Below are 57,671 nucleotides of genomic sequence, written 5' to 3'. Positions count from 1 at the left end.
GTTAATCCGTCAGCGTCAATATGTGAGGCAACGAGAACACGCTCTGCTGCGCGGAGACGCTTCGCACAGGCAGTTGCTTTTTGTTCAAGTTCTGGAACCGGAATAGTGTCTGATTCCGATACCGTATCCGCGCTTACAGTCACAATTACATCAGCACATACTCTCGGCTCAGATTTAACTCTTACAGGCTACCATCAGCTTCTATTCATACAAACTCAGTGCCAGTTATCAGATGTAGTAAATATAATAGAATATGATGTATGGGTGAAATTGAATGTTCATATCCATCTTAGCACCTCTATCGGCGGTCAATATAAATATTCTCCTTAGAGCGAGAATATTATTCTAAGAAAAGAACGTATCACTCCTACCGGCTGATATGTACAATAACTGCCAGAAGAACTGCTGCAATTCCACTCAGCCCTGCAAGTAGGACCCACGCAAGACGATATCCTGATATTTCGACAATGATCCCAAATAATGGTGGTGTCAAGATACCACCGATATTGATTGCTGTCTGCCCCCCTGCAGTCGCAGCACCAAGTTCAGCATCATCAACGAGATCTGTCAGACAAGAATAAAACACACCCGTGGAGCCGTGAATTGATAATCCAAGACCGACAAATACGATGCTTACAAGTAATATCGATTGTGGACCGACTGCAAGCGCAGCAAACAGTACCGCCCCCAGAGTCAGTTGAGCAGTTGCGACGACTGCGGCTCCCTGTGAATCATTTATATAACGATTGCGTAAGCGATCAGCAAGATCTCCAGCTACGACACGAGCAGCGCTACCGGTAAGTTGTGTCAGTGCAAGCACGCCACCTCCAACAACAGTAGCAGTGATACCAAAACTGCTCATACGCGAACCGAGATGTACGGTATCAACAATATATAATACAACATATCCAAGCATCGTAAAGATCGACGCACCAATAAATAATCCAGCAGCAACGAGTAACAGATATTTTTGACGTCTCATCAATCCCCATACATCCGGCATTGCAACCTCTCCTGAGCCAGACTTACCAGTGTATGCCCCAGTGAACCCGAGTGCGTACCCACCCGCAATAAGAGCGATTATCCAAAACCCGACCGGCCACACCACGACTGCAGCGACGCCAGTGATGACAATTGATGCCGCTGCACTTCCCGTTGTGACACCAACTTGTTTTAGCCCCATTGCAAGGTTTGCTTGTCCAGCAGGAGCATTAGCAACAATACCACGATTTGAAGCTGGCATTGCTGTTGAGTATGCAGCACCAAGCACCCCAGCCGCAATTAGAATTGTGAGATATGTTGGAGCAAATGAAACGCCGATTGCTGCAATCGCGAGCCCAAGAAGTCCAACAATCATCACGGGGCGCTCCCCATAGCCATCCACAGCAGCCCCGCTTGGAAACAGGGTAAGTGTGTATCCAATCAACGCTGCAGCAAGAAATAATCCAACAAGCGATTCTGAAAGCTCGAATGTATCGCGAATGAAATCAGTCGCTGCAAAGATGCTATAATAACATAGACTCGCAGCAGTCTGCCATCCGGCGACGAGACCGACTGGTCGCCACCGCTTGGAGAGGACACCGTTCACATTAAAGTGCTCTGCCGCCCGGCAGCTTTATGATATCGACCTCGCGATACCAATCCATTCACTATCGAATATGGATTACTGACTGAATAATGATGCATGGACTGGCGCAAATCCGCTGTCATTATCGGCATTTGAGTCAGCCGTGTCATGTACTGCTCGTCCGTTGATACCATCAGCGAGGAAATCTCGCAGTGGGGGTCCAACTTTGTCAGGTTCGACTAAAAACGCATCATGCCCATGGTCAGATTCAATCACATGATGTGCAACCGGTGTCGATACAGACCGAAACGCCTCAGCAAGCGCTTCAGATTGCTCAGTTGTAAAATGCCAATCTCCAGTGAATGATATCAGCAATGTCTCACCCTCAAAGGCAGCAATGGCGCGAGCATCATCTTCATACCCCTCTGCAAGGTCATAATCGTCCATTGCGCGTGTGAGATATAGATATGAATTTGGATCGAATCGATCAACAAACTTCTCAGCTTGATAATCGAGATACGACTCAACATCACGGTATGGAAAGAATGCTGCTGCTGGATCGACGGGGAATGAGTCGCGACGGGCATCACGACCGGCTGCCCGACGGGCGAATTTTTGTTGCATTGATGATTTTGAGAGGTACATCACATGCCCGATCTGACGGGCAATTGCAAGACCATCTGTCGGTGTTGTCTCAGCGTCATAGTAATCTCCATTATTCCAATTGGGGTCAGTCGTAATGGCTCGACGGGCGATTGCATCGAGTGCGAGTGACTGTGCGTCAAGTCGCGGTGCAGCGGCAACAGCAATAATACATTCAGCGTCATCTGGATATTGCCTTGCCCAATCGAGTGCGTTCATTCCACCAACGCTCCCACCAGCAACAGCATGAAGTCGGCCGACACCGAGAGTATCGAGAACCTGACGTTGTGCTCGAGTCCAATCTTGGACCGTGACCGGTGGAAAGTCTGTTCCATAAACTTCACCTTCTGGATCTGTTGATGCTGGACCGGTCGTTCCGTAGCATGATCCAGGAACATTTGCACAAACAACATAATATTCTGTTGTGTCGATTGCCTTTCCTGGTCCAACAATATCGTTCCACCAGGCGCGGGCTTGACCATCTGTTTCCTCATCAGTATAACCAGCAACATTTTGACTGCCGGTGAGTGCGTGACAAAGTAAAACTGCATTATCACCATTAAACTCACCGTATGCTTCGTATGCAACCTCAAGCGACTCGATTTCATCACCACAGGCGAAGTCGAACCGCCCAAGACTCGCCGTTCCACTCTGGGCTTTCATTCCGAAGAAGCCACCTCTGTGTCTGTTTGACGCGTATTTGAGTCGCTATCGGTTCTTTTGTCTGTGGTATGAGCTAGATTCGTGTGTGTGCCCTCACGACGAGTATAGTCCTCTGATTGCATTGTTGCTGAGTGGATTGCTTGATTAAGATCATCGATAATATCATCAGGATCCTCAAGCCCAACTGATAATCGGAGCATGTCAGGCGTGAGTCCGGCTGCTTGCTGTTCCTCAGCGCTCAACTGTGCGTGTGTTGTTGATGCTGGATGAATAATCAGTGTCTTTGCATCGCCAACATTTGCAAGGAATGATATTACTGATGTTTCCTCACAAGTCCGCTTTGCAACCTCGAATCCGCCCTCAAGTCCAAAGGTAAGCATCCCACCATAGCCTGATTCGACAATATCTGTCCCAAGATATTGTGTTGCTTTGTCATGCGTTGGATGATCTTCGAACCCTGGATATGAAACCCATGCCACATCATTGTGATTGCGAAGGAATATAGCGACCGTCTTCGCATTTGCACAGTGACGCTCCATCCGAAGTGGGAGAGTCTCAAGACCCTGAAGTGTCTGCCATGCATCAAATGGTGATTGTTGGTTACCAAGCGTCCGAAGTGCACGCTGGCGAGCGACATGTGCGAAGGCGGCTGCTCCGTATCGATCAACAAAATCGATCCCGAATGTAGGGTTCTCGCCTGACAGCTCATCATAATCAGCATGCTCCCACGGGAATGTTCCGCCGTCAACGAGAATCCCACCGACCGTCGTCCCAGATCCATGAAGCCATTTTGTCGTTGATTCCCAGATAATATCTGCACCATACTCAATCGGTCGCGACAATGCCGGTGTTGCGAATGTATTGTCGACGACAAGTGGTGTCTCAGCGTTATGTGCAATATCGGCAATTCGCTCGATATCTGGCGTTTTCAACGATGGATTTGCGATTGTCTCAACGTGAACGAAAGCAGTCTCACTGTCGATTTCCTCAGTGTACTCATCATATGCAAGCGTATCGACGGTTCGGATTGTAATCCCCCGGCGAGTCGCCATTTGTCGGAAATATGTTGCTGTACCACCGTACATATCTGCAGCAACCACGATATTATTCCCAGCGCGTGCAAGGACACTTGTCGCTGCATCAAGTGCAGCCATTCCGGACGCGGTTGCGACGGCAGCAACACCTCCTTCAAGTGCCGCTAGTCGATCCTCAAGAGTACGGACAGTTGGATTTGAAATTCGTGAATATACATCACCGTCAGCATCCGGTGCAAGCGCATATAGATCTGCGGCTGTTTCAGCATCCTCAAACACATACGAAGTCGTCTGATGAAGCGGTGGCGCACGTGCTCCTGTTGTCTCATCCGGGTCCTGCCCGGCATGCAGGCTCCGGGTTTTGAACCCATCAGTCATGTATGATATGCATAATCGCGAACTATCTTATAACCGTTGGTTACGGACTGCGACGTGCTGCATGACTTTTTATCCTATGCGTATGATATATAATAATATATTATTCACAATTGAATAGATACCTGAGAGGCGATTATGATAATCGGCCGGAACAATATGGTACAATATGATCGGTCGACTGGTAGTAACACTCAAGCAAATACACATGGGCGAAGCGATATTCACAGATATGCATATGTCTACAACAATCTCCGATTCAATTGCCTCGATGATATCTCGCATCAATGATATTGTTATCACTGTTGTGCCATCAGGTGATTCCAATGACTCTCATCGGCACTCACAGATTATCTGTGATGGCGGTCGGACTATCCAACCGCTAGATGATAGTAGCGAAACGACCCTTGCGTACGCGGACCCAAATAACTCATATCTAAACAATATAGACGGTGACTTCCGCCCAATTGAACAACTCTCAGAGGAAGCTGCTGTCGAACAGGCAACACAACTCCGCGAGGCAATCAGAGAGCATGATTATCAATATTATATAAGAGCGTCACCCATCATCGCCGATCGAGCGTATGATATACTATTTGACCGCCTTCAGGCGCTTGAAGATATATTTAATCTCGATACCGGAGCAAGTCCGACACGTCGTGTCGGTGGTGAACCACTTGATGAACTTGAGACAGTGGAACATGTTACATCGATGCTTTCGATTGACCAATCAACGGCTGTTGATTCGGTTCGAGACTTCGATGAGCGCGTTCGCGATGTCGTTGGTGATTTGGAGTATATCTGTGAGCCGAAATTTGATGGTCTCTCTGTTGAGGTTATCTATGAAGATGGCGAGTATATCCGTGCAGCAACGCGTGGTGATGGCAATCGTGGTGATGATGTGACTGCGCAAGTGGAGACAATTGGTGCAGTTCCACTCAAACTTCACGGCGATTATCCCTCATATCTTGCTGTTCGCGGGGAAGTATATATGCCAAAAGCGGGATTTCGTGAGTATAATCGCGAACGAATTGAATGTGATGAGAAACCATTTGCGAATCCTCGAAACGCTGCTGCTGGGACGCTTCGACAACTTGACCCAGGTGTTGTTGCTGAGCGACCATTGTCTTGTTTTTTTTATGATATTCTTGATGCAACAGAGCTCCCACCTGATCAATGGACAACACTGAGTGACTTACAGTCATGGGGGCTTCGGACAAATGATCGAATCAGTCGTGTCGACTCAATTGATGATGCAATTGCATATCGAGACCAACTCAAAGCAGCACGGGCAGAGCTAAATTATGAGATTGATGGTACTGTAATCAAGGTCAATGACCGTGGTAATAGAGAGATACTTGGAGCGACAAGCCGATCAGTCCGGTGGGCATTCGCATATAAATTCCCTCCTCGCGCGGAGATTACACACATTACAGACATTGTCGTCCAAGTCGGACGAACAGGACGATTAACACCTGTGGCGTTACTTGACCCAGTGGATGTCGGCGGTGTTACTGTATCACGTGCATCACTACACAATCCTGAAGAAATTAAGCGGCTCAGCGTGAATAGTGGTGACGAGGTGCGGGTTCGTCGGGCTGGCGACGTCATTCCGGAGGTTGCTGAGGTGACACAGAAACGTGCAACGGGTACATTTAATTTTCCGAATCAGTGTCCAATCTGTCACAGTTCTGTTGAACAAGATGGACCCTTAGCCTTCTGCACAGGTGGGCTCACATGTGATGCACAACTCGTCCGGACAATCGTTCATTATGGAAGCCGTTCAGCACTAGATATTGACGGACTTGGCGAACAGCGAGTTGAGCAACTTGTCGAGGCAGGTATCATTGGAGAACTCGCTGATCTATATACACTCTCAGTTGCAGATCTGTCTAAACTTGATGGCTGGGGCACGACAAGCGCAGAAAATCTTATCCAAGCTATTTCGGAAACGCAGACACCATCACTCACAGACTTTCTTGTTGGTCTTGGTATCCCAGAAGTGGGCCCGACTATTGCACGGAATCTCGCAGGAACATTTAATAATTTTGATGCTATTATTGATGCTGATGAAGCTGCTCTCCGCGAGATTGAGGATATTGGTCCGACTGTTTCAACGCATATTTCGGAATTTTTTACAAATGAACAGAATCGCGCCGCTATTGATAATCTCCTGTCAGCAGGCGTTACCCCGCAGACACAGCAGTCAACTGCAACGACAAATGCACCACTCTCTGATCTGACATTTGTATTCACCGGCTCACTTTCAGTCCCACGCACAACAGCAACAACATATATTGAACGGCATGGGGGAAATGCGACGGGAAGTGTCTCAACTAACACTGATTATCTGGTTATTGGCGATAATCCTGGCAGCACAAAACGGATTGACGCTGAGCGAAATGATGTACCTGAGATTAACGAGACGGAATTTACAGAACTACTTGCAGAGCACGATGACACCCTCACCTGGCCTCCATAGTCTAATATATAATGTAAATCATAAATCTCGTCGCTCAAAAATGCTATATCCCACAATAATTGGAAGAATTACCCATAATATAAATACAACTAGCAATGCCCACCCGGAGAAATACGGTGGGACAGACGACTCAAATTGCGGTGCGAGCAGCGCGCGTTGTTGCAATGATGCAGTCACAAGACGAGCAGTAGCTGGTGAACTATACAACTGTGCTGCAAGTGTCTCATATAACCGAAGTGGATTTAAATATGATAAGGCAATTGCAATCGTTGCTTGTGTTGTTTCTGACAATGAAAGTCCATTTACTTGATTAGTTGCTGCTAGAAGAATTCGCGGGATTCCACTGGCGACCGCTCCCCACAATAGCGCAAATATCAAATAAAGCGCCATCGCGGAGAGCGTTGCCTCCCGATTTGAGTCCGCGCCTGCAGAGATTCCAAGACCGATAGCAGCAAAAACAATCCCTAATAGCACTGTGAGTGCGATATGTGGAAGAAACATCCCAAGTTGTAGACTGGTTCCAGTCGCGATGAGTATCATAAATGTGATAATAAATGCAATGAGAACTGACGCGACAACTACGGCAGTGCGACCAAGGAACTTTCCAATAACAACATCTTGACGATCATTTGGGAGCGAGAGAAGAAGTTTGATCGACCCTGATGCACGTTCATCGGTAATTGACCCGTATGTCGTTGAGAGTGCAATAAACCCAAGAATAAGTCCGATCAGTCCTGTAAATGAAAAATTGAATACGCCGAGATTGATGAAAATCCCAAATAGATTCGATATCTCTCGTGCTTCTGAACCAAGTATCACGCCGAAGAACACCCCTGTCGTGCCAGCTAGGAGAATTGTGAGGACAAGTGTTGCCCCCTGAAGCCACCGCGATCGAATGGCATCACGAAACTCCTTTGTTGCTACTGCTTCCCAGGTCATTGCTCAACAGTTCCCTCATCAGTCTCGCTCGAACCGGTCGATATGTCTGTGCTCCGATTAGTTGCTCTCTTCGTCGTTGCCGAATCAACAGTATGATTATCGTCAGTGTATGAGAGAAATAGATCCTCAAGCGACGCTGATTCGGTCTCAAAGTCAGTCACATCGATTCCTGCTGTGTCCAATTTCGTCACAACAGTTGTCTTTGCAGCGCTTTCGCAGGAAACTTGAATCGATTGTGATCCACTTTGCATTACTGTGTCAACTCCTTCAATGTCTGAAATCATATCCACTGCGGTATCTACATCACCCGTATCAAGCGTTAGTGACACAATTGTCTCAACATCTGCAGTTTCCCGAAGCCCATCGATTGAATCCACTGCAATCAATTCACCTGCTTGCATAATCCCTACACGGTCACAAACCGCTTCAACTTGTTCGAGTACATGACTTGAAAAGAACACGGTTGTGCCGCTAGCTGCTTCTTCACGTACAATATCACGCATTGCTTTCGTTCCTGCGGGGTCAAGTCCAGATGCAGGTTCATCAAGAATGAGAAGATCTGGATTACCGCTTAAGGCCATCCCAAGTGCAAGTCGCTGTTGCATTCCCTTCGAGTATCCACCCGCCGGTCGGTCAGCAGCGTCTGTGAGTCCAACACGATCAAGTATCACTGCTGGGGTAACATCAGCTTCTTTTGAATCAATTGCGAATTCAATATGAGCGCGTCCAGATAGTCGATCATAGACGTCAAACCCCTCTGGAAGAACCCCGGTTCGACGGCGAACAGCAACGCTGTCAGTGTGTGCGTCAACACCAAGTGCCGTGACGGTTCCAGTTGTTGGACGAACAAAATCAAGCAACATATTGATCGTTGTTGACTTTCCAGCACCGTTTGGACCAAGAAACCCAAACACCTCGCCGGTTTCGATTCTTAACGAAAGGTCTGAAACAGCAGTAATATCGTCAAATACCTTTGTTACCCCATCGAATTCAATTGCACTCATATTAGAGTGTCTTCCAGTTAGCGGGTAAATTGTTTGGTAATAGGATTTTACTCTATTTGATATAGTTACTATGTTTGAAATTGAGGGTATTAGGAACAAACGAGTTGAAAACTGTCATGACTGCAGTTATGCTCAAGATAACAATCTATACTTATCATCCGTTTCGTTTGTTGCTCTCAGGTGCTCCGATCATTGTTTTTTGATGAGTTCTATATACAGATGGGACGGAGACTATCTCGGAACGTGCTCACAACCATATCAAACAAATATGCATATCTGTCACGTTACCCTCAAGCCGATGGACCAGATAGTAATTAGTGATGAAACAGCGGGAACTGCGTGAGCGTGCAGCCGAGTTACCGGCTGAACCAGGGGTTTATCAGTTTCTTGAGGATGATACAGTTCGGTACGTTGGGAAAGCATTGGAACTCCGTGATCGTGTCCGATCATACGCTGACCCACGAAGTGAGCGAATTAGGCAGATGGTTGCCCGTGCAGACGATATTGATATTGCACTGACCGAGACAGAAACGCAGGCATTGTTACTTGAGGCAAATCTTATTAAACGCCATCAGCCGCGATACAATGTTCGATTAAAAGATGATAAATCATATCCGCTGGTGCAGTTCACGAATCACTCAGTCCCACGAATCGAGGTAACACGTGATCCTGATTCAGATGCAACTGTGTTCGGACCATATACTGAGGTAAAACGGCTTGAAACGGCGGTCAAAGCACTTCGAGAGGTATATGGTCTCCGTGGATGCTCTGATCATAAATACAATAATCGAAGTCGACCCTGTCTTGAGTATGAAGTCGGTCTTTGTTCAGCTCCTTGTACTGGCGAAATTGATGCGACTGCGTATCGGTCTGCTGTTGAATCTGCGGTTCAGTTCTTTGAAGGCAAAACGGGCATCCTCGCTGATCCACTTCGTCAAGAAATGCAAGCGGCTGCGACAGCAGAAGAATTTGAGCGAGCGGCAAATATTCGGGATCGACTTGCGGTAATCGAATCATTCCATGGTGGTGGTGAAGCTGCTGTGTCAAGTGAAGATAACAGTCATACTGCTGAAACAACGAGTGAGCGTGCCGTTGATGTCCTTGGTGTTGCTATCGAGGGGACAACCGCCACAGTTGCACGATTACATAGTGATAATGGTCAACTCGTGGATCGATCTCAGCATCGACTCAATGCACCCACTGGTGAGGATCGAGCATCAGCAGTATTAACCGCATTCCTAACCCAATATTACGCTGAACGATCTCTTCCAGATGCTATTTTATGTTCAGAACATCCTCATGACAATGATGTCCGTGAGTGGCTGTCTGTTGAGGGAGTTAATATCCGTGTTCCAGGAACAGGACGAGAATCGAAGCTTATCGATCTCGCATTGAAGAATGCACGAAATGGTTCAGTACATGATAATGAATCTGCTGCTCTCGCAGATGCACTTGGCTTTTCAATAATCAATCGAATTGAGGGATTTGATGTCAGTCATAGCCAGGGACGTGCAGTTGTTGGAAGTAATGTCTGTTTCATTGATGGATCCGCGGCGACTGATGCATACCGGCGAAAGCGTTTGACAGATACCAATGATGACTACGCACGAATGCAGGAACTCCTCACATGGCGAGCAAAGCGAGCCTGTGATGGACGTGATGAACGCCCTGATCCAGATCTTATTGTAATCGATGGTGGCAAAGGACAACTCCGCGCCGCCAGGGAAGCAGTTGAGACGACAGGATGGGATGTCTCAACAATTGCACTTGCGAAAGCTGATGAACTCGTTGTGACACCGAATGGAGTGCATGACTGGGACGCTGATGCACCACAACTACACTTACTCCAGCGCGTCCGAGATGAAGCACATCGATTTGCTGTCCAATATCATCAAAGCATCCGCGATGATATTCACACCGTTCTGAGCGATGTTCCTGGCGTTGGTGAACAGACACAACAAGCATTATTACGGCGATTTGGAAGTGTTGAAAACGTCCGTTCCGCTTCTCGAGATGCACTTTGTGATGTACCTGGTGTTGGTAAACAGACTGCCGACACAATCGCAAATCGACTATAAGCTGAGTATATCTCGTCTGGCTGATTCATCTAAGACTGCGAATATACTCAAAATACTTTGTTTCTATAATGTAATTTTCAAAACCATTAAAAATTATCAGTATCAGTCATCAGTGCATATAGACGTATTCTCGATCTCGTCGTGAGATGCGATTTAATTAAAAACCTCCCACGCACTCATGTAATGATGAGCAATTATGCCCATTCCTCGAGCAGTGGCGCCTCTGTTGTCCGCATCGACAGCCACGCGTCATCGCATGTGACGTCTGCAATAACGAACTCAGACTGTGTTGGAGTAGCATCCACCGAGGACATCACCTCAGCGCGTGACGCGTCGGACTGTGTCGTCACATCGGGCGTCATGTATGTTAGTTTGTCTCACTCATATAAAAACCCGTCGGATTCAACCAATACTCTGTTCAACAAATGTATACATATATAGCAAAATATATTACGAATAAGGTATATTTACCATACTTAGTGCACGTATAAATAAATATATTCGTTATTTTGTTACGCTGATTCTAGGAATAGGTTATCATACATGTGACAGAGAACGTTAATTTGAATATATTGATTCTGTTGTTGATTGGCAATCGGTGATTTGTAGCTCGAAATAGAGTGTTTTTCCGGCGAGTTCATGATTAAAGTCAACCTCAACTGTATTATTATGAACAGCAACAACATCACCGTGAAGTCCATTCTCAGCCTCTACGTGCAGTCCAACACTCGGAGGCTCACCAACCATTCCCTCAAATGTTTCACAATCATACTCTCTAATACGGTCATTTCGAACCGGTCCATATGCGGCTTCTGGGGGGATTTCAACCGTTGTTTCCTCACCGGTGCTCAACCCGCGGACTGCTTGATCAAGTCCCTCGATCACCTCTTCAGAACCAACAGTAAATACCAGTGGGTCACAACCCTCAGTTGTCAACCCGTGCTTGATTGCAACTTCTTGTCGTGATGTGCTAAATACAGTCCCATCAGCAAAGCGACCAATATACTCAACGACTATTCGGTCACTATCTTCAACGCTCATAGAGTGCAATACAGTATATAATGATATGAACCCACTGTCAATTTAAGAACGGATACCGAGCCAATTGATATTAGTACTTATTCGGAAATGGATCCCATTGGATGACATGCAATCTCAAGGCACTGTTGATCCGGGATCACGAGACGGGAATGACACTGCTGGTAATAACCCATCAACCGTCGGTCGTGTGTTATTTGGACTCGGTCTTACGTTACAAGCATCTGAAGACTTCCGCGATATGGATGAAACAATTGAGTACGCTGAGTCTGCAGGCGTACCTATACCAGTGCTTCTTGCACCACTTGCCTCTGGAATGATGCTCGTAAGTGGTCTTGGCGTTGTGCTCTGGTGATTCCCACGGATCTCAACTGGTGCGACTGCCACCTTCTTAGCTGCCGTCACGATGACGATGCATGACTTTTGAAACGCTGATGAGGACTCTCGTGATGGAGAGCGACTTTCATTTTTTGGTAACCTCGCGATGTTCGGTGCTGCATTGGTCTTCCTTCGAGAGGTATATGAATATGAGTGAATGGTTCCATTCCCTGATTCACTGGATTACCTATACCGCATTATCATCTCGAGCAGGTCGTCCGGTTTATATCAACGTCGTACCCAAAATATGGCATGGCTGCAAACCGGAAAGGGGACCGTCGTGAGCGCGAACTAGTAAATCAGCTTGATGAAGCCGGATTTGCAGTAATGCGCGCACCGGCATCGGGGTCTGCGACCGAACGTGATCTCCCTGATGTGCTTGCAGGAAATGGCGAGACGTTCTATGCAATTGAAGCAAAATCAAGTGCTGGCAGACCAATTTATCTCACAGGTGAGGAGATTGAATCACTCATCTACTTTGCACAAAACTTTGGAGCAAAAGCACGAATCGGAATCCGCTTTGATCGTGAATCTTGGTTTTTCTTTCATCCAAATGAACTTCACGTGACTGATGGGGGAAACTACCGAGTAAAAAAGGAAACTGCACTGAGCGCTGGTGAGGATTTTGAGTCTTTTGTCGGTGGGCTTTCACAGTCTCGATTGAGTGATATTGACTCCGATACTACCGATGATACCACTGAAAACATAGGCGAATGAGTGAAATCATACGATGACGATGTGGTCGTGAGAGGATAGTGATCTCACGGTCTACTATGAACTTAACAAAATCAAAAACCAATAGCGCAGACAAATGAATATGATGAGTACGTCCTCGAAAGTATTTTAGAACGGCCACTAGAAGACCGGGTATGGATATCGATGCGGAGATGCGTCGGAAGATCGTCGTCTCCACGAGTTCAGTATTGCTATTTTTAGCAGTCTTTGTCGGAATCGGACTTAGCTTTGGTCCGGACTTTGGCTCACAGGGTGCACTCGCTCTTGTCGCTGCGATTGCATTGTTCATCCTTGCAATGGGTGGTGTTGGTATTTTTCTTGGTGAGTGACTGTATGATATACAATCGCTCAGTTAGATGACTCCGCTATTTTTGCATTTAGGTATCCGTGCTTATGTATCGGTGTGACCCCCGGCGTACTCTGACGGATTATCCACTGCATCTATTGCCTCAATATAGTATGAAACTGGATCTGTAATCTCTGCACACCGTTCATCTGGGTCGGTGCAATCACCATATGCCTGCATTGTTGCACATGATGGTGGTGGATACTGTGTTCCTGCTCCCTGTCGATCATTCAGGTATCGCACTCGCGTTTCGATTCGCTCACGAGTGGTCGTTGTCGTCTCTTCTGTGTCGGTGTGGACACCTTCGGCGACGGCTGTCTTTTCATCTTGATTGTCTTGATCGTACTCTAAGATTGTTAATATGGTTTCTACGTCAGCATCCATCGCAACAAGAAATGACACGAGCGCAAACTCAGCGTGATTAGCTAATTCTTCACCACTGCGTGCTTTATTAACAAGTGTCTGCATACATGGTGGAAATTGACTTGGAGCAACAAAATCAACACCTGCACCGACCCGGTCGGCCGCAGAATTATCACTCACAAGCTCTCGAAGATCACTAACGGCGTCAGTCAGCGCATCAACGATTACGTCACCACCATCACTTCCCTGAACATCGAATGGAAGCCCTGCGGCAACCCGATCTTCGATTGCTGACTCAATCAAAGTAAAAATATCTGATACATCAACATACACCATCCCATCAGTCACTTCTCGTGCTGTCAACCGCCAACTTTGTCCCCATTCTCGGTCTGCAAGTGAGAGGTACGCTCCAAGTTCAATCCAATAGCCATCTGTATCTGTGTGCTGTATCAGCGTTGAATCTAATTCTTTTCGTTGTTCTATCACGCTGGGTGCTTCATCAGACTGTGCGGAATAAACCGATGAATCAAGTCCAAATTCTGTAAGGACAGCCTCAAATGAAATTGATTGGCTTTGTGTGCTCTGGAGTTGATCTATATCATGATCTTCGACAATATCCGTCTGCAATCGCTCTTGCGCTGTCGCTGCTTCAGCGCGTGCATATTTATCAATTGCCGCCGGAACATCGATAACTGAAACAAGAATTCGGGCAATCGGATATGATAATACCTCTGTCCGGGTGCTCCATCGTCGGGGTGTTTCTGAATTGACCGTCCCAGAAAGAAGCGCACGTTTAACCCGCTCATGACCGCGGTCAACAGCGGGTGCATCGGCTGTGATTAGTGATGCTGGTGAGACGTCTGCGTCTCGGACGGCTACCTGCGCTGCTTCAAAGAATGGATACCGAGCGTGACGCGAGTCCACGTAGTTATCACTCTTTACTCGACACGCTGGAATAAGCGCGACGGTCCGACGCATCTAAATCAGTGCACCGTCACAGCACTGTCGTGCCGCAGTTTGAGTATCCCTGCCCCGATTGCCGGTCAACAAGCAGCCTTCACGCGTCTGAGTGCCAGTTTGAGGGAACACCGTGGTCAGTCGTTGAAAAAGCATATACGGATATTATCGTCGAACTAACCGCAGGACCGATTGACCGTGAACTGTTACCGACAGTTGTCGATGGGGAATGGAGTGCGCTTCATAATGCCGCACTTGAGCGATTGATGCGGGACGAGCGTGTTACTGAACGAAACGGCATTGTGAGGCTTCGAACAGCAGAGGAGTTTCGCGAGGAGGTTTCAGAGCCAACTCGTGAGCCAATGCGAACAATATTCCAACAAGGAAGTGTCCCGGGTTGTCATGATAATGCTGTTTTCGCAATGATTGCATGGTATGAGATGGTTGGGTTCTCTTGGCGTGAAACTCGTGAAAACGTGATTGCATGGCTGGAGCGAAGCGGCGCATGGGCGCGAGGTGGGTTCGACGAAACAACGCCTGCTGAACTCGTTGATGACAAACAACATGTCTATGACGCTGGCTATGGGTGGAAAGAAAAAGCACAGGCAGCAAAACGTATTATCGATAGCCATCATCACTGAACGAGCGAGCTGATACACTCAAGTCCTACAGTATCAATCACCTGATGATACCGATATACTTCCCGAACGCATCCATCGGTGAAATCCTATATATGAGTATATGAGTATATGAGTGTATGATATAGCCCTGTGTTGGTCTAATTTTGTGACGGTTAATCTGGTCAATTAATCACTCTGGATTCGAGGCGCGAGCATATATGTGATTTCACCATACCCCTCAGCAATTCCATAATGAACCTTCACGGGGAATTCTTGTCCTAATTCAATCGTAACCTCTGCATCTTTTGGAATCGCTTTATTCATGTCTTTGAGATAATCAAGTGAGAACAATGAATCAGCCTCACCAGCGGTAAGTGCAATGAGGTCATCCGTATCAAGCCTGAAATCAACATCGTCGGTATCACCTTCAGCTTCAATATGATATGCTTCGGTATCAGGGGCAACACGTAATCGAACGTGATCAGAAACCATATCAGCTGCTTTGATGCCACGATCAAGTTGTGCCCCCTCAAGCATAATCTCAGCAGCAAGGTCCAAATCGGGGATATCAGGTTCCTGTCGAATTGAATCGGGATCAATTAATGCAAGTGTTGATGAGAGCCCATCCATCTGAATGTTGAGCTTTCGTGTCTCCTCATCAAGTTCGAGTTCAACCAGTTGGTCGCCGCTAGCCATACCAATGAAATCCTCAAGTTTTGAAAGGTTGACACCAATGACACCGTCGTCGGCTGTATACGATTCGAACGCTGCTGTATCGAGAGCCAAATCAACCATCCCGACATTAGCCGGATCAACGGCCCGAATCGCGAGTTCGCCTTCGTTGAGTCGGATCTTGCACTCATCGACGAGTACGCTCACGGAATCGAGCGCATCTTGGAGTGTCGACGCGCCCACGATGGCCTTGAACATATATCCTCTGGTACGGTATAGGTCTTAAAAATACCCCTGATTTACAGAAAGCAATCATGAGGTGTTTCTATACATATGTCAGCCATCGATAAATAATATCAATATAATAAACGCACGCCGGAGACTCTCATATTGAACGGTTCATGGAATACATGCGTGGATAATCTCCGGATATAGGTCATTCAGACGATATATGTAATGAGACGAATATCAATTGATAATAAACATACTGCGTCACAGGATAATCATATCATTTCTAATATATATGATATTTCATTATCCGTCTCCTACTCGGAAATGATTTTACTATCCTGATAGTTGTGTCTGTGAGCGGGATAGTACATATTAATTCAGTCGACGTATCTTTGTGACCTCGCAGTCTTCAATGACATATGACTATGATGAGTTCAGCTATCATTTTACAGCGAATATCAGCAAACGGGGTAAGAGATACATGACAGGTCGTGATGAATATTATAATCGTGCAAAACAGGAGGGATATCGGACACGGTCAGCATATAAGCTCCAGCAGATCGATGCTGACGCTGGGGTGTTTGGTCCTGGAAATACCGTCATAGATCTTGGAGCTGCTCCAGGTGGGTGGCTACAGGTTGCTGCAGAGGCCGTTGGTCCATCTGGAACTGTTATTGGGGTTGATTTCCAGCGGATTCGTGATCTTGAGTCTGATATCGTTGATACTATTCGAGGAGATATGACGGACGAATCAACGAAAAATGCCCTTCGCAAGCGAGTAAATAATAGCAGTGTAGATGTTGTCCTCTCTGATATGGCGCCGAATATGACCGGTGAATACTCAGTTGACCATGCGCGCTCGATTCATCTCGCCCGACAGGCATTTTCAGTCGCCACTGACATACTTCCAGCCGGTGGCGATTTTATTGTCAAGGTATTTGATGGACGCGATCTCGCGGACTTTCGTCAAGATGTTGATACGGAATTTGAGTATGTCAAATCAATTCGACCGGATGCGTCTCGAGACTCATCATCCGAGCAATATCTTGTCGGAAAACATCGTATTACTGCACCCGTCAGCCCAGGTGACGAATTAGATGCAACAGTCGTTGATATCGGAAGTGAGGGTGACGGTATTATCAAGATCGATGGATATACGCTCTTTGTTCCAGGTGTCGAAAATGGTGATTCTGTTCGGGTTCGCGTGACTGATCTCAAATCAAACGTTGGGTTTGCAGAAGTAATTGAGTAATACTCATGTACAGTCGACACAAAGCGACTGCCCCGTGTGGTTGAAGCCGACAGCTTCACTCTGGCTGAATCTGCATCATACATCATAAGACAGATCGAATGTTACCCGAAGGCTACTGAAGGTACGACAGCGTGGTGTCATTACCATTCCAGAAGAAGTCCGAGGTGGGCTTCATCTAGCGGAAGGCGACCAATTGGAATTAACTGTCGAAAGAGCTGAGTAAAAACCACAAGGCACGACGAAAGAATGCGCTGTGTGTGGTGTTGAAACAACGAAGCTAATCTAGGTGCGGAAACACTCATGTCCAGTGTGCGACCACACCGGAGACCGTAATCTCAACGCAGTGAGGAATATTCTCTATCGTGTGGGTTGAAACAGTTAGGGGCGGGATACTCCGAATTACCGTTCTCAGAATCGCGGACCGATTCTGATGTGCGAATGAAAGCTTCGTTCTTATCACCGCCTGTGTAGACTGTGCTCCCTACGCTCACGCCTCAGCGGGAGTCAGTGAGTACAAACCGCGTCGTAGAAATGGGGAGCCTCGGGGGCTTGATGTTGATTTGACCCCGAGGTGATTCACAAGTGGAATAAAAAGTTCAAACATCTTAATATTGCTTCGAGAAGCAAGGATATGTTATCCTACCCTACTGTAATTAATTGACTGACAATACTGGTTGCTGTCAATAACTAAAATACAAACTGAATTACGTATTCGCTTCAGCCCCGCGATCATGATCTGTAGCACGATCACGGCGACCACCGATTGTTATGATGAATAGCACTCCAAGTCCAATCGCATATGCAGTCATCAGTGGGATTGTAATAAGGAACATCGTCAGAATATCAGCAGGTGTGAATATCGCCGCAATAGCAAGCATGGCGACTGTTACCTCACGCCAGCGACCTCGCATTGAGTTATAACTGACACCAGCATTATTCAAAAGAATCATTATGATAGGGACGTCGGCAAGAAGTCCAATACCGGCAGTTGTGAAGAAAATCAACCAGAAGAAATTCGTAATCCGGTAAGCAACAATCATATCGGCTATGACGGCACTATTAACGAGCCAAGAGATGACTGTGGGTGCAATTATTGTATATCCAAGGACGAATCCTCCAGCAAGCCCAGCGCCAACTGCACCTGTCCAGAGAAACACTGCGTGGCGACGTTGTGCAATGAGTTCTCGCTCTCGAAGTGCTGGCCAGGCATAATACGCGGCGAGTGGGAGTGTTGCAATAGCTGCCAGAATTGTCGATAGCTTCACCTCAAAAATAAGAGCTTCCATGGGGTGAAGTGCAACAACATTCAACACTTCTTCAGGACGTATTTGTGCAGGGAGTCGGCGAAGAAAGTCATCATACACTTGCTTGATACCACCTGTGTAAAGCCACCCGAAAGCAACTGCAAGTGTCGTCATAAAAACCGCAACAAGCCGAAACGCATGTGAGGTAATTGAGTCAAGAATAAATCTTACATCGGTGTAATATCCGGTAAACTCCTCTTCAGTGCTCGTTGTGCTGCCTTCGTCGGTATTGGCATTACTGTTGGTGTCAGTCTCCGTCTCTGTCTCTGCGTCCGTTTCACCTCGATCAAATTCTGAAAGGAATGTCTTTCCAGCACGACCTGCTCTCTCACGAATTGATCCGAGTGTGCTCTGAGATTGTTGTGAACTCTCAGTCGGGTCTGATCCGCTATTCTCTGCATCTTTACCATCTTCATCGAATCTATCGATAATTGCCTGCGCTTTTGCACGGTCTCCAGCATCAATCGCGTCACTGGCAGCCGCCATTGCCTCCGGTTCGTTCATTGCAGCAAACACTTCCGGCGGTGCAGCCCGGACCCCTGTCTCGTCAAGTGTGCCAAGCTCAATCGATGCAGGGTCGCCAACGCCCGCTTCAATGGCTGCAAGATCATCGATATCAGTATATATAGCGTATCCAACTCCAATTGCACCTGTAATGAGTCCACTTGCGAGCGTGTATGTAGCAAATAGTAGGGGATCTTCAGGCGTTATTAATCGATACTGACTTTCGAGTATAACAAGCGCATCATTCGCAATGATAGTACCACCAGTATCAAAGAAGAGATACGTCATTCCCACACCACAAAACGCAAACCCCGCAATAATGTTCCAGTGTGCGCCCATACTTGCAGAAATATCGATCTGTTCACTTCCGCGGCGAGCGATTGTGACAATCTTCGCAAGATAGAGACTGATACCATACAATGCAAGCACAGGAACCGCCCACAGAATCTGTGTAAATGGATCTGGTGGAGTGAAAAGTGCTCCAGCGACAAACACACCAAGAACCGCATATCGCCACTTATCACGGAACGTCTCATATGGAACGATATCAACATACGATAACCCAGGCATTACCAACGGGAGTTGGCTGGCAAATCCGAATGAAATCGTCAGGAGGAAAATGAACTGCGCCCATTTTACAATTGAGTATGTTGGTGCGAATCCCGCAGCAACGGCGTTTTTTGCAAGAAATGAGAAGGTAAATGGGAAAAACAGAAAGTAACCGTATGCCACGCCGATAATAAACAAACTGACACCACCAAGAGCAATGATTAGTAGCTTCCACCATGCTACTGGTGCAGACGGCCACAGTCCACGCTGTTCGAGGGCGTCACGACTATAATAAATAAATATTGGTGCAGCAATAATAAGCCCAACAACTAGACCAATCTTTGCTTGGAGAAGAATGACATCAAACGGTGTTTGTGCGATGATTGATACAGCATCCTTGATTTGCGCATTCATCTGAGCGACTGTTACCGATTTTAAAAACTCCCAAACAACGAGTCTGAGCGCGTAAAATGTACCAAGAAAGCCAATTAAGAAAACAATGAAGACTTTTTGTAAGTCCTTCTGCGCGGCTCGTAACATTGCGCCCGCAGTCTCTCGACCGGTGCCGATCGCCTGTCGCGCATCATCATCGAGCGCACTAGCCATAATTTAATAAGCCTACTTGTCGTTATCAATCTTTTTGACTGAATGAGTAGCGAGGGGATACGCCCAATAATCATAATAGTAATATGTAATCTGACATGTTCTGATTGTCCAATGTGGGAATCATTCAAACTGCTGAAGCAGACGGCAATAATATCCGTTCTTGTCGTTTCGCCACAGTCTGGACAGGTATGCCCAACCTCTCAAACAAGATATTTGAAAAAGAGTCTCGTGAGGGTTATTGACACCCCACAGGAATAACCATTTCCGAGCTAGAGTACAGTCGGAATTCAAATAACCTTCGCTAGAAGCCATTTTCCATCCTTACGGAAGCCGTCTCCAACGGTTGAGTAGGTCGGGGGTAATTTAGTGTCATCTTACTGATCGAATACAATCAGTCTTGGTCTATCCGGAAAGGCATATAAGAAGCGGGCGGCGATTCACAGGCGAATGGGCGAGAATTCGGAGACGTCGGCTGATGCGCCCGACGATGGAGACGAAATAAAAGACGCTTCCAATGAATCGGACGCCAGCACGTTGACCGACGCAAACGATACCACAGCAAGCGATGCTGATGTCGATACCAAAACACCCGATGATATCGACTCTCACCCTTCAGACTCTTCAACTGAAATAAACGAAGATGAGTCATACTCCGTGAGTAACCCTAATACACAACAGGAACATACATCTGGACTCTCACCGACTACAGACACATCTTTAGATACATCACAGATATTGCCAGCAGGATCCGACTCCGAATCCGACTCCGAATCCGAATCCGACTCCGATTCTAATTCTAATTCTGATTCCGAGTCAGGTTCGAATTCAGAAGGGGACCCATCACCGACAAACGGCGAACAAATCGACACTACTACTGCTAACACACCCACCGATCCAGGTGTCGGGAATCAATCAACTGCCGTTGCCGGCACCGACGGTGGTGAGCCCACTTCAGGTGATGTGTCTATGGTCGAGACTGAGACAGGACCTGGAGACGCGGAATCATACACTCCGGATGTGGACGATGGAATCGTTGGACCTGGTCCAGAGAGTGATGAGGAGATGCCATTGGCTGATCACATTGAAGAGATGATCAGACGAGTAGCGATTGTCCTCGGTATTTCCGGTATTGTGACTATGCTACTATATCCCGGAGCCGATCTTGTGAATACAGCCTTTGGATTTGACCTTATCAGTTCAACTGAAGTCATTGATTTCTTGTGGAATAAGCATATTCCTGGTGCGCCTGATATCGCTGCTCGTCGTCCTCGTATCTATGGTCCACTGGAACTACTCCTCACTGAATTAAAAGTCGCCGCGCTGGGTGGGTTAATTATTGGCTTACCAGTATTCGTATATGAGACGTATCTGTTCATGCGACCGGGATTATTTCCACAAGAGCGGCGTTATTACCTTGCTGCGGTTCCAACAAGTGTTGTTCTTGCATTTATTGGGATTGCCTTTGCACACTTTGCGGTTCTTCCTGCCATCTTTGCATACTTTACCTCATACACGACAGGCACTGCAGTCGTTGCTTTCGGACTTCGAGAGACATTCAATCTCATCTTGATACTGATGGGATATAATGCGATTATTTTCCAAATTCCACTATTCATCCTTCTAGCGATTATGATGAATCTCGTCACACGACAATGGCTGCTTGATCGCCGACTTCTCTTTTGGGGCAGTTTCCTTGGACTTGCATTCCTTGTTAGTCCGGATCCAACTGGTATGGCACCGATTATTATTGCTGTAACAATGATCGTTCTGTTTGAACTGACACTTCTTGTGTTAGGCTGGATTCGACCGAATGAATCGCACAGTGGGTGAGCAGTGAGTACAGTCTCTCGATGAGATCGCGTATCAATTAATGCTCACTCAGTCGGATATGAGGGTTCAACTATAGCACTGATAGAAGATTCAGTGTTTTTATTATTAGAGCGTTCTTTTATGGTTTCGATCGATCGATCAGCTGATGTAGTTTCAGTACTTTTTTGTTCATTCTCAGGGCTGACACTCCCGGTTTCATATCCATGAAGATCAAGGGTTACATGTTCAAATCCAAGCTCTTGAAGCCGCTCGCGAACCGCAGTCACAAAATCAATATCCAATGCATCAGTAAGCTCGTCACTCCCAACCTCAATTCGCGCGAGACCATCGTGATCGCGAACACGAAATTGTGAAAATCCCCATGTTCGAAGCGCTGCCTCAGCAGCCTCAACCCGGTTGAGTCGATCCTCAGTCACCTCAAGCCCTGTTGGAATTCGTGATGAGAGACAAGCCATTGATGGTTTCTCTGCGACAGATAACCCATATGCCGCTGCGACAATTCGCACATCCTCTTTATCAAGTCCGTGCTCACGTAATGGGGATGTAATATTTAATTCATCAACCGCGTCAAGACCCGGGCGGTGTCCTCCATCGGCATCTGAGGCATTTGTCCCATCACAGACCGTTTCAATCCCATGTTCATGTGCAGCATCGTACATGCGACCAAGCCGCATCGTTCGGCAATGATAGCATCGATCGGATCCATTTTCAACGAAATTCTCGTCATTAAGCTCTGAGAACGATACAATTTTATGTGGAAGACCTATTTCAGCTGCAACCTGATGCGCATCTTCAAGTTCAGCTGCTGGGAGTGTCTCAGACTTAGCTGTACATGCAATGGCGTTTGACCCAAGTGCGTCGTATGCCAACGTAGCGACGACCGCTGAGTCAACACCACCAGAAAACGCAACAAGAACACCATCACAATCCGCAAGCGAATCCCGAGCAGCTGCTGCGCGGTTGAGTGCTGTCTCAATCTTTGCTGAGGAAACATCGATATCGATATCTTCGATTGTATCGACTGAAGACGCGAGCATATCCATATCTCCATCATTATCTCTCGACACAACATGAGACTGAAACGATGACGCCGCACCCGTGTCCGTGTCCGTGTCTGTGTCCGTGTCGATATCTATATTTATTTGCGTGTTATTTTCTGCACTCTCGTTAGATGGCATGGATGCTCATATTATAGCAAGGTGCAAAAACACGTTGTCATAATTGATATTTTCAATCAAGCCATGCGATATGAACGCGTGACCCGCAATGTTTTCTTGAGGGGGCTGTGAATTGATGCTGAATGCAGTTCGAGGATATCCCCGGTGTCGGTCCAAAGACAGCCGCGGCCCTCGAAGAGCTTGATGATGCTGAGCGTGCGCTCAAAGACGGTGATGTTGCAGCGCTCTCACGATCACCGGAGATTTCAGATGGGCGGGCAACGGCTGTCGCGCGAGGTGTAATTCGGAAGCGACATACCGACGACAGTAATTTTCTGGCAACTCGGCGTGCTCGCGAAATATATCAAGATGTCCTTGCATTGCTTCGTGACCGAGCAATCACCGAGTACGCGACAAAACGGCTTGCGACGCTTTATCCGACAGCATCGTCGACTCGCATTGAGGAAGCTCGTGCGTTCGTCACGGCAGCAACTACTACTGAGATTCCTATCGATGATACGATTCAAGAAACACTCAGTGGTGTTGAACCACTCACGACACCGACAATATCGCGCATTCGAGATCGCTGTATTGCGACGTCTGACCCCGAGCGATACGCAAAAGCCGACGACGTATTTCCTGAAGTCTCAGTTGAGGTTGTTGAAGACACACGTGAACTTGCAGAACTTGCTCGTTCATATTCGACTGTAATCGCGCTTGATGAGCGATTCGCTGGAATTGATATTGAGGGGGATGTCCAGATTCACCCTGACGCAATTGATACCCCGAATAAGATTGTCCCAGAGCGTGTTTTGCAGTATTTTGCAACAAACCGTGATCGAATCCTTGCTGCTGTGAAAGTACATGAGCAGACGAATCTTGATCCACCCTGTTCAGTCTCCAAACTTCGTGACGTGCTTAAAAAAGTTGATACCGATGGTACTGTCGTTGGGGATGCAGAACTGACCCGACTCACAACTGCTGTTGCTGATCTTGATGCTGCTGTTTCAACTGCTGAGTCGGTCGCGAATGATCGTCTTCGCGAAGCTATTCAACAGCGAGATGTCACCATTGAGGGGACTGACTTTCTTTCGCTTGTTGAACAGGGAGCTCGTGTTGACTCATTATTCGGACGCGAGCTGAATGATGAATATGATGCTGCTGTTGCTGCTGCACGAGAACACCTCATTGAAGCGATTGAGCTCCGTCCATCGGAAGCAGATTTCGCAGAACGCGCATTCCCTACAGACCCAACATTTCCTGTCGAACATGAATCCTCAGTCATCTCACGACTGCGGACCGAACTCATAACAGCGCGTGACCGAAAAGCAGCACAGCGAAAACGTGAGGTTGCAGACGAACTCACAACACTTCAACAGCCAGTTCAAAAATTGGTGCGTGCTGTGCTTGAATTAGATGTTGAGCGTGCAATCGCGAAATTTGCGCACGACTTCGAGTGTACAATGCCCACATTTATCGATGACACTGAAATCCCCGATCAAACAGGCAATACAAACAGAGATACCCCAGATACCGCTGCGGATCCGCCTCAGTCCGAAATCAATTCGAGCTCTGAGGCTAAGCATATAACCGACTCTGATGGCTCTCTCATTCGTGGGTTCAACATTAGCGGTGGTCGCTCGCCACTTCTTGATGTTGAATTTTCAGCTGTCGAAGCTATTGATTATCGCGTCTCTGGTGTTACGCTTCTTTCGGGTGTTAATTCGGGTGGAAAAACATCTACGCTTGATCTTGTTGCACTCATTGCTATTCTGGCACATATGGGTCTTCCAGTGCCTGCTGACAATGTCCGGTTAGAACGGTTCTCAGAGTTACACTATTATGCGAAGACACAAGGAACACTTGATGCAGGTGCATTTGAGAGCACGCTCCGAGACTTTCGTGAACTTGCAGATGGAGCCTCCAATCGACTTGTGCTCGTTGATGAACTCGAAAGTATCACGGAGCCGGGAGCATCTGCAAAAATTGTCGCTGGGATTTTAGAAGCATTAGAGGACCAATCAGCAACAGCAGTCTTTGTCTCTCATCTCGCTGATGAAATCCGCGAGGCTGCTGATTTTTCTGTTGCTGTCGATGGGATTGAGGCTGTTGGACTTGAGGATGGAGAGCTAATTGTGAATCGATCACCAATAAAGGGTCGCCTTGCACGATCAACACCGGAACTTATTGTTGAAAAATTAGCTGATAGCGATGGCTCTGAATCGCAATTTTACCATCGACTGCTGCAGAAATTCTAGGTCAGTGATAAATTCTCATAGATATTGTCCAAAAATATCATCAAATTATCACAATGATTATCTGACAATCACCAACCGTTAAGTGAGCGCAAGAACCTCTTGCATTCGATGAATAATGACCCTGATGAGGGGATGTTGTCATGGGATGAGTCCATCTTTCGGGATGAACACGTCTTTGAAATAGATTATATGCCAGAGACGTTTGACCATCGTGAAACACAACTTGAAAACCTCAAATACGCACTTCGACCGGCAGTTCGCGGGTCACGACCGCTAAATACCGTCATCCGTGGTCCACCAGGAACCGGCAAGACAACTGCTGTTCAGAAGTTATTTACTGAACTTGGGGCGCAGATGGGAGTTCAGACTGTTCATGTCAATTGCCAAGTTGACTCAACGCGATATGGTGTCTTCTCACGCATCTTTGAGCATATATTTGAGTATGAGCCGCCATCATCAGGGCTATCATTTAAGAAACTATTCAGTCAGATTACAGACCGATTGGCAGACTCAGATAACATCCTCGTTGTGGCCCTTGATGATGTTAATTATCTATTCTATGAAAATGAGATATCTGATGTACTATATTCACTATTGAGAGCGCATGAAACGCATACTGGCGCACGGATTGGTGTTGTGATTATTTCCTCAGACCTCACGCTTGAACTTATCGAGGAACTCGATGGTCGGGTTCAGAGTGTTTTCCGACCCGAGGAAGTATTTTTTCCAGTATATGATATCACCGAAATCTCCGATATTCTTCAATCTCGAACCCGACATGGATTTTATGACGGAGTTATCGGCTCAACAGAGCTTGATCAAGTCGCAGAATTAACCGCTGAAACTGGTGACCTCCGAGTTGGAATCGATCTTCTCCGACGAGCAGGGCTTAATGCTGAGATGCGCGGGAGTCGAAGTATCACGAGTGAGGATATTGAAACCGCATATGAAAAATCAAGACATGTTCATCTCTCCCGACGACTTCGTGGGCTTTCTGAAACAGAGCGAGCGCTTGTTGAGGTCGTCGTTGATCATGATGGTGACCGTGCTGGAACCGTTTATGAAGCCTTTCACGAGCAGACTGGGCTTGGATATACACGCTATTCTGAGGTTGTTAATAAACTTGATCGGATAGGCGTGATTGAAGCAAACTATACTGATATTGACGGTCGTGGACGAACACGGTCAATTTCAATTGCATATGACCCTGATGCAGTCGCTGAACGATTGTGAATACGATATACACCAGCATCTCGATGCAATATTGAATGTGAGTATATCCAAAAAAGCAATCTGATACCGCATATCTCAGTAAGAGGGCGTGATTCACACCCAAGTTTCTATCAATGTGAGAATCAGCTGAGAAATTAATACCTGATACGTTTATGTCTATATTAATCCAACTGAGTCAATATAAAGATGAAAACAACAGGTGGCTCAGCAGAACAAAAACGACGGGCTGGTGAAAAAGCGGTTGAATATGTTAGTGACGGTGATATTGTCGGCCTTGGGACTGGAAGCACCGCTGCCGCAGCAATCGATGCTCTTGGAGATGCAGTGGCAGCAGGGTATGATATTCATGGCGTACCGACATCCTTTGCAACACGTGATCGCGCAATTGAGGCAGGAATCCCACTCACTCGAATTGAGGTCGTCGATCATATTGATGTTGCAATCGATGGTTCTGATGAGATTAACAATAATTTAACACTAATCAAAGGTGGAGGCGCCGCACATGCCCGCGAGAAGGTCATTGATGCAACCGCAGATCAGTTTATTGTTGTTGCTGATGAGTCAAAATTGGTTGAAACGCTTTCAGAGCCCGTTCCAGTATCTACTCTCCCGATGGCTCAAAAACCAGTTAAACGCCGGCTTGACTCACTCGGGGCAACAACTACACTTCGATCGGCAACAATGAAGGACGGACCAGTAATCACAGACAATGGAAATATTGTCTTTGATTGTGCATTTGGGCATATTGAAAATGCCGAAGCACTTGCAAAATCACTCGCTGAAATTCCGGGTACCGTGGCACATGGATTATTTGTTAATCTTGCAGATATTGCCTGCATTGGGACTGAAAACGGGACTAATGTATATCATGGAGATCAAGACCAAGGTCAGAACTAGAATCGACTGGAGGATAGAAAGTAAAAACTGATGCAGAGTAATCTAATTATTGACATCCTCCTCCGCGTATAGTAGCTTACAGAAGAAGTGGGTGCTTAAGTAGATATGCATCGGTCAGAGTAGTTCTCTTGCATCGAATTAGTGAATTAGTTCACCCAGGAGTTTGTTGAATCACTAAACGCGGAGGAATCCTGAGCGTGAGCGTGAGCGTGAATGGTGGAGATTTCAGGTTTGCAGTTCCACCGAACCCCGGCACGGTGAGAATCCATGTGGGGTTCACTGACTGTGGCGAGTCGAGTGGGACTGCTGGGACTACTGGGAGTGCCATATCTCAGCCCCCGGTACTGCTATCCTCCATCGTGTTCGGACTCCCAAAGTTGTTTCTGCCTTGGGGAGTTCGGCAGATTTCGGTGGACTCGGAGTTACTTTCTGCGGTGTTTTCAAGCAGTCGGGCACTGCAACTGCATCTGCATCGGTTCAGTATATAATGACTTAGAAAAGGTTTGAAACTTAGCTCTAGAGGGGCTATTACATCTTGAGAAAGCTATATAGTTAGTTTACGATATTTTAAGCGATCCTTAGTGACAGTATCATCTTATTGAGCCATATTATTTCGTTACTTACAGACTATAAAATAAATTAATACAGACTTCAACACGGTGGATTTGAGGAAACGCATATAAACCCCTGTTCACCGATTCCATCGGGTCGGTGAACAGGCAGAAACGGACCTCTACTCCCCGAATTCTGAGCCAGTTTTCAGATCGCGTCGAGGTCATTATTACATGAACCGACCGTTCACCTGACTGGTTCCGATTACTGTCTGATTGCTTGGGGCGGACAGGCGGTCATCGTCGAAGTGACCAGAATCGCCTTACCCTGTTCCCGATCTGATTCCTATCTATAGATAGGCTTGCCTGTCACTTTAATCTCAGCGTGGCTATTGCAGAGTAGACTTCCTCCGGGGTGTCGAATTCATCCTGCGGCTGAACCCCTGTCTCTTACCCATAAGTTCGTGGAGTCGTAACCGGACGTTTCAGACGCTCTCAGAGGTATTTTGAACTCAAAAAATCGAGGCGAGAAGCGATTCAGATAGTGATACCGGCTGTAGGGGTTACAGAACGCCGGTAATCAACTCCACTACAATTGTTCCAAAGAGGTGCTGAAACTATAGGTACCGAGGATTTCAGTCGTGCTCGCCGATCCCGTTCCGCTAAAATCCTGACTCGAGTTGTGGGTAAGAGATAGGGCTGAACCCGCAGGTATTCTCCTTGGTTCTGTATAATTACTGAAAAATACGATTATTGCAGTTTACTGTGAGGCATGTCCCGGGCACAGCCCAATTCATGCTGATTCACAGCGCTCCGATGCCCTCAACTTGTAAATGAGTTATAAGTCGCGCGGTTGGACAGTTTTTCGATCATTCTCCTCAGCACGACGGGCTGCGTCCTCCAGTAGTTCAGTCACTTCACCATCAAGTGCATCATAAAAGTCAGAAGCGACATTTTTGTCTTCAAGCGCTTCTTTGACGGCCGCTTTAACGATTAGGTCTGCCATACGCTACTGCCTACACCGGCCCTATATAAAATATTTTCCAAAATGCCCCGCTCTCCGGTCATGACCGTCGTATACGGTTGTTTGATTCAAATTGTTTATATACTATCCACATTTCATCTCGATAACTATCTTAGAGTTTACTTCAGATAGACTACATATATATTTTACTCACGATAATTATAAATTTCTGATATAATAAGTTCCTGTTTCAATGACCCCCTGTAGTGGATTAGTAGTTTTCACAGGTGTAGTGACATATGACGCATCGATTCGCTTGCACACCAGTTGTAACTTTGATGAATGACACTCAATTCCTCACCTGATACTCAGGCTGGCGATTCTGATATCAAATAAATAAACTAATATTTTATCCATAGAAATATGAATTACTCTCATAGTATAGGGAATATAATGGACAAATCTGGCACTCCCGCGCACGCGCGCGAAGCGATTTATATGAGTCGTTCATATATTATATACCGGCGATAGTAATCTGCCGGACGTACACATATGCCAAGTTGTGACCATTGCGGGTCGCACGTTTCCGATCGCTTCGCGCGTGTATTTGCTGATGAGAGTGGGCAACTGTTTGCTTGCCCTAACTGTTCAGCGAATGCTGGAATCGCAGAAGCAGCTCGGCAGCGGACCCGTTCTGCATGATCATCGAAAAGGTATTTAAAACGCATAGTATCGATAGACATCTAATATAATAATGAATTCAGGGGTCATCTTATCTATGTGATTTTCTCTAATCATTCTATTCACTTTTAATATTATAGCTTTAATACATAGGTCAGAATACGCGTGTCTTTGACCGGAAACAATAGGTGTGCTTCGGGCGCGTTTGTATATGATGAAGGATGAGTATTCAATCCTACTCACAAATGATGACGGTATTGACGCGCCAGGACTTGCAACGCTTCGAACTGAGTTGACAGCACTCGGTAATGTGACGGTTGTTGCTCCGGAAAGTAACCAAAGTGGTGTTGGACGAACGCGAAATCCCACTGCTATTGTTCGTGACCATCCATGGGGATGTGCATTAACCGGAACGCCTGCGGACTGTGTTGCATATGGACTTCGTGGTCTTGATACTGACATTGACATCGTTGTTGCTGGCGTAAATAACGGTCCAAATGCCGGTAATTACGTTGTTGGACGGTCTGGGACAGTTGGTGCAGGAATCGAAGCAGCATTCCTCGGAACGCCCGCGCTTGCTATCTCAGCGTACCATTCGACAGATTTCTTTATTTCACCACCAGAAGAATATGATTTCGCTCGTCCAGCACGGATTGCACGTCGATTGGTTGATCGAGCGCTTAGTGCAGGCGTATATGACGATGTTGACCTATTAAATGTCAACGCACCAGTTGATACAGCAAACCCACCTGTCATGTTGACTGATCCGTATCACGATTATGAACAGGAGGTCGAACAGGCATCCGCAGATGATGTTTCTGATGATGTTACTCTTGAGTCAAATGAACATCTTGTCCAACTCCGCGACAGAACGTGGCCGGGGGCTGTTGGATGGGAGAGCCCGTTCCCACCAACAGATGAGCATCGCCGGCGATATCCGGTCGGAACCGACAGACGGGCTTTAGTTGATGCGGCAGTGAGTGTATCTCCATTATCTGTTACACACGGGTCCCCAGATAGTGCCGCTCTTGCAACTGTTGTTGAAACGGTTGATGTTACATAATATATGATATGTACCGATAAAAAATATCAAACTCACATCGACACTGACACTTAACCGATATCCCGTATCCACAACAACTATTCGAGTTATCATACCAGTACAGACATCTACTCATGAATGATTACCATTATGTATATATCGTCGAATGTAGTGATGAATCTCTGTATACAGGTTATACAACGGATGTTGAACGCCGAGTTAGAGAGCATAACGCCGGCGAGGGAGCGAAATATACCAGGGGTCGAACACCAGTTCAACTCGTTCATTTCGAGTATTTTGACACCCGATCAGCCGCTCTTTCGCGTGAGCACAAAATTAAGTCATACACACGTGAGAAAAAACAACAATTGGCTGAGGAGGGCACAGATATCAATCAGCCATAATAATATTTTATTGACAGTCTGAGTAGGATGAATGACTCGCAGTCACAACTCATCTGTGATCGTGTGGGCGAAAGTACGTCATCACGTCGAAACTTACTTGCGACCGATGCATCACCGAAAGGTCGACAAGAGTTAATTTTCTTTCTCGAACAGAACGTAGCCGAAATAGGGAAGCCTCGGAGCTTGTCCCGAGGTACTTCACAACCGAGGCAGTCTCCCCGCTCACTAATCGGGCAATACCAGGATTCTCTGATTTCAAGCTGAAGGAATCTTTTAGATTAGAATTAGGCTGCGGGCAGTAAGAAGTATCTCTGAATCTCATAACAAAACAGGGGCGATGGCTGATTGGCACAGCCCTCTCGGGGGGACTAAAAACTGCAACGCAACTATCCCAACTCAACGGTGTGATGCTGTAGGAATCTTCCGCCCACAGAGAGGTATCAAAAAATCACGGGAAATAAATATACTGAGTGTTGTAGCTGTCTAGCTATTTCTATATAACCCAGACTGCCGCACCTTTTTGATGTTAGTACTTGAGAAATACATATGGAGCACATATCATTTGGGACCGACGGGTGGCGTGCCACACTTGACACATTTACCGATGATCGCGTTCGCATCGTTGGACAGGCTGTTGCAAACTATCTCCATGCTGAGGGGTTCACCGCTCCAGTTGTTGTTGGATATGATGCCCGCGAAACATCTGAGGGATTCGCCGAATCTCTCGCTGAAGTGCTTGCAGGTAATGGATTTGATGTTATCCTTCCGGAGCGAGACCGCCCCACACCGCTTGTTGCGACGGCCGTTGTTGAGCGTGAACTTGCTGGTGCATTAATGATCACTGCATCACATAATTCTGCTGAGTACAATGGTGTGAAATTCATCCCATCTGATGGTGCCCCCGCACTTCCATCGGTAACAGATGCAGTCGCGAACCGACTCACCGAACCTAAGTTAGCTCCTGTGAGCGAATGGGGGACAGTTGAGCGAGTTGACCTCCAAACACCGCATGCTGAAGCAGCACACAGTCTTGTTGATACAGATCTCACAGGATTGACTATCGTGTATGATGCAATGCATGGGTCTGGTCGCGGTGTGACAGATGCACTTCTTCGCGAGGCAGGTGCAGAAGTTCATACTGTCCGTGTCGAACGTGACCCAACTTTTGGCGGGAGCCCACCAGAACCAAGCGGCGAACATCTTGAGCCACTCGTTGATGCAGTTAAAGAGCATAATGCGGATATTGGTATTGCAAACGATGGCGATGCAGATCGTGTTGGATTTGTCACCCCAGATCGAGGGCATCTTGATGAGAATCTGTTTTATGCAGCGCTATATGAATATCTGCTCAAATCTGAGTCTGGACCGGCGGTGAGGACAGTCTCAACCACCTTCCTGATCGACCGCATTGCTGAGGCACATGGGCAGTCGGTCGTTGAGACGGAAGTCGGGTTCAAATGGGTTGCTAACGCAATGAAGGAACATGATGCACTCGTTGGTGGTGAGGAGTCTGGTGGATTTTCAATCCGAGGGCATGTGCGCGAAAAGGATGGTGTGTTGATGGGACTGCTTGGTGCTGCTGTGACGGCTGCTGAGCCGATTGATGATCGTGTGAACCGACTTCTTGAGACGCATGGTGATATCGTTGCGAGTAAAAGCAGTGTTGACTGTCCTGATTCGGAAAAAGCGCGTGTTATTAACAATCTGAAAGATGACCTTCCCGAGACCGTTGCAGGTCGTGATATTGCTGATGTGGTCTCTTTAGATGGATTTAAATTACTTTTAGATGATGGCTCTTGGATCCTTGTCCGTCCATCTGGGACTGAACCAAAAATGCGCGTATATGCCGAATCATCGAGTCAAGAGCACGTTGATACACTTCTCCAGGCTGGTCGTGAGTTGGTTGAGCCACTCATCTGAGCGTCCCACGGTAATATATCGGTGTATTCGATACCGTTGAGTCAGTTATGTGTGTCGACAACGATGCTGACACATCTGTCATGGCTTCGGTATCATCCGACGCACCGTTGATGTCCGTTTCACTCATATCTGCGGAGACCGGTGCAATATCGAATCCAAGCTTTGCATAGAACGGACGTACTGATCGATGAAATTGGACAACGAGCGGACCTGGTGCTTCTGTTGCAGCAATCATGACAAGACGTGACCCAATTCCATTCGCCTGTCGAGAGTGAGTAACAGCAATGTGTGTGAGTTCCGTCGGACATCGTTGTGCTGGTAAGGGGCACGACACATTGTTCGATAACAGATAATCATAGTTGTCAACAGGGACGATTAGACATGCACCAATAATCCGATTTTGACCACTATCATGAGCAACCAGTATGGACCCAGGGGATGAACTCCTGAGGTGGCTATGAACTGTCTCTGCTGTAATCTGAAGCACCGCCTCATCGAACAACCGCATTAACATATCTATATTGCTCTTATGCTGTACTCCCGAGTGAATCTGAACTGAATTATCCATATATGCTTCTATAAGATTATAACACATGAATCCGACACTACCCTACACCAAAGTAGACCACAAACCCTAATATCCCAACCCAGCGGTGCGGTGTCGTTGGATTCCCGCGTTGACTAGACCGAAGGTCTCGTTCGCATACCAGAAATCTCTGATTTCTGAGGGCGTCTCCAGGCGGGAGAGAATATCAAATTATTAATCACTATCATACAGATTTGGAGCGAAGCGGTTTGATTTCGGCAAAAATGGAGTAGTCTGAATATATGGGTTGGAATTGAGCACTGAACGATCACTTGATGAAGTCGGTACGGTGGAGTTATTTATAGATGCGAGCAGACGGCTTTATCCATCATAGGAGTGGAACACCGTGAACTACCCCCGAGGAACAGGTAGCTTCGACCGCAGTCGGTCACGACCCACTCAAGAGTGGTTGATAGATAACGCGGACTGTTTATCTTTCCAGGTCTCACTATCAGATATATGAGTGAGGCCGACGCATCCGATGCTGCCCCAACCGGACGAGAGATTTGGATTGAGAAGTACCGGCCAGCGACGCTTGAAAACATCTATGGGCAGGAAGATACTGTTGATCGTCTTCAGTCATATATCGATCGCGATGATCTTCCACATCTCCTTTTTGCCGGTCCGGCAGGCGTTGGTAAGTGTGTCACCGGGTCAACACCAATACTCACGAATAAGGGTATTAGACAGATCGGAGAGATTGTGGGCGATGTTGATGGATTTGCACCGGCACCACAGAATCTTAAAGTATGTTCACTGACTGCTGATGGTTCGTTTCAATATCGACACCCATCGCACGTATTTGGAAAGCGTGCCAGTGGACTACAGCGAATCAAAACAAACGATGGTGCAACGCTAACGGTCACGCCAGAGCATAAATTGCTTATTCGTACCGGTGAGAACACCAATCCGACGTGGGTCCCAGCCGCTGATATCACAGCGGGTATGCATGTTCTTCGGGCAAAAAATCTCCCAGTCCCGGCTGAAACAACAGGGTCTTGTGCTGCTTCCAGGAACGCATCAGAAGTACCACATATCGAGGACGAATACCGTTACCATGATACTCTGACGGCTGATGTCAATACTCGAATTGCCACTCTTGAGAGATTGATTGAAGATTATGCTGCATCACGGTCAGATGGGAGCCTGAAGTTCACTCTCATCGGCGCGCATACACCTACTGTATCGACTGTGTCGTATCTTCTTGCGACAGTCGGAATCGCAAGTCGTCATACATCTACTCTGATCGATTCTGAAAAACGCGTTCATGCTATCATTATCGACGCATCTGACACCGTACGACTTGAGGAGATGATTGAGACCGACTGGGATACAGTCATGGCAGATCAAACAACGACTGTGACTTCGAGTCCAACAGCATCAACGACAAAAACAACTCAGTCGCATCTCTCAAATGGTGAGACACAAACATGTGGGTGGATACCATATGCTGATGGAGGGGTGACACATCCCTCAACACAGCACTCACCGCTGCACGCTGATGTCGTCACAGTCAGTGAGTCACTTGACGCTGAGAAACGAGTTTATGATCTCACCGTTCCTGGTGTTCGGAACTATGTTGGAGGATGCATTCCAACGGTGATGCATAATACAACTGCTGCGACAGCCATTGCACACGCTGTTTACGGTGATGATTGGCAGAACAACCTTCTTGAACTGAATGCATCTGACGAGCGAGGAATCGACGTTGTACGCGATCGAATCAAAAACTTCGCACGGTCATCGTTTGGTGGCTATGATCATCGGATTATTTTTCTTGATGAGGCAGACTCACTCACCGATGATGCACAATCAGCACTCCGTCGAACAATGGAACAGTTTGCTGATAATACCAGATTTATTCTTTCATGTAATTATTCTTCAAAGATTATTGATCCAATCCAATCACGATGTGCCGTCTTTCGATTCTCGCCGCTCTCAGAGACAGCTATCCGCGGGCAAACCAAGGATATCGCAGCAGCCGAGAATATTGAACTGACCGAAGATGGACTGGATGCACTCGTGTATGCTGCTGGCGGTGATATGCGACGAGCAATCAATTCCTTACAAGCCGCAGCAACAACAGGTGAGGTCGTCGATGAGGAAACAGTGTATACAATAACTTCGACCGCTCGCCCAGAAGATATTGAGACAATGGTCACCGCTGCGATTGACGGTGATTTCACAACGGCTCGTTCACAACTTCAGACCCTTCTGGTCGATACTGGCATGGCTGGTGGCGATATTATTGACCAACTTCACCGAACGGCGTGGAATCTTGATCTTGATGAGGAAACAACCGTTCGATTGCTTGAACGCGTTGGCGAGGCAGATTATCGAATTACTGTTGGTGCAAACGAACAAGTTCAACTTGAAGCACTTTTAGCCTCACTCGCTGATACTCAGTGAGTAGGATCTGGTCTTTGCACACATGGACCTGGATGTTCGATGGTCGAATTTGTGTCGAATATCTATCATTACGACTATTGCCGAATCAGTCATCTTTCATGTGATCATACTGTAATTAAGATTGCCGATCTAGATACTACGTACTCTAAGCAATTTGTCCCATCGAGAGGGTTCCATCGTTCACAGAGAGTAGATATATCGCGTGTGGAGCGGTGTATATTAATTTTCATTCTCCGTATCCGAACTGTTTTATCTAATCGTGGGGCATTCATCGATAATGAGTGAACTCGAATCGGAGTATCGTCTCGAGTATTTCGAGACTGAAGGGTTCCATCGGAAGCAGTGTCCGGTGACGGATGTGTATTTTTGGACCCGTGATCCCGACCGCGAGACTTGTGGTGAACCGCCAGCAGATGATTACTCGTTTATCGATAATCCTGGATTTGACGACCAATACTCCCTGTCGGGAATGCGTGAAGAATTCCTCTCATTTTTTGAATCACGCGATCATGACCGTATTGAGCCGTATCCTGTCGCTGCAAATCGATGGCGAGATGATGTCTTACTCACACAGGCATCTATTTATGATTTTCAACCGCTCGTCACGAGTGGACAAACCCCACCGCCAGCAAATCCACTCTGTATCAGTCAACCATGTATTCGAATGCAAGATATCGATAATGTCGGAAAGACTGGGCGCCATACGATGGCCTTCGAGATGATGGCGCATCACGCTTTCAATACTCGTGAGGATGCGAGCGATGAGTACGCATACACAGGTGAAGTATACTGGAAGGACGAGACAGTTCGCCTCTGTGATGCCTTTTTCGACCATATGGGCGCGGATTTGACTGAAATCACGTATATCGAAGATCCATGGGTCGGCGGTGGGAACGCTGGTCCCGCTTTTGAAGTATTATATCGCGGTGCTGAACTTGCGACGCTTGTCTTCATGTCGATGGAACAAGATGAATCGGGCGAATATGAAATGAAAGATGGAAATCGGTATTCCCCAATGGACACCTACGTTGTTGATACTGGATATGGACTTGAACGATGGGCATGGGTCTCACAAGGAACGCCCACCGTCTACGAGGCAGTGTATCCTGACACGATTGAATTTCTGAAAAATGACGCTGATGTGACACATACAACAGATGAAAAAGAACTCATCCAGCAGGCAGCAATGTTATCTGGATATCTTGATATTGATGAAATTGACAATCTTGCATCTGCCCGAGCAGATGTCGCTGATGAACTTGATGTTGACCCCTCCGTCCTCACTGACTTACTTGAACCGCTTGAATCTATTTATGCAATTGCTGATCATTGCCGAACGCTTGCATACATGTTTGGCGATGAAATTGTCCCATCAAACGTTGGAACGGGGTACCTTACACGGATGGTGCTTCGACGAACTCAGCGATTGATCGATGATATCGGCATTGACGCTCCACTTGATGAACTCGTTGATATGCAGGCTAAGCGACTTGGATATGAAAACCGCGATACAATACGTGATATTGTTCGCACTGAAGATCGAAAATATCGTGAGACACTCAGCCGAGGACGTCGGCGAGTCGAAACGCTCGCAGATGAGTATGCGGACCGTAATGAATCAATTCCAGTTGATGAACTCACTGAATTGTATGACTCACATGGGATTCAGCCAGATATGGTCACAGAAATTGCGAGCGATCGTGGGGCAACTGTCGAGATTCCTGATGATTTCTACTCACTTGTTGCTGACCGCCACACCGATGATGATACAACAGAGACGATAGAAAAACGTCGTGATCGGCTTGCAGACCTGCCAGAAACCGACCGATTATATTATGATGACCAGACAGGAACAGAATTCGAAGCGGTTGTTCTTGACATCTTTGAGCAAGATACTGGATATGATATTGTCCTTGATCAGACCATGTTTTATCCAGAAGGGGGTGGTCAGCCGGCAGACCATGGAACACTCACAACTGAGGAAGAAACAATTGAAATAACAGATGTCAAAGCACAAGATGGGGTTATTCTTCATCAAGCAACTGAAAATCCTGGAAAAGGCGACTTTATTCGCGGTCAACTTGATGTTGAACGACGACGGCGCCTCATGCAACATCACACAGCAACACACATTATTGGGCATGCAGCTCGGAAAGTGCTGGGCGACCATGTCCGACAAGCCGGTGCCCAAAAGGGTACCGACAGCGCACGATTTGACCTGACGCACTATGAGCGGATTAGCCGTATCGAAGCCAAAACAATTGAATCAGTCGCTAATGACATAATTCGTCAGAATATCTCGGTTAGACAAGACTGGCCAGATCGCCATGAGGCTGAAAATGAACATGGATTTGATCTATATCAGGGTGGTATTCCTCCAGGACAGAACATCCGAACGATTACAATTGGTGACGATATCCAAGCCTGTGGAGGGACACATGTCACACGGACCGGTGATATTGGTACGATTAAAATCCTCACAACAGAGCCGGTTCAAGATGGGGTCGAGCGAATCGTGTTTGCCGCTGGAGACGCCGCGATTGATGCTGTGCAGACGACCGAGGATGCACTTTATGATGCCGCAGATGTTCTTGATGTAACTCCAGAGGATGTCCCTGAAACAGCAGATCGATTTTTCACCGAGTGGAAAGAGCGTGGTAAAACAATTGATAAACTTAAATCGGAACTTGCTGAGGCCCGTGCCCAGGGTGTCACAGCAGATGCTGTCAGTATCGACGGTATCGATGCGGTCATCAAAACTGTCAATGGTGATGCGGATGAACTCCGAAAGACAGCCAACGCTATTGTTGATGAAGATGCTGTTGCTGTTCTTGGGTCAGACGTTGATGGAAGCGCACAGTTTGTTGTTGGTGTTCCAGAGGATGTCGGGATTAATGCGGGTGATGTTGTCGGACAATTAGCTCGTAAGGTTGGCGGTGGCGGTGGAGGACCGCCAGATTTCGCACAAGGTGGTGGACCGGATGCAGCGTCACTTGAGGTCGCCTTAGATGATGCTACATCAGTATTACGTAGCATGAATGAAACATGACTCGAAACTGCTAGAGTGAAAATACAAAAGACGTCCTCATTTTATTTCGCCGCAGGCAATCATAACAACATGATGTATGCTAAATAGCCGTTAATGCTATAACACCTACATACAATTTTAATTGCGTCATGAATCCATCCTATTCATGATCACAAAAACAGAACACGCTGAATACAATCATTATGATTTCACCAGTTTTTAACCGATTATCTCGTTCGATCCCGACTATGGCAGGCGATATTCCAAACAGATAGACACTCCTAGGGCTAATACGGAACTAATACATGCCATATGCCTCAAATGACGATGTTCAGTTGTATTATGAAATGGATGGCGATGCTGAGCAAGCAGTTGTTTTTCTCGGCGATCTTGGATATGGTGCTTGGCAATGGGGATGGCAATATCCTGCCGTGGCTGGACAGTATACAACAGTTGTTATGGATCTTCGCGGAACCGGAAAGTCGGATTCACCGGCAGGACCATACACTATCTCAACATTTGTTGATGACTTGATATCAGTTCTGAGTGATACAGAGATCACTTCAACACATCTTGTTGGTGCAGGACTTGGTGGGATGGTTGGACTGGCAGCTACTCGTATGCATGCACGGGTCACATCGCTCACGACGATTGGAACGGCGCCTGCTGCAACAGCGCGCAAACGCAATGTGGATTCTAATCTTGAGATGTTATGGGCTTCACCATCGGACCGAGAGGCACTCGCTGAATCAGTTGAAACCGCAGTCTCATCGTCATTTTATGATAGACACCCGGATGTCGTCGACCGAATTGTTGAATGGCGTGTTGATGAAGACGCATCGCGACCAGCATGGGAGTCTCAACTCGCTGCTATCCGTGAGTTTGATGTTGCTGATTTATTATATGAAATAACGGTCCCAACGCTTGTTGTTCACGGCATGTCTGATGCCGTCTGGTCACCCACAGCGGGAGAGCAACTTGCATCGGAACTGCCGCGGGGTGAGTGGGCTCCAGTCGAAAATGCCGGTCATCTCGTCCATATTGAGGCATCTAAGATTGTCAATGACATCCTGATTGGGTTCTTGAATGAGCATTAGCATTGAACACTCAGCATAAGTATCTGAGCGCTGGAATTGTGCAACTTTTAGCTGATTCTAGGCGGTAAGCCCCCTCAAGAAACAACGCAGGCTGGAGATCGAATAGGGTGGGGTTGTATAACCATTACACAAGAGACTTTTAGACGCATATATTGCATATTATCGATGGCTATGGGGATCGACCGCCCTCGACTTGCGTTGCTGAACGCATCACACAATGATGAGCACACGCGACGCAACTTCCGACGTGAACTTGATGCGACACTTGTCGAATATGATGTCACGGCGAATGAACGTCCTGCAGACTTTGATTTTGACGGGATTGTTATCACTGGTTCACGGTCGTCAGTTTATTGGGACCGCGATTGGATTCAACCATTGATCGACTACACCGCTGCCGTTGATGACCGCAATATCCCAATTCTTGGTGTTTGCTATGGACATCAAGTCCTTGCTGCGGCGCTTGGTGGACATGTTGAATCAATGGATGAATATGAACTTGGATATCGCGAGGTCACACAAACACAATCAGATACATTGTTTGAGGATATTCCAGAGACATTCACTGTTTTCACGAGTCACTCAGACAGAGTCACCGAATTACCCCCGGAGACAATCAAACTCGCTGAAAATGATTATGGCATTCATGCCTTTCGTCGTGGGCACGCATGGGGCGTTCAGTTTCACCCAGAGTACGATCGCAAGACAGCACGATCAATTACAACAAACAAAGACCTCCCAACAGCTCAGATTGACGCCGTTCTTGATGAGATCACTACTGAAAATTACACAGCAGCCTGCAAAGTAAAACAACTATTTGAAAACTTCACCGCGTACGTTAGGACAGTACAGTCCGGTTGTCGCTCTGAGACAAATACAGAAACCGAAGCATATTACCAGTGAGATTCAAGAGATGAATATGTCTTCGAATCATAACATAATTGTCTCACTTACCACCCACCGGGAGTGACAGACGTAAGATTGATAATGAGTATTGCGAACAGACGTGTCATATCGACGGTGTTTTGCACATCAATACTATATTTATATTAATGGGTATCGATCCGAACTTCGACCGGAATCGAGAAGTTGTTGATGAGGAAAACGGAGTTGAGGTATGGGGTCCAACTGAACCACCAGAACAACTTGGGATTCACGGAACGCACGTCGCAGTTGATTATGATATCTGTATTGCAGACGGTGCATGTTTAGATAGTTGCCCGGTTGATGTCTTTACCTGGGTTGAGACACCAGGACACCCACAATCAGATCGAAAAGTCGAGCCATCGCATGAAGCACAATGTATCGACTGTATGTTATGCGTCGATATCTGTCCGGTTGATGCAATCGATGTTGATGGATCACGAACCTGATTGAATACATCCCATTTAGATATTATCAGAGTGAGAGCACAATTTCTCTCGAAATGGCGACAGTACATCAGTTGTCACGGATACATAATCTAGCTCAGAGAATCACTTCACACTCGCAATCACTCAGCGGAGGTCATATTATCAGCAGAAACATAGCGGTTATTATTATAAAAATGAGTGCGACTCCATCAGCACGACCGAATACCAGCCGTGGAAGCGTTGGATTCCATGCGAGACATCGCGCTTGAAGTGCAAGTGTCAACCGATCTGCGCGCTCAAATGTCCGTCGCAATCCAGCAGTTCCAATAATCCGAACGCGCTCACGTCGAGTTTGATTCTGTATCAGACGCGCTTTGGCTGCCGATCGAACACGGTGAATGTCAGCACGAATAACTGGGAGAGTCCGAAAGACGACTGAAACGCCTAAAGCGAGTAGTCGACCGACGCGACCAGGAACAAACCACTGGATAGCCGCTTGCGACTGTCTAATTGGTGTTGTATGTAAATAAACAGCAGCAATGATAAAAATGATAATTACCCGATAACTCGCGAGTGATGCACCAATTGCTGCAGCCGGTACAATTTCTGGAGGCCATGACGATATATCGATTGCAGTCACAACCGGTGCGGCGATTAAAAATGGTAGCGCCGGTCGAGCAGCGCTGATAGCACGTCGGAATGAGAGATTACTCATGATAACACAGCTGATCGCAAAGCCTGAAAGCACAATCAGCCCCCGTGGCGTCGTATGAGCGAACGCCAAAGCAGCAACAGTAGCCTGAATAAACAGCTTTGTTCGGGGATCAAGTTGATGGATAATCGTGGTACCTGGATCATACTGAATCATGAGCGTTCACCTATTCATAAAAATTATATTAGATACATGTGCAGTCTCGATATATATCTATGATAATATAGAAGGGGAAACAATATCGACACTATGTGTTGAAAGCCATTGGCAAGCTGAAGTCGGTGAGCCTTCATATGCAATTTGTCCTTCTTGAATCACTATGATACGGTCTACGTCGTTGATGACGGCTTCAAGATCATGTGTAACCGTGATCAGACCCGTTCCATTAGCTGCAAGTGTGCGGAGGCGATCCTGAATCGATGCGCGAGCAGAGAGATCAAGTCCTGCAAATGGTTCATCAAGCACAATGTGATCGGGTCTCATTGCAAGAACACCTGCAATCGCAACGCGGGCACGTTCACCGCCTGAGAGTTCTGATGTCCGAGCATGGCGACATTCTGACAGACCAACAGTAGCGAGTGCGTCATTGACGCGTGTTTCAATATCTGCATGAGACAGACCAAGATTTTCTGGACCGAAAGCAACATCAGCTTCAACGGTTGCAGCGACAAACTGATCGCGTGGTGTTTGAAACACCATTCCAACTGCGGTTCGAGCAGCAAGGAGATTGGTTGAAACGGGTGTTCCATTTATCATAACCGAGCCTGAATCAGGAGTGCACAGTCCATTGAAATGTCTAACCAGCGTTGTCTTTCCTGACCCATTTGCACCGATAATCACAACCCATTCACCATCATCAATCGTAAGCGAAATTCTATCGATGACAGTTGTTTCATCATATGAGTGTTGGAGTGCGATTGTTTCAATCATTGTTGAGTATAGTTAGAATCTTGATTATGCAGCAACCGCTACATCACTTCGAACAATTCCAATTGCTGCTGCGATTTTGAGTATCTCGAATGGAATGAATGCAATTGCGCTGAGGAAAAATGCCTCAATGAGTCCAACATTCTGGACAAGTGCAAATCCAATGGTTCCAAGAGAATATATTAAGATTGTTCCACACGTTAGTGCGAGCGCCAACCGAACTGTCCCGACAGAATCAGGATTATGAAGTGTTTCACGTCCATGCACAATCATCCCAATAACCGTGGCTGCGACTGGGTATGACCAAAGATATCCGGCCGTATACCCGAATAACGGACCAATTCCAGCACTTCCACCAGCAAATACTGGTGCACCAACAGCACCGGATAGGAGATATAATCCCATTGAAACACTACCCCAGAACGGACCTAAGAATGCTCCAGCAAGGAATACACCAAGAACCTGCAAGCTGACAGGTACGGGTGAGAGTGGATTTGGAATCGATACATACGCGAATGCACCAGTAAGCGTCGCAAACAACGCTGCCCTAACGATGTTACCGATAATCTCCTCTCCGACGAGTTCAACAGATTCTGCCTCTGTCGACATATACTATTCTGTTTCGTAAACTTGTATGAAACATTCGGTTTACACAACGCAAGGGGAATGCCCTAGGGACTACCCCCGAAGCGATTCACGGTGGTGGCAGCAACGTTTTTTACGCTCGACACTTTGACCGGAGCTAATGGATGAAAAGACAGCCGATCTCCGGGATATCTTCATTGAGACAACCGGCACAGAAACAGTGACCGACGAGCAGCAAAACGACCGTGGGTCGCTCATCGACAGTGATGACACAACCGTTGATGACCGTCTGCACGCGATTATTACACAGATTCGTAATCGATTCGATGATGAACTCTCGCTATCTACTGAAACAGCAGCTCTCATTGCACGCGGGTTTTTTAATCCTCAGTTTAATTCGGAGGCTGGCAATGATAACCAATGGTCACGCATAGCTGATGCACAACTTGCTGCGTCGATTGATGATCCAGATATCGATTCCGAGACCGTGTTTGCCGTACGAATGTCATTACATCTTATTACTGATGCAGATCGTAAAGCCCCATTTGATCTTGACCGATTACGCTCATTACGTGCTGAAGGAATGACCGCTACAGCATGCGCAGATACACTTGAAACCACCACAGAAACAGTTAATCGACTTGTGCGCGTGATTGAAGCGGAAGCCGAGTCAAGACAGGTAAGTCATCGATTTCGTGCTTCTCTCGCTAATCTTCTCAGTGACAGTGCCCTTTCGGAGCGATTAGCAACCGATGCGCGACGCGATGGACTTGAGCCAGCGATTGATGATATGGAAACTGACGTTTCATTGTGAGAAGCATTCGGTCAAATTCGCTAGATATGGTATCGTATTATCCATTTTATTTGACGGTGGCGAAGATTCTTACTCAATGAGATACTTATTACGAAAGCGATGGCACAGGCCCCACAGGATCCACAGGACCTGACCGATCGATTCATTCAGTTTTACCGAAAGTACTACCGTGATGATATTGGGACTCTCGCACAGCAGTTTCCACACGAGAAGCGCTCGCTATATATTGATTATCACGATTTGTATGCATTTGATATTGAACTTGCAGAGGATTATCGCCGGGAACCAGACCAGCTCCGAGAATATGCTGAGGAAGCACTTCGCCTCTATGACCTTCCGGCGGATGTCAAACTTGGACGCGCACACGTCCGGATGCGAAGTCTTCCAGACACAGTCGACATTCGGAATATTCGAGTTCATGATGATCATATCGGACACCTGATTGCAGTACAAGGTATCGTCCGGAAAGCAACAGATGTCCGTCCAAAAATCACCGAAGCGGCATTTGAGTGCCAACGTTGTGGAACGATGACATACATTCCACAATCTGATAGTGGGTTTCAAGAGCCTCACGAGTGTCAAGGCTGTGAGCGACAGGGGCCATTTGATGTTGATTTCGACCAATCAGAGTTCATTGACGCACAGAAAGTTCGCGTTCAGGAAAGCCCAGAGGGGCTCCGTGGCGGAGAGACGCCACAAAGCATTGATGTCGATCTTGAGGATGATGCAACTGGTGCAGTCACTGCAGGCGATCATGTAACGACGACCGGTGTTCTTCATATTGAGCAGCAGACAAGTGGAAATGAGAAGACTCCGATTTTTGATATTTATATGGACGGTCGATCAGTCGAAATCGAGGATGAAGAGTTCGACGATATGGATATTACTGATGAAGATGTCGCTGAGATTGTCGAACTCTCGAATGATCCGGACATTTATGAGAAGATGGTCGAATCTGTTGCTCCATCTATCTATGGATATGACGAAGAGAAATTAGCGATGATTCTTCAGTTATTCTCCGGTGTGACGAAGCACCTTCCTGATGGGTCTCGTATTCGAGGGGACCTACACATGCTCCTGATTGGGGACCCAGGAACTGGAAAATGTGTTTCTGGGGAAACGGATATTGCTCTTGTGGAAGGAAAAACAGCCACAATCGGTGAACTGGTCGAGTCAGCGTTGACGGATCCAAAGCCAGTTGATGATGGTGTCTGGGACACTGCTGACTTCACGGTCACCTCAGCGATTGAAACTGGCGAACTCACTGAGCGAGATGTGACGCGAGTATGGAAACGCCAATCACCAGAGACGATGCGCCAAATCCAGACAGCGAGTGGACGGTCAGTGACAGTTACACCATCGCATCCAGTATTTGTTGAACATAATGGGTCGTATACTGCACGACGCGCTGATTCACTGTCTGCTGGTGAGTCAGTCGCAATTGCTGACGATGTCGCCGATTCACGCCCCATCAGCGTGGATAACACAGCTAATACTCTCAATCCACGCTCAATGTCAACACCTGGAGTAACTACAGATGGCGGTCTCCATCGAACTGGATCCGATGGAGGAATAGTTCATGCTGAAGTTGACGAGGAAGATGTTACGGATTGTCTCACGACCGACCGGATAACCGCGGTAAAGACCGTGACACCGACCGCAGAATGGGTATATGATCTTGAAGTCGAAGGCACACACGCCTATCTTACGAATGGAGTGCTCTCACACAATTCGGCGATGCTTCAGTATATCCGAAATATCGCTCCTCGGTCGGTATATACATCAGGAAAAGGCAGCAGCTCAGCTGGACTCTGTGTCACCGGAGAGACACGAATCCACACGACAGATGGATTTGTACCCCTCAAACAACTGGCAACGCAGCATCACCCAAAAACAGTTACCACAGAAACAGCTGCTGCGTATGAACGTGAACTCTACACAGTCGACCCAACAACACAATCTGCAGAAGTAACACAGAGTAAAAGTTCACATGTGTGGCGAATGCCTGAAAAACACTGTCGCCGCATCCGGACTGCATCCGGAAAGCAACTGGAAGCATCGGTCAATACACCCGTGCTTACCGTTGATGATGCAGAAATCAAATGGAAACCAATCAGTGCAATTGAATCCAATGATAGTATTGTTATTCCACAATATAACAATGTCGAGCGATCGAGTGTTTCAATCACGGATATCTTCGAATTCACACAGGAGCAACTCAAACTGACAGAAAAGTCAATCACAATACTCCGAAGCAAAATTGTTTCACAGTATCAAAATATCGCTGCCGCGGCGGATGCTCTCAATATTGATGTGAATTCAGTTGAGGCACTCATTACAGGGCAACCTGTTGTGTCTGATGTAATTGATCGTGTTTGTGATGCCATTAGTGTCTCATCTGAAGATATCACTATCCACCATGTCATAGGTCCAACTGGAACTGCCATTGAGTTACCAGAGGTGCTCAACGATGACCTCTTGTATTTGTTAGGCGCCGCCTTTGCTTGCGGTAATATCATGACGGGCGAAACCTGTGAGGAACGGTGGATTCAATTTCATGCCCCTGAGGAGTCAATCAGATCTCATATCATAGATGCTGCAGTGGCAACATTTGGCTCTGAGTCTATTCAGACCGACACTGAGCAGGCGAATACTGTTCAAGTGATTAGTGCGACTGTGACACGGCTATTTGAGACACTTGGGCTTGAGCAGATAACGGATGCAGCCCCTCGTGAGATTCATCCGCGACTGACTGCTGTTAGCGGAGTTGATGCATTCATTCGTGGACTATTTGATACCGGTGGAAGGATTGATAATAAAAATACGCCTCAGATTGCCATTGGTACGGCGAGTGAACCACTTGCCGAACAAATACAGTTGCTGCTTGAGACATACGGTATTGGCTCATGTCGAGATACAGGTGATCAATCACATACTGGCACCTCGACGACACAGGGACAGTATCTCACGCTCACTGGATCCGATGCACAAGCGTATCGAACGACCATCGGAACGAGAACCGAGTCCGGATCATCATGGGATCGACAGGTGTCCTCATCTCATGTCGGCTCAGAACCGTCTGTTCGGTCAACCACAACCGACACACAAAAAAGAACAGATATGCACGAACATGAGATTATATCTGCAGGCGATGTGTCGACTGTATCCTCCGTTGAGAGTGACGGTGGAACACCGCAGATGCCCAGGTCAAATATCGAACCTCAATCGATTGGGTATGACTATGAGTCATCTCGTGTAAACGAAATTCAGACCGAAACAGTCGTTGAAGCAGTTAATACCGGAAAGAAGGAGGTATTTGATCTTACAGTTCCGAACACGCAGAACTTTATTGGCGGTGGTATTGTGACACACAATACTGCGGCTGCTGTTCGTGATGACTTTGGCGATGGTCAACAATGGACCCTTGAAGCTGGAGCACTTGTCCTTGCAGATAAAGGAATTGCAGCTGTTGATGAGCTTGATAAAATGCGGTGTGTTACCGGTGAAACACTCGTTAGCCTTGCTGATGGACGTCATGTTCCGATTGCATCACTAGCCACGGACGCATCTAAGACAGGAACCATCGAATCAAAACCGGATGGGGTTGGACGGACAATCCGCGGCATTGATAATCTTACTGTATGGACAATGACGGAGAATAAACAGCTTACTGGAAGACCGGTCACGGCGATTCACCAGTATGATTCTCCTGACACTCTGTGGCAAATTACACTTAGTGATGGGAGTGAAGTGACAACAACCGCAGATCACCCGTTTATTATTATCAACCGCGATGGTGTACATGAGTGTCCAGCTAAACACCTCAGTGAAAATGATGAAGTGTATACTCCTGCAGATGGATTCACTGCTTCAACTTTTGATGTCACCCCAGACTCCGAGACATCTTCCGATTCTCTCCCTGATGGCGGCATAACGCAGACGCGGACAAACCAGTACTCATCTCATAGGTGTGATGTTGACCTCTCTGACGATGTGTTACTTGATGTCACGACTAAGACGATTGAATCCATTGAAACAGTTCATCCTTCTGACGGAACTGACGTGTATGATCTCACCGTCTCTGGAACGCACAACTTTGTCGCTAATGGGATGATCGTTCACAACTCTGAGGATCGATCAGCGATGCATGAGGCACTTGAACAGCAATCATATCACCCACGCTCGGAGGTATTGTTAGCAGATGGACAGCGCATCGACATTGGCACATTCGTTGATTCCCGAATTGAAAAGAACAATGCAAATGTTATTGACGGTATCAACTGTGAGATTCTCCCCGTTGATGATGTAGATGTCTACACCGTCGACACTGATACTGGCTCCGCCAGCACAGTCTCAATTGATCGGGTAAGCAGACACCCAGCGCCCTCAGAATTCATCAGAGTCAAATTCTCTAATGGCCGATCAGTGCTTGTAACCCCAGAGCATCCAATGTTTATCGATGATGGATCCGAGACAAAAACTGTCCAGGCAAATGCGTTATCTGGTGGTGAATTCGTCCCGGCACCACATCACCTTCCAGGTGTAAACACAGATACCTCGACTGTCTCTGATGATATAAATGATGTTTCAACAATAAGAACACACGTAAGATCGAGAGCGAGAGCGAAAGCAGAAGTCGAAGTGCAAGCAACTGACGGTGAATTCAAACTCATCGACGCTGCACAGACGCTCGGTATCATGACTGCTGTTGGAAAAGTATCTGTCGATGCTCCTGAGCGTGGTATTATTGTCGACATGGACCGCACGGTTGATTCGTCTAAAGATGCTATCAACAACGTTCTTGGATCCGTCATACCGTCGAATGACAATGATTCAATAACACGAGCACAGGATACTGGATCGACTGGAAATCAATGGCGGTGGTCTGTAAATACATTTGTCGAACGGATGATCGAGATTGCGCCAGCGGTTACGGCTGACCGTCCGAATCGTCGTGTTCCTGACGCAGTTCTTGGAGGTTCTGAGGCTGTGGTGCAACAGTTCCTTACGGGTGTCATAATCGCTGCTGGACGTATCTTAGATGAGACAATCAGAATTTACGCTTCCTCAAATGAACTTGCATGTGATTACGCGGACGCATTCTTAAGACTCGGAATAACCGCGTCAGTCGAGGATGGTCCAGCAGAAATAGCAGCACAGACCGTCATCAAACGTGATTCCGATTATGAACGGGCTTGCGGTATGTTTGATATATCTAGCTCACGCACAACACCATCTGATACATCCTCTCAGAATAATCAATCAAGCGTCACTGCGCAGAATGAAGATACTCATCAAACAACAAGCCATGAGATACTGCCAAGTGGCATTGCAGATGAACTTCAGTCGATTAGACAGTTGTTGAATATCCCAGCAAGTGAACAGTTAGCATCGATTACTGCAGGAGATGACGGAATTGCGCTATCTATTGCACGCGCTGAAATCAATTTACTCCGAGATCATATTGAGACACTCCGAATGGATACTGACAACGTATCTATAGGGAGAGACGATTGTGCTACGCCGACAATATCGTCTTCATCAAAATACAAGTATGCAAAAAATGGTATTACATCAGATGAAAATCTGCAGCTGTTTGGACAATCTCAAGCGCAATTCAGTGAGAGAACGAAAACCACTGCATCCTCACCGATATCGGCATCCACAGATTTAGTCTCAATCCCAGCTAATATCTCTGAAAACCGACTTGTCGCAGCGACACAACGGCTTGATGAGGTTGAAACACGATGTAATCGGCGATATCACCGTGTGATAGCTGTAGATACGGTCTCAAATGCGGGTCCCCATGCCTGTGAATGGGTCTATGACATCACGGTCGAACCGACTAACACATTCATCAGCAGTGGAGTTATACTACATAACTCAATTTCTGTCTCGAAGGCTGGAATTAATGCAACGCTGAAATCACGCTGCTCACTACTTGGTGCTGCGAATCCAAAATATGGTCGTTTTGATCAATATGAACCAATCGGTGAACAAATCGATCTTGAACCGGCGCTGATTTCACGATTTGATTTAATTTTTACTGTAACGGATGAACCCGACCCAGATGCGGATGCAAAACTTGCAGACCACATCATCAACACCAATTATGCGGGAGAGCTTCATACACAGAAGGCAAACATCCCGAATTCAGAATTCACAGACGGTGAAGTTGAGAGTGCAACTGCTGAGGTCACGCCAACAATTGATGCCGAATTGCTTCGGAAATATGTCGCATACGCCAGGCGTAACTGCTATCCGACAATGACTGATGATGCGCAAGACGTTATTCGTAAATTCTATGTTGACTTCCGCGCCAAAGGTGCTGATGACGATGCACCAGTTCCCGTGACTGCTCGAAAACTCGAAGCACTTGTTAGGCTTTCAGAGGCATCCGCACGATTGCGGCTTTCCGATACAGTTGAACAGGAAGATGCAAAACGTGTGACCTCAATCGTTGAATCCTGTCTTCGGGATATCGGCATGGATCCCGAAACCGGCGAATTCGATGCGGATATCGTTGAGACAGGGACGTCAAAGAACCAACGTGACCGAATTAAGAATCTCAAGCATCTTATTGAAAATATCGAGGCTGATTATGACGATGGAGCTCCCGTTGATGAGGTTATTGAGCAAGCGATAAGCGAGCTTGGACTGAGCGAATCGAAAGCTGAAGGAGAGATTGAGAATCTCCGCGCGAAGGGTGAGGTGTATGAACCGCGGACAGGCTCGCTTCGAACAACGTGAGCACGACGTTACAGAGCGATTTCAGAATATCAGATTAGTATATCTGAGCGCGATATCATTCTGAAATAAAATACCTATCCAGCGTACACATATGTGAACTACCACGGGCGCGGTGGTCCATGGCTTGCCGTGGTCTCTGGCGAGACTCGCGTAGAACCTGTAACACCCGAACACACCGTTGGTGCCACCCCAACAAATGTCGTCTGTTGCTGCCATGATGGGTGCGTCCGTGGGTGTCCGCCCCCTCGCGTAGGCGCGACACAGGCCCGGCGCATCGCGTCTTACCCTGTAGTGGGTGCGCGGGTTTTGCGAGACCGATAACGTGGGTTCCAAACTGACATACGGCGTCCTGATAGTTCAAAACAGAAACGTAGCCGAGCGCACGCGCTTCGCCCCCGCCCACGGTTGGGGGGGGAAAAACACGCGCTGCTTTTCGTTTAGAATACGACTATAAGATAGCCGGTGCGCCCCTGATTAGTATTATACCAGTATTATGTCATACTAGTGAAATATACTCCGTATGAGGAAAAAAATTTATTCGTCTATCAAACACTGTGCTGCATATGGTATCAACTACAAATCAAATACTTGTACTCACATTCGCATGTGTTGTTTGTATTGCAGGAGCAACTTTTGTTGCGAGCGCTGCTGAACCGACGGTCGATATTGAGGTGAATAACGAGCAATTCACCGATGGGACAGAGATTGATGTCGGTTCAGACCCGACTGTCGATATCAGTGTCACCGCTGAAACACAAATTAATCTCATTGAACTGTATGTAGATGGAATTGCTCAACGGACATTCGACCCGAACGGTACCTCATTTGAAGAGGAATTTCAATTGACACTTGATAACGGTGAACACGACATTCAAATAGTGGCTGGCGCGAACGAAACAACAACAATTGATGGTGTAATCACCAAAGACAGCGGTGCGCCATTCATCGAGTACACAGAGCCATTCAGCACACCCGACAAGAGTACACCACCAGATGTCACAACGGTCACTGAGGGGCAGTTGACTCTTTCTGGGGATCTCTTCGATGATAGCGGTGTTCAATCAATCGAAATTGAGCGACGATTTGAATATAGATATGCGAATTCACGAGAGACGAGTCGAGCAAATTACGAAATTGACGACCCTGGTGACTCATTCCAACAGGAAATTCTTCTTGGAAATGGAGAGAATGAAATCACCGCAAAGTATATTGATGAGATGGGGAATCAACGTCGCCATGATTTTTCTTTAGTTGTTGATGATCGAAGGGCTCCGCAAATCGATGTTAACGCTCCTGCACAAGTCACCGAACCATCAGCAACCATCAGTGCGACTGTAACAGATAATGTGAAACTCCAATCGGTTACAATAACAGCCCCAAGCATCGGGAATAAACAGGTCGTCTCAAGCAGAAGTCCAGAGCCAAACGCGGACCGATTGCAAGTGAATATTAACGAGAATATTGACCTCAGCGAGGGAAGAAATGAAGTTGATATCGAAGCAACAGACGTGAACGGCAATAGCGTGTCAGAGGAACTAACCGTCGAATATGTCCGTATTATTGAACCAACAATTGAGATTGACGCTGAGAACACGACAGTTGAGGGCGATTCCGTTTCTGTGCAAGGGCGAATATTCCGCGGCGAGGTTACGCGTGCCTCAATCCAGACACGAAGCGACTCGAAGAACGGTACTGAAATTGTTGATATCGGCGGTGTATATACTCAGGATTCAGTTGCAGAGACAGTAACAATCGATCAAACGCTTACACTGGATACAAACGAAACAGTAACTGAAATCCGCGTTCTTGCGACCGACTCAGAGGGAACACAACATGAACACTCAGTGTGGATTAATGCGAAAACAGGTACAATTGGTGACTCTCCATCTGCCGTAGACGGGTCATTGCCTTCTGATACGACTCCAATGTCGACCACAGGACCGTCTGAGGAAACAAATATCGATGGTGATTCTGACACCAATGGAGACACGACAGATGATAATGATGAAACAAACGTCGAAACAGATGAAAACACATTGGCACAAGATGAGACGACGACATCTGTTGCGACAACAGCAGTTGAATCAACCTCAAGTTCACAATCATCGCCAGGATTCGGCGTTATTATCGCCATTATAGCCATATCACTCGCGTTCATTGGCATTACCCACCGACGATGATGTGATCTCGCGGGTAAATTTAACAAGAATACAAACTGCGTTACTAAAACTTGCGCTTTATTTACTCTTAATCTCACTTCCTTAATCAATTGATCCTCGATTATCCAATTATGATCATATCGATCACTAGCGATTTAATATCCTGACCAATGATAGAACGCATGACTGGGTATTAAACAGATATCTTGCCTGATTTTAATAATAAATCCGATTTGTATTACCAGTCACTGATATAGATCGCATAATAGCGTGGACAATTTTTATATACGTATTATCCTCAGACAGATACCCCATAGTATAGAACTTAGGGTGGAATTCTTGCGTATAAATCCGTAGTTGTAAATCAGATAAAACGTAAGACAAGTACTAAGATCATGGACCGGATTTCAGCGCTGAGGAATATTGAGGAGTCGTTACGTGCTTTCGAGACAGGTGATTCAGATCTCGCAGCGGTTGAACAGCGAGTTATTGGTGTGCTTCGAACGTATGCCGCAGAACTTGATTCAACCTCATCAGAATTATGTGCATACGAGGCAAGCGGGACTGAGCGGGTTGCAGGTCTCATTGTTGTTGCACCGAGTAAATCAAAAGCACATGATCGGATTGCCACACTGTTACATATCGACCCATCCGAGCTCAGTGATCAAATCAACATCACTCCCATTTGATCCGGTGACTGATTGATAGTGATTAGTTCGAATAGTTTCACCGACGATGTCGAATGACGCGGTTTCAGCGGCTCCTATCATGGCACCGATAATCACGGCGGTAAAGACTTGCACTAATCACTATGACATAGTATCTGTGAACCACCACACCCTACTCGTCTATTGACGCAGACTCGTTAGGAGTGGAGCTTCATCTTTCTATGACACGCTTTCCATCCACGATATCAAATGCATCTTGAGAATTAAAATAATCTTAAACAGAAAGACGCGTGATTTTTATACCATCGCGTGGACCCGAGAATCAGTCATGCTACTGATTGTGACTTACAGTTCTCACGCACGACAAACGCTTCGAAACGCATGTCGATCACATGAAGAGAGTGTTGTTCGCCGATTTGGTCGAGCCGCGCTTCTCACAGAAACAGAGTACAGTGCATTTCTTGCCTGTCGATTGCGTATTCGCCATGGTGCGGATGTCCAAGTCGAACGGACAACACCATTTAATGAGTTTCTTGACCTTCCCGAAGAAATTCGGACAGCTGCAACAGCATATGAACACAGAGAGACACCGAACACACCGTATGATAAGTTTGTGGTAGGGACTGATCACCCAACCTCTGAGTCGATGCGCACCCGCGAATTATGACTAATGACGATACTGATCATTATATTGGTAATCCTCAGTCAGCGTCTGCTGTTCCGCCACCACCAATCGTTGAATTTCCTGGTGGAAAACAGGTGCAGGGACACGTAATTGACTTCTGCCGTTCACCAACTGAACCGGACTCTGATGATAGCACTAGTATTTATGATTCTGAAAAACGTCGAGAAACTATCCAATATCGGTCTCACTCGGACTCCGAACGATGGTACTGTTCACATCAGGTACATACGGATATCTCACCTATCGAACTTAATCAAACCGTGTGTGCAGGGGCACCAACATCATCGGAGAGGTTATCTATCTATTCACCACCGCCAACATCGGTACGTGAATACATCGGTATACTAAGCCCTGATCCAGATATCAAGCGCCGAGATGCACTTATTACCATTGGGCGGCTTTGCGGGGTCAAAACACCGTATGATAGTTCGCTTAAGACTGTACAATCAGCTATCGACCAACTAGAGATATCATCGGTGCCTGACATTACGACCGCCCGAAGGCGTGTTGCTGATGCTGGGGCGGATGTTGAGCGATTACGTGAACGTGTTGCTATGCTTCGTGGTCAAATGGCTGTATATCGTGAGACCGATGTGACTACCGACATCACTAACGCGGAGATTGCACTCAAGAACGCAATTCGGACACTCTCTGAAGCCTCGACAGAGGAGATTGCTGCGACTCAGCGACTTACGCAATTAATCGATATTGCCCGCACTGCCCGTGATTGCAAAGAGAAGCGCCTATCACTTATTGACCGTCGTCAAAATTTGAAACGTCATATCCGGGCAGAAATTTTCGATGTAATGAAGGCTGAATTTGATCGTGTTCGCCAGGTGCCGTGGATTGCTGAGCGTATCGATGGAAATAACAATTATACAACCGCACTTGCTGACGCAATTGCAATCCTTTCGCTTGCTCCACTTCGTGCGCCGCTAATCGTTGCTGAAAGCGTCGCAACTGCGTTTGACGGTATATCAGCGCTTGCGATTCGGATTAATGCAACAATAATTGTTAGCACTACCAACAGGTGAAAATAACTTGAGGTCACTACCGTCATTCCTTTTTTCATATGTGATTGAGAGATTATTTAGATGTGAATCCACAACCAGCACCCTGAGGTCGGGTCCTTCACCCGTAGTGTGAGTTCGAAATCAAATATTATCCGTTTATCTTGATGTTCAACCCGTCTCAGTGAATCGCGTATGAGCCAGTGTAAGCCGACTCCCCCGGGCTTGACCCCGAAACGATTTAATATAGCAATGTACCGACTTTGAGAATGCGAACGATGTGGGTTGCTCTCCACTTGCCAGATCTATCCTACAACGAAATTCGCAGACTTTCGCTTAGAAACCTTAGCGCCTCAATTCAGCTAACAAGGATTAATATGTGAATACGCGACTATTGTCCGCGTGCAAACTAGTGTGTCAACACATCGTGCTGCTAACGTCATTCTTGTTGCCGTCACAGTATACAATAACACGAGTGTTGATTGTCGGGTTCGTGTTCAAAATAGACTTAATGGACCTGTACTCCCCCCTCGGCAGGCGGGGATTCCAGCGTCGGGATGGGACGCTGCAGGATATAATGGTCATGTTCCCGCTGGGAAGCGAATGACGATTGGGTATGCATGCCCGAGTGATGATAATGATGATGATGATACAGTACCCTCAATTGATGAGACTGTCTCCGTTGAAGCACATGCAGACAGTATAATAGACAACACATCAATAAATACGAGTATATCCTCACCAACAGACGCTGTTATTCGAACACTTGGACGCTCCCGCCCACCTATTGATACAATCCCAGACTCAAACCCTATATCTCGATCTTCTTCTGATTCGCCGACTGATAATATGGCAGAAACACCCGGGACAGATCGTCATATTACGTCCGCGATTTCAGCGTCCAAGAACAAACAAACTTCGTTACCACCCTGCGTTGATACATGGCTCACTACTATTGAGGGTCGATTTGATCAGTCAATGGGTAGTGATCAATCAGTAAGTAATCGGACCCGACAAACAAGAATTAATATGATGAATACAACACACGCTCCCCGTGCGTCATCGAAACCAAACAAGCAATTAACCGAAGCAGAATATGAAGCACTCGAAGAGATTAACACACGGGTTGATCACATTATTACCGCCTCACCGCATGTCGCGGATCAGCCAATCAGTGCACTCCGTCAGATTGCAACACGCACTATCGACACTTCTTCATCTTCAGGCACTTCTGACATGCAGCACATGGAGGCATCTGTGGCTGATGACTCCAAAGTGACCTGTCAGTCTAGATCCGACAGTGAAAAACACACAAATATCAATTCCGCTCCTGATCGAACACAATCAGCTGACGGGTCATTATAATAATGATTCTCGCTGTCACCGGTGGAAAAGGAGGGATAGGGAAATCAACACTTGCTGTTGAACTTGCGGCGGCGCTCGATGCGGTCGTTGTCGACGCTGACTTAGGGATGGCTGATATTCCATGTCCCGATTCAAATATCAAGTCCCCAAATCTCCATGATGTGTTGGCTGGACGGGCTGACCCGATTGCGGCTGTTCGAACAGTCAGACAAAAACAAGCACAAGAATATAACACACATCCTCGTACG

45 protein-coding genes and 4 pseudogenes (2 of these 49 only partly in view) are annotated in these 57,671 nt (G+C 46.8%); 32 read left to right on the top strand and 17 right to left on the bottom strand.

Translation table 11 applies throughout. The features are described 5' to 3' along the window. From HQRW_RS14035 to HQRW_RS14020, 4 genes are all read right to left on the bottom strand, one after another. Window positions 1-143, bottom strand: the 5' portion of a protein-coding gene (locus tag HQRW_RS14035; RefSeq protein ID WP_014557111.1) for a single-stranded-DNA-specific exonuclease RecJ. It extends 1,327 nt beyond the left edge of the window; 143 of the gene's 1,470 nt are visible here — the first part of the coding sequence; it begins with the start codon at window positions 141-143; its stop codon lies off the left edge, out of view. 224 nt (window positions 144-367) lie between these two features. Continuing rightward, window positions 368-1,588, bottom strand: coding sequence for an MFS transporter (locus tag HQRW_RS14030; protein WP_014557110.1), 1,221 nt, complete (start codon window positions 1,586-1,588; stop codon window positions 368-370). A 75-nt stretch (window positions 1,589-1,663) separates the two neighbouring features. Then, the gene (metX, locus tag HQRW_RS14025; RefSeq protein WP_014557109.1) at window positions 1,664-2,872 is read right to left on the bottom strand and encodes a homoserine O-acetyltransferase MetX; all 1,209 of its coding nucleotides are present in this window, start codon (window positions 2,870-2,872) and stop codon (window positions 1,664-1,666) included. Then, a complete protein-coding gene (locus HQRW_RS14020; RefSeq protein WP_014557108.1) occupies window positions 2,869-4,284 on the bottom strand; it encodes an O-acetylhomoserine aminocarboxypropyltransferase/cysteine synthase family protein in 1,416 nt (471 codons plus the stop codon). The genes metX and HQRW_RS14020 overlap by 4 nt, the downstream gene beginning before the upstream one ends. A gap of 235 nt (window positions 4,285-4,519) precedes the next feature. On the opposite strand from HQRW_RS14020, the gene ligA reads away from it, so the two are divergent. Further along, the gene (gene ligA / locus HQRW_RS14015; protein WP_014557107.1) at window positions 4,520-6,763 is read left to right on the top strand and encodes an NAD-dependent DNA ligase LigA; all 2,244 of its coding nucleotides are present in this window, start codon (window positions 4,520-4,522) and stop codon (window positions 6,761-6,763) included. Between the two features lie 18 nt (window positions 6,764-6,781). Here ligA and HQRW_RS14010 read toward each other — a convergent pair whose 3' ends face one another. Both HQRW_RS14010 and HQRW_RS14005 read right to left on the bottom strand, forming a co-directional pair. Further along, window positions 6,782-7,702, bottom strand: coding sequence for an ABC transporter permease (locus tag HQRW_RS14010; RefSeq protein WP_011572865.1), 921 nt, complete (start codon window positions 7,700-7,702; stop codon window positions 6,782-6,784). Next, window positions 7,699-8,706 carry an ABC transporter ATP-binding protein gene (locus HQRW_RS14005; RefSeq protein ID WP_014557106.1) on the bottom strand — a complete coding sequence of 336 codons (1,008 nt, stop codon included), beginning with the start codon at window positions 8,704-8,706 and terminating at the stop codon, window positions 7,699-7,701. Before HQRW_RS14005 ends, HQRW_RS14010 begins: the two co-directional genes overlap by 4 nt. Window positions 8,707-9,026: 320 nt before the next feature. Between HQRW_RS14005 and HQRW_RS14000 the strand changes: the two genes are divergently transcribed. Further along, window positions 9,027-10,784, top strand: coding sequence for an excinuclease ABC subunit C (locus tag HQRW_RS14000; RefSeq protein WP_014557105.1), 1,758 nt, complete (start codon window positions 9,027-9,029; stop codon window positions 10,782-10,784). Between the two features lie 194 nt (window positions 10,785-10,978). Here the strand turns inward: HQRW_RS14000 and HQRW_RS16175 are convergent, their stop codons facing one another. Both HQRW_RS16175 and HQRW_RS13995 read right to left on the bottom strand, forming a co-directional pair. Next, window positions 10,979-11,146, bottom strand: coding sequence for a DUF7556 family protein (locus HQRW_RS16175; RefSeq protein ID WP_014557104.1), 168 nt, complete (start codon window positions 11,144-11,146; stop codon window positions 10,979-10,981). Between the two features lie 196 nt (window positions 11,147-11,342). After that, window positions 11,343-11,825 (bottom strand): FKBP-type peptidyl-prolyl cis-trans isomerase, encoded by a 483-nt coding sequence (locus HQRW_RS13995; protein ID WP_014557103.1) that lies wholly within the window; start codon window positions 11,823-11,825, stop codon window positions 11,343-11,345. Between the two features lie 106 nt (window positions 11,826-11,931). Between HQRW_RS13995 and HQRW_RS13990 the strand changes: the two are divergent. The 3 genes and pseudogenes from HQRW_RS13990 to HQRW_RS13980 all read left to right on the top strand — a co-directional run bounded on the left by HQRW_RS13990 (window position 11,932) and on the right by HQRW_RS13980 (window position 13,264). Continuing rightward, window positions 11,932-12,357, top strand: a pseudogene (locus HQRW_RS13990) (DoxX family protein). Between the two features lie 95 nt (window positions 12,358-12,452). Next, complete coding sequence (gene hjc / locus HQRW_RS13985; protein WP_014557102.1) at window positions 12,453-12,917, top strand: Holliday junction resolvase Hjc; 465 nt, start codon at window positions 12,453-12,455, stop codon at window positions 12,915-12,917. Between the two features lie 152 nt (window positions 12,918-13,069). Beyond that, window positions 13,070-13,264 (top strand): DUF7472 family protein, encoded by a 195-nt coding sequence (locus HQRW_RS13980; RefSeq protein ID WP_011572858.1) that lies wholly within the window; start codon window positions 13,070-13,072, stop codon window positions 13,262-13,264. A gap of 62 nt (window positions 13,265-13,326) precedes the next feature. On the opposite strand, the gene HQRW_RS13975 is transcribed toward HQRW_RS13980, so the two are convergent. Further along, the gene (locus HQRW_RS13975) at window positions 13,327-14,622 is read right to left on the bottom strand and encodes a DNA primase (RefSeq protein WP_231852368.1); all 1,296 of its coding nucleotides are present in this window, start codon (window positions 14,620-14,622) and stop codon (window positions 13,327-13,329) included. Between the two features lie 29 nt (window positions 14,623-14,651). Between HQRW_RS13975 and HQRW_RS13970 the strand changes: the two genes are divergently transcribed. Next, window positions 14,652-15,242 (top strand): DUF7474 family protein, encoded by a 591-nt coding sequence (locus HQRW_RS13970; protein WP_049892187.1) that lies wholly within the window; start codon window positions 14,652-14,654, stop codon window positions 15,240-15,242. Window positions 15,243-15,407: 165 nt separating this feature from the next. Here the strand turns inward: HQRW_RS13970 and HQRW_RS13965 are convergent, their stop codons facing one another. After that, window positions 15,408-16,151 (bottom strand): DNA polymerase sliding clamp, encoded by a 744-nt coding sequence (locus HQRW_RS13965; protein WP_014557099.1) that lies wholly within the window; start codon window positions 16,149-16,151, stop codon window positions 15,408-15,410. 454 nt (window positions 16,152-16,605) lie between these two features. Between HQRW_RS13965 and HQRW_RS13960 the strand changes: the two genes are divergently transcribed. The 3 genes and pseudogenes from HQRW_RS13960 to HQRW_RS17100 form a co-directional block, all read left to right on the top strand. Further along, entirely contained in the window at window positions 16,606-17,376 is a 771-nt protein-coding gene (locus tag HQRW_RS13960) for a 23S rRNA (uridine(2552)-2'-O)-methyltransferase (protein WP_014557098.1), read from the top strand. A gap of 115 nt (window positions 17,377-17,491) precedes the next feature. Then, window positions 17,492-17,599, top strand: a complete 108-nt coding sequence (locus HQRW_RS17105; protein WP_149031585.1) for an AbrB/MazE/SpoVT family DNA-binding domain-containing protein — start codon at window positions 17,492-17,494, stop codon at window positions 17,597-17,599. After that, window positions 17,600-17,940, top strand: a pseudogene (locus HQRW_RS17100) (zinc ribbon domain-containing protein); the annotation flags it as partial. A gap of 140 nt (window positions 17,941-18,080) precedes the next feature. Here HQRW_RS17100 and tatC read toward each other — a convergent pair. Then, window positions 18,081-20,339, bottom strand: a complete 2,259-nt coding sequence (gene tatC / locus HQRW_RS13955; RefSeq protein ID WP_014557097.1) for a twin-arginine translocase subunit TatC — start codon at window positions 20,337-20,339, stop codon at window positions 18,081-18,083. Between the two features lie 447 nt (window positions 20,340-20,786). Here tatC and HQRW_RS13950 point away from each other — a divergent pair, with 447 nt between their 5' ends. Continuing rightward, complete coding sequence (locus HQRW_RS13950) at window positions 20,787-22,169, top strand: twin-arginine translocase subunit TatC (RefSeq protein WP_014557096.1); 1,383 nt, start codon at window positions 20,787-20,789, stop codon at window positions 22,167-22,169. 44 nt (window positions 22,170-22,213) lie between these two features. On the opposite strand, the gene larE is transcribed toward HQRW_RS13950, so the two are convergent. Further along, window positions 22,214-23,347 (bottom strand): ATP-dependent sacrificial sulfur transferase LarE, encoded by a 1,134-nt coding sequence (gene larE / locus HQRW_RS13945; RefSeq protein ID WP_014557095.1) that lies wholly within the window; start codon window positions 23,345-23,347, stop codon window positions 22,214-22,216. A 122-nt stretch (window positions 23,348-23,469) separates the two neighbouring features. Here larE and HQRW_RS13940 point away from each other — a divergent pair, with 122 nt between their 5' ends. The 3 genes from HQRW_RS13940 (at window position 23,470) to rpiA (ending at window position 27,714) form a co-directional block, all read left to right on the top strand. Continuing rightward, window positions 23,470-25,584, top strand: coding sequence for a MutS-related protein (locus HQRW_RS13940; RefSeq protein ID WP_014557094.1), 2,115 nt, complete (start codon window positions 23,470-23,472; stop codon window positions 25,582-25,584). Window positions 25,585-25,692: 108 nt separating this feature from the next. Continuing rightward, window positions 25,693-26,817: an ORC1-type DNA replication protein gene (locus HQRW_RS13935; RefSeq protein WP_014557093.1), complete on the top strand. Its 1,125-nt coding sequence runs from the start codon at window positions 25,693-25,695 to the stop codon at window positions 26,815-26,817. Between the two features lie 186 nt (window positions 26,818-27,003). After that, entirely contained in the window at window positions 27,004-27,714 is a 711-nt protein-coding gene (gene rpiA, locus HQRW_RS13930; RefSeq protein ID WP_014557092.1) for a ribose-5-phosphate isomerase RpiA, read from the top strand. A 1,389-nt stretch (window positions 27,715-29,103) separates the two neighbouring features. Here rpiA and HQRW_RS13925 read toward each other — a convergent pair. Next, window positions 29,104-29,271: a DNA-binding protein gene (locus HQRW_RS13925; RefSeq protein ID WP_011572847.1), complete on the bottom strand. Its 168-nt coding sequence runs from the start codon at window positions 29,269-29,271 to the stop codon at window positions 29,104-29,106. 510 nt (window positions 29,272-29,781) lie between these two features. Between HQRW_RS13925 and HQRW_RS17185 the strand changes: the two genes are divergently transcribed. The 4 genes from HQRW_RS17185 (at window position 29,782) to HQRW_RS13905 (ending at window position 33,276) form a co-directional block, all read left to right on the top strand. Next, on the top strand, window positions 29,782-29,931 hold the full coding sequence (locus HQRW_RS17185) for a DUF7563 family protein (protein ID WP_011572846.1): 150 nt from the start codon (window positions 29,782-29,784) through the stop codon (window positions 29,929-29,931). Window positions 29,932-30,124: 193 nt separating this feature from the next. Then, window positions 30,125-30,973, top strand: a complete 849-nt coding sequence (gene surE / locus HQRW_RS13915; RefSeq protein WP_049892184.1) for a 5'/3'-nucleotidase SurE — start codon at window positions 30,125-30,127, stop codon at window positions 30,971-30,973. 113 nt (window positions 30,974-31,086) lie between these two features. Further along, a complete protein-coding gene (locus HQRW_RS13910) occupies window positions 31,087-31,356 on the top strand; it encodes a GIY-YIG nuclease family protein (protein WP_014557090.1) in 270 nt (89 codons plus the stop codon). Window positions 31,357-31,902: 546 nt separating this feature from the next. Next, on the top strand, window positions 31,903-33,276 hold the full coding sequence (locus HQRW_RS13905; RefSeq protein ID WP_014557089.1) for a phosphoglucomutase/phosphomannomutase family protein: 1,374 nt from the start codon (window positions 31,903-31,905) through the stop codon (window positions 33,274-33,276). Here the strand turns inward: HQRW_RS13905 and HQRW_RS13900 are convergent. Then, complete coding sequence (locus HQRW_RS13900; protein WP_231852366.1) at window positions 33,269-33,784, bottom strand: GNAT family N-acetyltransferase; 516 nt, start codon at window positions 33,782-33,784, stop codon at window positions 33,269-33,271. The genes HQRW_RS13905 and HQRW_RS13900 overlap by 8 nt on opposite strands. A 537-nt stretch (window positions 33,785-34,321) precedes the next feature. Here HQRW_RS13900 and HQRW_RS17095 point away from each other — a divergent pair. From HQRW_RS17095 to HQRW_RS13875, 5 genes are all read left to right on the top strand, one after another. Continuing rightward, complete coding sequence (locus HQRW_RS17095; protein WP_014557087.1) at window positions 34,322-36,271, top strand: replication factor C small subunit; 1,950 nt, start codon at window positions 34,322-34,324, stop codon at window positions 36,269-36,271. Window positions 36,272-36,548: 277 nt separating this feature from the next. Next, complete coding sequence (alaS, locus tag HQRW_RS13890) at window positions 36,549-39,320, top strand: alanine--tRNA ligase (protein ID WP_014557086.1); 2,772 nt, start codon at window positions 36,549-36,551, stop codon at window positions 39,318-39,320. Between the two features lie 284 nt (window positions 39,321-39,604). Further along, window positions 39,605-40,396, top strand: coding sequence for an alpha/beta fold hydrolase (locus HQRW_RS13885; protein ID WP_014557085.1), 792 nt, complete (start codon window positions 39,605-39,607; stop codon window positions 40,394-40,396). Window positions 40,397-40,561: 165 nt separating this feature from the next. After that, entirely contained in the window at window positions 40,562-41,299 is a 738-nt protein-coding gene (locus HQRW_RS13880) for a type 1 glutamine amidotransferase (RefSeq protein ID WP_014557084.1), read from the top strand. Window positions 41,300-41,448: 149 nt separating this feature from the next. Beyond that, window positions 41,449-41,769, top strand: coding sequence for a 4Fe-4S dicluster domain-containing protein (locus HQRW_RS13875; RefSeq protein WP_011572836.1), 321 nt, complete (start codon window positions 41,449-41,451; stop codon window positions 41,767-41,769). Between the two features lie 133 nt (window positions 41,770-41,902). On the opposite strand, the gene HQRW_RS13870 is transcribed toward HQRW_RS13875, so the two are convergent. From HQRW_RS13870 to HQRW_RS13860, 3 genes are read right to left on the bottom strand one after another with little or no spacing between them, the layout of a single operon-like run. Beyond that, complete coding sequence (locus HQRW_RS13870; protein ID WP_014557083.1) at window positions 41,903-42,616, bottom strand: energy-coupling factor transporter transmembrane component T family protein; 714 nt, start codon at window positions 42,614-42,616, stop codon at window positions 41,903-41,905. Window positions 42,617-42,673: 57 nt separating this feature from the next. Further along, the gene (locus HQRW_RS13865; RefSeq protein WP_014557082.1) at window positions 42,674-43,390 is read right to left on the bottom strand and encodes an energy-coupling factor ABC transporter ATP-binding protein; all 717 of its coding nucleotides are present in this window, start codon (window positions 43,388-43,390) and stop codon (window positions 42,674-42,676) included. A 24-nt stretch (window positions 43,391-43,414) separates the two neighbouring features. After that, on the bottom strand, window positions 43,415-43,996 hold the full coding sequence (locus HQRW_RS13860; protein WP_014557081.1) for a biotin transporter BioY: 582 nt from the start codon (window positions 43,994-43,996) through the stop codon (window positions 43,415-43,417). 136 nt (window positions 43,997-44,132) lie between these two features. On the opposite strand from HQRW_RS13860, the gene HQRW_RS13855 reads away from it, so the two are divergent. From HQRW_RS13855 to HQRW_RS13820, 10 genes and pseudogenes are all read left to right on the top strand, one after another. Further along, window positions 44,133-44,786, top strand: a complete 654-nt coding sequence (locus tag HQRW_RS13855; RefSeq protein ID WP_014557080.1) for a hypothetical protein — start codon at window positions 44,133-44,135, stop codon at window positions 44,784-44,786. A gap of 99 nt (window positions 44,787-44,885) precedes the next feature. Continuing rightward, window positions 44,886-48,953, top strand: a pseudogene (locus tag HQRW_RS17090) (LAGLIDADG family homing endonuclease); the annotation flags it as partial. After that, window positions 48,930-49,232 (top strand): annotated as a pseudogene (locus tag HQRW_RS17085) (hypothetical protein); the annotation flags it as partial. The pseudogenes HQRW_RS17090 and HQRW_RS17085, both read left to right, overlap by 24 nt. 3 nt (window positions 49,233-49,235) lie before the next feature. Continuing rightward, window positions 49,236-51,536: a hypothetical protein gene (locus tag HQRW_RS17080; RefSeq protein WP_394324579.1), complete on the top strand. Its 2,301-nt coding sequence runs from the start codon at window positions 49,236-49,238 to the stop codon at window positions 51,534-51,536. Window positions 51,537-52,099: 563 nt separating this feature from the next. Beyond that, window positions 52,100-53,716, top strand: a complete 1,617-nt coding sequence (locus tag HQRW_RS13845) for a PGF-CTERM sorting domain-containing protein (protein WP_014557078.1) — start codon at window positions 52,100-52,102, stop codon at window positions 53,714-53,716. 374 nt (window positions 53,717-54,090) lie between these two features. After that, window positions 54,091-54,384 carry a DUF7854 family protein gene (locus tag HQRW_RS13840; RefSeq protein ID WP_014557077.1) on the top strand — a complete coding sequence of 98 codons (294 nt, stop codon included), beginning with the start codon at window positions 54,091-54,093 and terminating at the stop codon, window positions 54,382-54,384. Window positions 54,385-54,691: 307 nt separating this feature from the next. Further along, entirely contained in the window at window positions 54,692-55,030 is a 339-nt protein-coding gene (locus tag HQRW_RS13835) for a DUF7855 family protein (protein WP_014557076.1), read from the top strand. Next, window positions 55,027-56,082, top strand: a complete 1,056-nt coding sequence (locus tag HQRW_RS13830; protein WP_014557075.1) for a DUF7856 family protein — start codon at window positions 55,027-55,029, stop codon at window positions 56,080-56,082. Before HQRW_RS13835 ends, HQRW_RS13830 begins: the two co-directional genes overlap by 4 nt. A gap of 378 nt (window positions 56,083-56,460) precedes the next feature. Then, window positions 56,461-57,423, top strand: coding sequence for a DUF7857 domain-containing protein (locus tag HQRW_RS13825; RefSeq protein ID WP_014557074.1), 963 nt, complete (start codon window positions 56,461-56,463; stop codon window positions 57,421-57,423). A 2-nt stretch (window positions 57,424-57,425) separates the two neighbouring features. Beyond that, window positions 57,426-57,671: the 5' end (the start) of a P-loop NTPase gene (locus HQRW_RS13820; protein WP_014557073.1), read on the top strand. 465 nt of this gene lie beyond the right edge of the window; 246 of the gene's 711 nt are visible here — the first part of the coding sequence; the start codon lies at window positions 57,426-57,428; its stop codon lies off the right edge, out of view.

The organism is Haloquadratum walsbyi C23 (assembly GCF_000237865.1).
Classification (GTDB): Archaea; Halobacteriota; Halobacteria; order Halobacteriales; family Haloferacaceae; genus Haloquadratum; species Haloquadratum walsbyi.
The sequence above is the reverse complement of the archived record's forward strand: the minus strand, read 5'-3'. Positions and strand labels throughout refer to the sequence as shown.

Bases quoted from the DNA above. Each gene is read 5' to 3' on its own strand.
- metX (WP_014557109.1), bottom strand. From the start codon at position 2,872: ATGAAAGCCCAGAGTGGAACGGCGAGTCTTGGGCGGTTCGACTTCGCC.
- HQRW_RS14020 (WP_014557108.1), bottom strand. From the start codon at position 4,284: ATGACTGATGGGTTCAAAACCCGGAGCCTGCATGCCGGGCAGGACCCG.
- ligA (WP_014557107.1), top strand. From the start codon at position 4,520: ATGTCTACAACAATCTCCGATTCAATTGCCTCGATGATATCTCGCATC.
- HQRW_RS14010 (WP_011572865.1), bottom strand. From the start codon at position 7,702: ATGACCTGGGAAGCAGTAGCAACAAAGGAGTTTCGTGATGCCATTCGA.
- HQRW_RS14005 (WP_014557106.1), bottom strand. From the start codon at position 8,706: ATGAGTGCAATTGAATTCGATGGGGTAACAAAGGTATTTGACGATATT.
- HQRW_RS14000 (WP_014557105.1), top strand. From the start codon at position 9,027: ATGAAACAGCGGGAACTGCGTGAGCGTGCAGCCGAGTTACCGGCTGAA.
- HQRW_RS16175 (WP_014557104.1), bottom strand. From the start codon at position 11,146: ATGACGCCCGATGTGACGACACAGTCCGACGCGTCACGCGCTGAGGTG.
- HQRW_RS13995 (WP_014557103.1), bottom strand. From the start codon at position 11,825: ATGAGCGTTGAAGATAGTGACCGAATAGTCGTTGAGTATATTGGTCGC.
- hjc (WP_014557102.1), top strand. From the start codon at position 12,453: ATGGCTGCAAACCGGAAAGGGGACCGTCGTGAGCGCGAACTAGTAAAT.
- HQRW_RS13980 (WP_011572858.1), top strand. From the start codon at position 13,070: ATGGATATCGATGCGGAGATGCGTCGGAAGATCGTCGTCTCCACGAGT.
- HQRW_RS13975 (WP_231852368.1), bottom strand. From the start codon at position 14,622: ATGCGTCGGACCGTCGCGCTTATTCCAGCGTGTCGAGTAAAGAGTGAT.
- HQRW_RS13965 (WP_014557099.1), bottom strand. From the start codon at position 16,151: ATGTTCAAGGCCATCGTGGGCGCGTCGACACTCCAAGATGCGCTCGAT.
- HQRW_RS13960 (WP_014557098.1), top strand. From the start codon at position 16,606: ATGACAGGTCGTGATGAATATTATAATCGTGCAAAACAGGAGGGATAT.
- tatC (WP_014557097.1), bottom strand. From the start codon at position 20,339: ATGGCTAGTGCGCTCGATGATGATGCGCGACAGGCGATCGGCACCGGT.
- HQRW_RS13950 (WP_014557096.1), top strand. From the start codon at position 20,787: ATGGGCGAGAATTCGGAGACGTCGGCTGATGCGCCCGACGATGGAGAC.
- larE (WP_014557095.1), bottom strand. From the start codon at position 23,347: ATGCCATCTAACGAGAGTGCAGAAAATAACACGCAAATAAATATAGAT.
- HQRW_RS13940 (WP_014557094.1), top strand. From the start codon at position 23,470: ATGCAGTTCGAGGATATCCCCGGTGTCGGTCCAAAGACAGCCGCGGCC.
- HQRW_RS13935 (WP_014557093.1), top strand. From the start codon at position 25,693: ATGAATAATGACCCTGATGAGGGGATGTTGTCATGGGATGAGTCCATC.
- rpiA (WP_014557092.1), top strand. From the start codon at position 27,004: ATGAAAACAACAGGTGGCTCAGCAGAACAAAAACGACGGGCTGGTGAA.
- HQRW_RS13925 (WP_011572847.1), bottom strand. From the start codon at position 29,271: ATGGCAGACCTAATCGTTAAAGCGGCCGTCAAAGAAGCGCTTGAAGAC.
- HQRW_RS17185 (WP_011572846.1), top strand. From the start codon at position 29,782: ATGCCAAGTTGTGACCATTGCGGGTCGCACGTTTCCGATCGCTTCGCG.
- surE (WP_049892184.1), top strand. From the start codon at position 30,125: ATGAAGGATGAGTATTCAATCCTACTCACAAATGATGACGGTATTGAC.
- HQRW_RS13910 (WP_014557090.1), top strand. From the start codon at position 31,087: ATGAATGATTACCATTATGTATATATCGTCGAATGTAGTGATGAATCT.
- HQRW_RS13905 (WP_014557089.1), top strand. From the start codon at position 31,903: ATGGAGCACATATCATTTGGGACCGACGGGTGGCGTGCCACACTTGAC.
- HQRW_RS13900 (WP_231852366.1), bottom strand. From the start codon at position 33,784: ATGCGGTTGTTCGATGAGGCGGTGCTTCAGATTACAGCAGAGACAGTT.
- HQRW_RS17095 (WP_014557087.1), top strand. From the start codon at position 34,322: ATGAGTGAGGCCGACGCATCCGATGCTGCCCCAACCGGACGAGAGATT.
- alaS (WP_014557086.1), top strand. From the start codon at position 36,549: ATGAGTGAACTCGAATCGGAGTATCGTCTCGAGTATTTCGAGACTGAA.
- HQRW_RS13885 (WP_014557085.1), top strand. From the start codon at position 39,605: ATGCCATATGCCTCAAATGACGATGTTCAGTTGTATTATGAAATGGAT.
- HQRW_RS13880 (WP_014557084.1), top strand. From the start codon at position 40,562: ATGGCTATGGGGATCGACCGCCCTCGACTTGCGTTGCTGAACGCATCA.
- HQRW_RS13875 (WP_011572836.1), top strand. From the start codon at position 41,449: ATGGGTATCGATCCGAACTTCGACCGGAATCGAGAAGTTGTTGATGAG.
- HQRW_RS13870 (WP_014557083.1), bottom strand. From the start codon at position 42,616: ATGATTCAGTATGATCCAGGTACCACGATTATCCATCAACTTGATCCC.
- HQRW_RS13865 (WP_014557082.1), bottom strand. From the start codon at position 43,390: ATGATTGAAACAATCGCACTCCAACACTCATATGATGAAACAACTGTC.
- HQRW_RS13860 (WP_014557081.1), bottom strand. From the start codon at position 43,996: ATGTCGACAGAGGCAGAATCTGTTGAACTCGTCGGAGAGGAGATTATC.
- HQRW_RS13855 (WP_014557080.1), top strand. From the start codon at position 44,133: ATGGATGAAAAGACAGCCGATCTCCGGGATATCTTCATTGAGACAACC.
- HQRW_RS17080 (WP_394324579.1), top strand. From the start codon at position 49,236: ATGTTTATCGATGATGGATCCGAGACAAAAACTGTCCAGGCAAATGCG.
- HQRW_RS13845 (WP_014557078.1), top strand. From the start codon at position 52,100: ATGGTATCAACTACAAATCAAATACTTGTACTCACATTCGCATGTGTT.
- HQRW_RS13840 (WP_014557077.1), top strand. From the start codon at position 54,091: ATGGACCGGATTTCAGCGCTGAGGAATATTGAGGAGTCGTTACGTGCT.
- HQRW_RS13835 (WP_014557076.1), top strand. From the start codon at position 54,692: ATGCTACTGATTGTGACTTACAGTTCTCACGCACGACAAACGCTTCGA.
- HQRW_RS13830 (WP_014557075.1), top strand. From the start codon at position 55,027: ATGACTAATGACGATACTGATCATTATATTGGTAATCCTCAGTCAGCG.